The organism is Microbacterium sp. ZW T5_56, from assembly GCF_044987425.1.
Lineage (GTDB): Bacteria > Actinomycetota > Actinomycetes > Actinomycetales > Microbacteriaceae > Microbacterium.
On record NZ_JBJDRI010000038.1, the window covers coordinates 1 to 41,796 of the forward strand.

34 protein-coding genes are annotated in these 41,796 nt (G+C 67.9%); 22 read left to right on the top strand and 12 right to left on the bottom strand.

Annotation, left to right across the window (positions count from 1 at the left end; genetic code table 11):
- Positions 1 to 26 precede the first annotated feature (26 nt).
- The 5 genes from ACI3KU_RS15835 (at position 27) to ACI3KU_RS15855 (ending at position 5,542) form a co-directional block, all read left to right on the top strand.
- Entirely contained in the window at positions 27 to 1,196 is a 1,170-nt protein-coding gene (locus ACI3KU_RS15835) for a 5-(carboxyamino)imidazole ribonucleotide synthase (protein ID WP_404923315.1), read from the top strand.
- A gap of 133 nt (positions 1,197 to 1,329) precedes the next feature.
- Complete coding sequence (gene purE, locus ACI3KU_RS15840) at positions 1,330 to 1,797, top strand: 5-(carboxyamino)imidazole ribonucleotide mutase (RefSeq protein WP_404923316.1); 468 nt, start codon at positions 1,330 to 1,332, stop codon at positions 1,795 to 1,797.
- The gene (locus tag ACI3KU_RS15845; protein WP_404923282.1) at positions 1,794 to 3,257 is read left to right on the top strand and encodes an LCP family protein; all 1,464 of its coding nucleotides are present in this window, start codon (positions 1,794 to 1,796) and stop codon (positions 3,255 to 3,257) included. Before purE ends, ACI3KU_RS15845 begins: the two co-directional genes overlap by 4 nt.
- 77 nt (positions 3,258 to 3,334) lie before the next feature.
- Entirely contained in the window at positions 3,335 to 4,432 is a 1,098-nt protein-coding gene (locus tag ACI3KU_RS15850) for a glycosyltransferase (RefSeq protein WP_404923283.1), read from the top strand.
- A 60-nt stretch (positions 4,433 to 4,492) separates the two neighbouring features.
- The gene (locus ACI3KU_RS15855; protein ID WP_404923284.1) at positions 4,493 to 5,542 is read left to right on the top strand and encodes a substrate-binding domain-containing protein; all 1,050 of its coding nucleotides are present in this window, start codon (positions 4,493 to 4,495) and stop codon (positions 5,540 to 5,542) included.
- Between the two features lie 6 nt (positions 5,543 to 5,548).
- Here ACI3KU_RS15855 and ACI3KU_RS15860 read toward each other — a convergent pair whose 3' ends face one another.
- Together ACI3KU_RS15860 and ACI3KU_RS15865 are read right to left on the bottom strand one after the other, a co-directional pair.
- Positions 5,549 to 6,289: an ABC transporter ATP-binding protein gene (locus tag ACI3KU_RS15860; protein WP_404923285.1), complete on the bottom strand. Its 741-nt coding sequence runs from the start codon at positions 6,287 to 6,289 to the stop codon at positions 5,549 to 5,551.
- The gene (locus tag ACI3KU_RS15865; protein ID WP_404923286.1) at positions 6,273 to 7,166 is read right to left on the bottom strand and encodes an ABC transporter permease; all 894 of its coding nucleotides are present in this window, start codon (positions 7,164 to 7,166) and stop codon (positions 6,273 to 6,275) included. The genes ACI3KU_RS15860 and ACI3KU_RS15865 overlap by 17 nt, the downstream gene beginning before the upstream one ends.
- A gap of 168 nt (positions 7,167 to 7,334) precedes the next feature.
- Between ACI3KU_RS15865 and ACI3KU_RS15870 the strand changes: the two genes are divergently transcribed.
- Positions 7,335 to 9,266, top strand: a complete 1,932-nt coding sequence (locus ACI3KU_RS15870; RefSeq protein WP_404923287.1) for a DUF6541 family protein — start codon at positions 7,335 to 7,337, stop codon at positions 9,264 to 9,266.
- Positions 9,267 to 9,280: 14 nt separating this feature from the next.
- On the opposite strand, the gene ACI3KU_RS15875 is transcribed toward ACI3KU_RS15870, so the two are convergent.
- Both ACI3KU_RS15875 and ACI3KU_RS15880 read right to left on the bottom strand, forming a co-directional pair.
- Positions 9,281 to 10,519: a hypothetical protein gene (locus ACI3KU_RS15875; RefSeq protein ID WP_404923288.1), complete on the bottom strand. Its 1,239-nt coding sequence runs from the start codon at positions 10,517 to 10,519 to the stop codon at positions 9,281 to 9,283.
- A gap of 83 nt (positions 10,520 to 10,602) precedes the next feature.
- Positions 10,603 to 12,885, bottom strand: coding sequence for a hypothetical protein (locus ACI3KU_RS15880; RefSeq protein WP_404923289.1), 2,283 nt, complete (start codon positions 12,883 to 12,885; stop codon positions 10,603 to 10,605).
- Positions 12,886 to 13,038: 153 nt separating this feature from the next.
- On the opposite strand from ACI3KU_RS15880, the gene rfbA reads away from it, so the two are divergent.
- From rfbA to ACI3KU_RS15905, 5 genes are read left to right on the top strand one after another with little or no spacing between them, the layout of a single operon-like run.
- Positions 13,039 to 13,911 (top strand): glucose-1-phosphate thymidylyltransferase RfbA, encoded by an 873-nt coding sequence (gene rfbA / locus ACI3KU_RS15885; protein WP_404923290.1) that lies wholly within the window; start codon positions 13,039 to 13,041, stop codon positions 13,909 to 13,911.
- A complete protein-coding gene (gene rfbB / locus ACI3KU_RS15890; RefSeq protein WP_404923291.1) occupies positions 13,908 to 14,906 on the top strand; it encodes a dTDP-glucose 4,6-dehydratase in 999 nt (332 codons plus the stop codon). The genes rfbA and rfbB overlap by 4 nt, the downstream gene beginning before the upstream one ends.
- 1 nt (position 14,907) lies before the next feature.
- Positions 14,908 to 16,329, top strand: coding sequence for a dTDP-4-dehydrorhamnose reductase (rfbD, locus tag ACI3KU_RS15895; RefSeq protein WP_404923292.1), 1,422 nt, complete (start codon positions 14,908 to 14,910; stop codon positions 16,327 to 16,329).
- Entirely contained in the window at positions 16,326 to 17,060 is a 735-nt protein-coding gene (locus ACI3KU_RS15900; protein WP_404923293.1) for a glycosyltransferase family 2 protein, read from the top strand. The genes rfbD and ACI3KU_RS15900 overlap by 4 nt, the downstream gene beginning before the upstream one ends.
- A complete protein-coding gene (locus ACI3KU_RS15905; RefSeq protein WP_404923294.1) occupies positions 17,057 to 17,473 on the top strand; it encodes a DUF2304 domain-containing protein in 417 nt (138 codons plus the stop codon). The genes ACI3KU_RS15900 and ACI3KU_RS15905 overlap by 4 nt, the downstream gene beginning before the upstream one ends.
- Positions 17,474 to 17,536: 63 nt before the next feature.
- Here ACI3KU_RS15905 and ACI3KU_RS15910 read toward each other — a convergent pair whose 3' ends face one another.
- Entirely contained in the window at positions 17,537 to 18,400 is an 864-nt protein-coding gene (locus ACI3KU_RS15910) for a glycosyltransferase family 2 protein (protein WP_404923317.1), read from the bottom strand.
- 65 nt (positions 18,401 to 18,465) lie between these two features.
- On the opposite strand from ACI3KU_RS15910, the gene ACI3KU_RS15915 reads away from it, so the two are divergent.
- The gene (locus ACI3KU_RS15915) at positions 18,466 to 19,251 is read left to right on the top strand and encodes a glycosyltransferase (RefSeq protein ID WP_404923295.1); all 786 of its coding nucleotides are present in this window, start codon (positions 18,466 to 18,468) and stop codon (positions 19,249 to 19,251) included.
- Positions 19,252 to 19,257: 6 nt separating this feature from the next.
- On the opposite strand, the gene ACI3KU_RS15920 is transcribed toward ACI3KU_RS15915, so the two are convergent.
- On the bottom strand, positions 19,258 to 20,280 hold the full coding sequence (locus ACI3KU_RS15920) for a glycosyltransferase (RefSeq protein ID WP_404923296.1): 1,023 nt from the start codon (positions 20,278 to 20,280) through the stop codon (positions 19,258 to 19,260).
- Positions 20,281 to 20,465: 185 nt separating this feature from the next.
- Here ACI3KU_RS15920 and ACI3KU_RS15925 point away from each other — a divergent pair, with 185 nt between their 5' ends.
- The 6 genes from ACI3KU_RS15925 to ACI3KU_RS15950 all read left to right on the top strand — a co-directional run bounded on the left by ACI3KU_RS15925 (position 20,466) and on the right by ACI3KU_RS15950 (position 29,378).
- Positions 20,466 to 22,616, top strand: coding sequence for an acyltransferase family protein (locus ACI3KU_RS15925; RefSeq protein WP_404923298.1), 2,151 nt, complete (start codon positions 20,466 to 20,468; stop codon positions 22,614 to 22,616).
- A 64-nt stretch (positions 22,617 to 22,680) separates the two neighbouring features.
- Positions 22,681 to 23,817, top strand: a complete 1,137-nt coding sequence (gene glf / locus ACI3KU_RS15930; RefSeq protein ID WP_404923299.1) for a UDP-galactopyranose mutase — start codon at positions 22,681 to 22,683, stop codon at positions 23,815 to 23,817.
- Between the two features lie 12 nt (positions 23,818 to 23,829).
- Positions 23,830 to 25,770, top strand: a complete 1,941-nt coding sequence (locus ACI3KU_RS15935; protein WP_404923300.1) for a glycosyltransferase — start codon at positions 23,830 to 23,832, stop codon at positions 25,768 to 25,770.
- Positions 25,767 to 27,779 carry an acyltransferase family protein gene (locus tag ACI3KU_RS15940; RefSeq protein WP_404923301.1) on the top strand — a complete coding sequence of 671 codons (2,013 nt, stop codon included), beginning with the start codon at positions 25,767 to 25,769 and terminating at the stop codon, positions 27,777 to 27,779. Before ACI3KU_RS15935 ends, ACI3KU_RS15940 begins: the two co-directional genes overlap by 4 nt.
- A gap of 59 nt (positions 27,780 to 27,838) precedes the next feature.
- Positions 27,839 to 28,639 (top strand): ABC transporter permease, encoded by an 801-nt coding sequence (locus ACI3KU_RS15945; protein WP_404923302.1) that lies wholly within the window; start codon positions 27,839 to 27,841, stop codon positions 28,637 to 28,639.
- Between the two features lies 1 nt (position 28,640).
- Entirely contained in the window at positions 28,641 to 29,378 is a 738-nt protein-coding gene (locus ACI3KU_RS15950; protein ID WP_404923303.1) for an ABC transporter ATP-binding protein, read from the top strand.
- A 3-nt stretch (positions 29,379 to 29,381) separates the two neighbouring features.
- On the opposite strand, the gene ACI3KU_RS15955 is transcribed toward ACI3KU_RS15950, so the two are convergent.
- The 5 genes from ACI3KU_RS15955 to ACI3KU_RS15975 all read right to left on the bottom strand — a co-directional run bounded on the left by ACI3KU_RS15955 (position 29,382) and on the right by ACI3KU_RS15975 (position 35,286).
- A complete protein-coding gene (locus tag ACI3KU_RS15955; protein ID WP_404923304.1) occupies positions 29,382 to 30,074 on the bottom strand; it encodes a hypothetical protein in 693 nt (230 codons plus the stop codon).
- Entirely contained in the window at positions 30,071 to 31,039 is a 969-nt protein-coding gene (locus tag ACI3KU_RS15960) for a glycosyltransferase (protein WP_404923305.1), read from the bottom strand. Before ACI3KU_RS15960 ends, ACI3KU_RS15955 begins: the two co-directional genes overlap by 4 nt.
- Positions 31,040 to 31,102: 63 nt before the next feature.
- Positions 31,103 to 32,404 carry an O-antigen ligase family protein gene (locus tag ACI3KU_RS15965; protein ID WP_404923306.1) on the bottom strand — a complete coding sequence of 434 codons (1,302 nt, stop codon included), beginning with the start codon at positions 32,402 to 32,404 and terminating at the stop codon, positions 31,103 to 31,105.
- Positions 32,401 to 33,819 (bottom strand): O-antigen ligase family protein, encoded by a 1,419-nt coding sequence (locus ACI3KU_RS15970; protein WP_404923307.1) that lies wholly within the window; start codon positions 33,817 to 33,819, stop codon positions 32,401 to 32,403. Before ACI3KU_RS15970 ends, ACI3KU_RS15965 begins: the two co-directional genes overlap by 4 nt.
- 54 nt (positions 33,820 to 33,873) lie before the next feature.
- Positions 33,874 to 35,286 carry an O-antigen ligase family protein gene (locus ACI3KU_RS15975; RefSeq protein WP_404923308.1) on the bottom strand — a complete coding sequence of 471 codons (1,413 nt, stop codon included), beginning with the start codon at positions 35,284 to 35,286 and terminating at the stop codon, positions 33,874 to 33,876.
- 81 nt (positions 35,287 to 35,367) lie between these two features.
- On the opposite strand from ACI3KU_RS15975, the gene manA reads away from it, so the two are divergent.
- The 4 genes from manA (at position 35,368) to ACI3KU_RS15995 (ending at position 41,381) form a co-directional block, all read left to right on the top strand.
- Entirely contained in the window at positions 35,368 to 36,546 is a 1,179-nt protein-coding gene (gene manA, locus ACI3KU_RS15980; protein WP_404923309.1) for a mannose-6-phosphate isomerase, class I, read from the top strand.
- A gap of 145 nt (positions 36,547 to 36,691) precedes the next feature.
- Positions 36,692 to 37,018, top strand: coding sequence for a WhiB family transcriptional regulator (locus ACI3KU_RS15985; protein ID WP_404923310.1), 327 nt, complete (start codon positions 36,692 to 36,694; stop codon positions 37,016 to 37,018).
- A 155-nt stretch (positions 37,019 to 37,173) separates the two neighbouring features.
- Positions 37,174 to 40,020 carry a glycosyltransferase gene (locus tag ACI3KU_RS15990; protein ID WP_404923311.1) on the top strand — a complete coding sequence of 949 codons (2,847 nt, stop codon included), beginning with the start codon at positions 37,174 to 37,176 and terminating at the stop codon, positions 40,018 to 40,020.
- Positions 40,017 to 41,381, top strand: a complete 1,365-nt coding sequence (locus tag ACI3KU_RS15995; protein WP_404923312.1) for a DUF5719 family protein — start codon at positions 40,017 to 40,019, stop codon at positions 41,379 to 41,381. The genes ACI3KU_RS15990 and ACI3KU_RS15995 overlap by 4 nt, the downstream gene beginning before the upstream one ends.
- Positions 41,382 to 41,387: 6 nt before the next feature.
- Here the strand turns inward: ACI3KU_RS15995 and ACI3KU_RS16000 are convergent.
- Positions 41,388 to 41,796 (bottom strand): hypothetical protein (locus tag ACI3KU_RS16000; protein WP_404923314.1); only part of this gene is annotated, 409 nt, incomplete at its 5' end.

The following is a 41,796-nucleotide window of genomic DNA, read 5'->3' on the forward strand; positions in this document are numbered from 1 at the left end:
GTGAAGAGGGGGCGTGGGATGGGAGGATGGAAGCAGGCGCGGGAGAGCGCCTGCGGAGTGAGGGAGAGAGCATGCGCGTCGGAGTGATCGGTGGCGGACAGCTGGCACGGATGATGATCGCACCGGCGGAGGAGCTGGGCCTGGACATCCGCGTGCTCGCGGAGGAACCCGACATGTCCGCAGCTCTCGCGGCGACCGCGACCGGCGACTACCGCGATCTCGACACCGTTCTGGCGTTCGCACAGGATGTCGATGTCATCACCTTCGACCACGAGCACGTTCCGCAGGACGTGCTGGCCGGACTCATCGACGCAGGCGTCGCGGTGCACCCCGGACCCGCGGCGCTCGCCGTCGCTCAAGACAAGCTCGTGATGCGGGCCACCATGGCGCGCATCGGCGCACCGCAGCCCGACTGGGCCGCCGTGCACGACGCGGACGAACTGGCGGCGTTCCTCGACGCACACGACGGACGTGCCGTGGTCAAGACAGCACGTGGTGGCTACGACGGCAAGGGTGTGCGCGTCGTGAACGCGGCTCACGAGGCCGACGACTGGTTCACCGCGCTCGCGGAGGACGCCAACGGTGGAGCCCTGCTGGTCGAGGAGATGGTCGACTTCACGCGCGAGCTCGCGCAGCAGGTCGCTCGTCGCCCCTCCGGCGAGGCTGTGGCGTACCCGGTGGTGCAGACCGTCCAGCGCGACGGCGTGTGCGCCGAGGTCACCGCTCCCGCCCCCGGCATCGGTGCCCTCGCTGACGAAGCCGCCGCGCTCGGACTGCGCATCGCCGAGGAACTCGACGTCACCGGGATGCTCGCGGTGGAGCTGTTCGAGACCGCCGACGGACGCATCCTCGTCAACGAACTGGCGATGCGCCCCCACAACAGCGGGCACTGGACGCAGGATGGCGCGATCACCAGCCAGTTCGAGCAGCACCTGCGCGCCGTCCTGGATCTCCCGCTCGGCGACCCGTCCCCGCGCGCGGCTCACGCCGTGATGATCAACATCCTCGGCGGGCCGGAGGGAGCGACGATGTCGGACCGTTTCTCAGCAGCACTCGCGGCGGCACCGGATGCCAAGATCCACACCTACGGCAAGGCCCCGAGACCCGGCCGCAAGGTGGGACACGTCAACGCCGCCGGTGCCGACCTGGATGCGGTGCTGGCTTCCGCTCGCGCCGCCGCCGCTGCCTTCGACTGACTGACCCGCCCGCTCCCAGCGGATTCGGGGCGTTCGTCCGCGTGCCGTGCACCGGGCGTTCGGCCGGGGCCCCTAGCCTGTTCTGGTGACCTCTGCGCTGCATTCATCCGAGAACCCGCTCGTCGGCGTCGTCATGGGCTCCGATTCGGACTGGCGCGTGATGGCAGACGCCTCCGCCGCGCTGACCGAGTTCGGCATCCCGCACGAGGTCGAGGTCGTCTCGGCGCACCGGACCGTTGACAAGCTCGTCCGCTACGGACGCGAGGCGCGCGGACGCGGCCTGCGCGTGATCATCGCCGGTGCCGGTGGTGCGGCACACCTCCCCGGCATGCTGGCCTCGATCACGGCACTTCCCGTGATCGGTGTGCCCGTGCCGCTGGCCATGTTGGACGGGATGGATTCCCTGCTGTCGATCGTGCAGATGCCGGCAGGCATCCCGGTCGCCACCGTGTCGATCGGCGGCGCGAAGAACGCGGGACTTCTCGCAGCGCGTATCCTCGGCACCTCCGACCCGGCCGTCGCCGACGCCGTCGAGGCCTACGCTCGTGACCTGGAAGCCCAGGTGGAGCAGAAGAACATCCGGCTCAAGGGCTCGTTGTGACCGCGCTCGTCGCCGATCGAGCGGGGGTGGGGCCCGCGATTCGAACGCAGCCGATGCGCCATCCCGACGCATCTGACAGCGCGGTAATGACGCGCCGGGGCTGGTGGCTGGTCTTCCTCGGGTTCCTCATTCCGGGCTCTCCCCAGGTGCTTGCCGGCAATCGGAAGCTGGGGCGGTTCGGCCTGGGCGCCACGATCCTCATGTGGACGCTTCTCGTTGCCGCGATCCTCATCGCGATGGTGTTCCGTGACTTCTACTTCTGGCTGATCGGCGTCGGCTGGCTGTTCGCCGCGATCACGGTGCTGGCGCAGGGGCTGCTCATCGGGTACGCGGTGCTGTGGATCATCCTCGGACTCAACACGCTGATGCTGGTGAAGCTCGTGCGCATCCGCACGGCCTCGCGATTCGGCATCGCCGCGCTCGCGGCCGCACTGCTGGTGGTCTCCAGCGGGACGGCCACGTGGGCAGCCGGGATCGTCGGCACCACGCGCGACACCCTGGGCAGCGTGTTCGCAGCCAGCGCGCCGCCGGTCGCTCCCTCGGACGGCTACTACAACATCCTTCTCCTGGGTGCGGACTCCGGCGAAGGGCGCGACTCCATGCGCTTCGACAGCATCTCGGTGGTCTCCATCAACGCCGACACGGGTGCCGTCACGATCACGGGCATCCCGCGCGATATGCCGGACGTCCCCTTCGCTCCCGGCCCGATGCAGGATCTGTATCCGGAGGGGCACTATGGCGTCGCCGACGACGAGTGCGGCTGGACCAGCGCCATCAACCAGCTGAACACCGAGCTGGAGATCTGTCGCGCTGACGAGGGCCTGTATCCCGATGCGGTGGCCAACGGCTCGACGCCGGGCATCGAGGCGACGAAGGACGCCGCTGAGGGAGTACTCGGCATCACGATCCCGTACTACGTCTTCATCGACATGGATCACTTCGCCGCCCTGATCGATGCCCTGGGTGGTGTGCAGATCACCGTCTCCGAGCGCCTGCCCAAGGGCGGCGGTCCGGCCTACGAGGGTCAGCCCGCTGAGGACTGGGCGATCGGCTGGATCGAAGAGGGTGACCAGCACATGACGGGTGACACCGCCCAGTGGTACGCCCGCTCCCGCTACACCACCAGCGACTGGGACCGCATGCAGCGCCAGCGTCAGCTTCAGGAGGCGATGCTGAAGCAGTTCACGCCGGAGAACGTGCTCACGCGCTTCCAGGAGATCGCGAAGGCCGGAACGGCGGTCATGGAGACCGACGTGCCGCAGTCGATGATGCAGCCGTTCCTGAATCTCGCACTCAAGGCGCGGTCGCAGGAGGTGCAGAAGATCGAGCTGAACCCGGAGGGCACCCCGCTCCTGGATGGCAGCACGATCGACGACATGGACCCGGACTACACCGCGATCCAGGAACTCATCCACGAGAAGCTGCATCCGTCGGCCGCGGAGGACACTCCCGCTCCGTGACGCGACCAACCTGAGCGTCCCCCGACCGCCGGGGTGCCGAAGCGCTGGTGTCCACGGTGAGCATTAGGGTCAGAGGCATGACGGCGACCCTTCGTGTGGTGATCGAGCAGGCATCGGCACAGTCCTTCTCGGACCAGGCCACCGCCGGGCTCGAGGCGGCGCGGGCTCTGTTGCGGATGGCTCCGGACGGGTGTGAGGTGGCCGCCATCGTGCCGAACGGGGAGGCGGACCTCGCGCCGCTCGTTCCTGGCCTGTCCAGCGTCCGGGTGGCCCCGCTCGCGCGTCGTGAGCTGCTGGCTGCCTGGCAGCTGGGTGTGGCGCCCTCCACCGGCGGCGGGTTCATCCACTCCACCACGCTGGCGGCTCCGCTCGTGCGTCACGACCGCGTGAACGACGGCGATCAGACCGTCGTGACGCTCTGGGATCTGCGGCCCTGGGAGGCCGGCGCAGAGCTGGCGCGCACGGCCGTCACCTGGAATCGCGCCATGCTCAAGCGAGCGGTGAAACATGCCGATGCGATCGTGGTGCCCACTTTCGCGCATGCCGCGCGCCTGGACGAGGAGTGGTCCTTTGGTGACCGGGTGCGCGTCGTGGCCGGTGCCGCCCCCGAGTGGTTCCGGGAGCCCTCCGACGCCGATGCCCGAGCCCGCGACCTCGCCCTTCCGGAGCGTTACCTGGTCACCGATGCGACGAGCGCGCCATCCGACGGTCTCGCGAAGACCTTCGCAGCGGCCGCCCCGCAGCTGCACGACGACCTCACGGTGCTCGTCATCGGCGTGCCGACCGATCAGGAGGACGCCGTACGCGACCTCGCCTCCGCCGCGGGCATCCCCGAGCGGGCGCTGCAGCTGCGTCCTGCCTTGGATGCCGCCGATCGCGCCGTGGTGCTCGCGCGCTCGCACCTGCTGGTGTCGGCCGTGAGCCGCACGACCTGGCCCTGGCGGGTGGTGGAGGCCCTGACTCTCGGCGTTCCCGTCGTCGCCCTGGACACTCCGTCCCATCGCGAGGTCATCGCCGACGGAGGAGTGCTTGCGGATGCGGACGGGATGGCCGATGCGGTCGCCCAGGTCCTCGCGGATACGGATCGCTACCGCGTGCTGAGCGCGGATCGCGGTCGCGCCTACTCCTGGGACAGCTCCGCCGAGCGCATCTGGCAGCTGCACGCGGAGCTCTGACACTGCACGCGGAGCTCTGAACCTGCGCATCTGTGAGCGTTCATGGGCGAAGATGTTCATATGCTTGCCGATGAGCGTCGTGAACGAATCCTGTCCGAACTGGCGCTGCGCGGCACCCTGGAGGTGGCTGACTTCGCTGCACGGATCGGCGTGTCCGGGATGACGCTGCGCCGTGATCTCACCCAGCTGGAGGCTGACGGCCTGCTCGTTCGCGTGCACGGGGGCGCGGTGTCCCCGCGCGAGTCGGGGCTGCGGGCCTCGACCCCGATCGCGACGATCGGCGTCATCGTCCCGAGCGCGACCTACTACTACCAGGGCGTCGTCGAGGGCATTCGCCGAGCGGCGGCGCGGAGCCGGTGCCGGCTGGCGCTGGCGGTGTCCGACTACCGCAGCGACCGCGAGAGCGCGCAGGTGCGCCAGCTCGTGGCGCGCGGGGTGGAGGGCCTGATCATCACCCCCGCGAACGCCGAGTGGGAGGACACCGGGCTGCGGGATCTCCTGGGTGCCCAGACCATTCCCGTGACGATCGCCGAGCGCAGCATCGACCCGATGCGTCCGCTCGGACAGGTCGAATCCGTGCGCACAGACCATGAGGCCGGCGTTGCGCTCGCCGTTCAGCGCCTGCGTGACGCCGGGCATACCGGCATCGCCCTCGCGCTGCGCGCGGGCACCGCGACGTCGGTGTGGCTGCGGCGCGGCTTCGCAGCGGCCCTGCAGCCGCACGAGCGCTCCTTCGTGACGGATCTCCCACGGGATGCCAGCGGTCAGGCGACCGAGCGATCACATCTGGTCGATCTCATCCGCCGGTGCCAGGCCGAGAACATCCGCGGACTGATCGTGCTCACCGACGTGGACGCCATCGCGCTCGAGGAGGTGGCGCTCGAGGAGGGGGTGCGCATCCCGGAGGACCTGTCGGTGATCTCCTACGACGACGAGGTCGCCGGCCTTGCACCCGTGCCGCTCACCGCGATCTCGCCACCCAAGCAGGAGCTGGGGGAGCGGGCGTTGGAGATGTGCCTGGCGCGGATCCACGGATCGCGGTCTGCGGCGCTGACGCGCAGCCTGCTGTTGCCGACCCTCGTGGAGCGTGACTCGGTAGGACTCGCGTAGTCGCGCTCAGACGCGCATCATCTCGACGGCGCGCTTGCTGTCGCCGTCGAAGGCCACCTGTCCGTCGCGGAGCAGAATGCCGCGTTCGCACAGGTCGGAGACCATGTCCAGGTCGTGCGAGACCACCACGAGCGACTTGCCCGCGGCGTGCAGCTCGCGAATGCGCGCGAGGCACTTCTTCTGGAACGGCTCGTCGCCCACGGAGAGGATCTCATCGATCAGGAGGATGTCCACCTCCGTGTGGATGGCGACGGAGAAGGCGAGACGCAGGAACATGCCGGAGGAGTAGTGCTTGACCTCCGTGTCGATGAACTGCTCGATCTCGCTGAAGTCGACGATCGACTGGAAGCGCTCGTCGGTCTCCTTCTTCGACATGCCGAGGATGGCCGCGTTGAGGTAGATGTTCTCGCGTCCGGACAGATCGGGGTGGAAACCGGCGCCCACCTCGATGAGTCCCGCCACGCGACCGCGCGTGAGCACCTTGCCGGAATCGGGCCGCAGCACGCCGGAGATCATCTTCAGCATCGTCGACTTCCCCGAGCCGTTGTAGCCCAGCAGCGCGACAGCCTCGCCCTCGCCGATCTCGAAGGAGACACCGTCGAGTGCACGGAAGTCGGTGGTGAGCTTCTTGCGGCGAAGCGCCGCGACGAAGGTCTCCTTGAAGGAGTGGGTGTGACGCAGCAGGAACGCCTTGCGGACGTCTTCCACGAGGATCCGTGGGGTCGACGATTCAGAGGTCCTGGGCAAAGCGCCCCTCCAGCTTCCGGAACACGAGTTCTCCGACGATGACCACGACGACCGACACGATTAGCGCGATGAGGCTGTGCAGCCACAGATCGGGCAACAGCGCTGCCGGACCCGAAGCGGCATCACCCGGCGTCAGGTGCGGATCGAGCGGAGCCCACAGGCCGTAGTGGAACAGCTCGACGGCGATGGTGATCGGGTTCAGCATGTACAGCTGGAACAGCCAGTCGGGCACCTTGCTGGCGACCATCTCCCACTGGTACATCACCGGCGATGCCCACACGGAGATCATCACGATGATCTCGACGAAGCTCTGCGCATCGCGGAACGTGACGTTCACCGCGCCGAACAGCATGCCGAGTCCGGTGGCGAGCAGGGCGATGATGATCAGCCCGACGAAGATCGCGGCGACCTGCGCCATCGTGGGCGCCCAGCCGAAGAACAGGGCGATGACGACGACAACGACGATCTGGGGCAGCGTGTTCACGGCAGCCACCAGCGTGCTCGCCAGTGGGAACATCTGGCGCGGAAAGTAGATCTTCTTGATGAGCGCTGCGTTGTCGATCAGCGAGCGGGTGCCGTTGGCGAACGACTCGTTGAAGAACGTGGTGATCGTGATGCCGGAAAGCAGATAGATCGGGTAGAAGTCGATCCGATCGTTCATCCCCATGAACATGCCGAGCGCGAAGTAGAACACCAGGAACTGGATCAGCGGCTTCACATACGACCACAGCCAGCCGAGGACGGATCCGCGGTAGCGGATGCCGACCTCCTTCTTCACGATGAGGCTCAGCAGGTAGTGCCGTCGGAACGTCTCAACGAGGCCTGCACTGCCTCCGGGCGCGACAAGGCGATCTTCTGCCGCTGTGGATTGGGACACGGGCGAGAGCACCTCCGTTCGCGTTCCCGGGTGCGAACGCCTGAACCATCATAGGTGGTGGGTCCTGGGCGGGTTGGAAGTGCGCGCGGTGTGGCCCGCCGACCACTCAGACAGGCATCGGTAGGATCACGGAAGGCGCGCCCTGTGCGTCTCGGAGAGGGAGAACGAATGGAATGGGCGTCGCTGCTGCTCGCGCTGGTCGTCGTGGCATTGGTGGTCGTGATTCCCGGGTCCGCTCTGGCCGGGGCACTGGGGATGCGGGGGCTCCGGCTGATCGCCGTGAGCATTCCCGCGGGTGTGACCGTGATCGCGTTGGCTTCCCTGGTCGCGCCGATTCTGGGCCTCTCCTGGGGTCCGCTGCCGGTGGCGATCACGACGATCGCGCTGCTCATCGTGGTGATCGGACTGCGGATCGTGCTGCGCTCCACCGTGGAGCGCCGCGCCGCTGACCTGCCCCGCACTCCGCACACGCGTCTCCCGCTTGCCGGCGTGCTGGCGATCGTTGCTGCGATCGTCGTGACCCTCCTGCAGCTCGCGCTCGTCATCGGGCACCCGTCGAACTTCTCCCAGACCTTCGACAACATCTTCCACTTGAATGCCGTTCGCTTCGCTCTGGATCACGGCAATGCCTCGCCTCTGTTCATCGCCAAGATGACCAGTGGAATGGACGCGCCCGTCACCTTCTATCCGTCAGCGTGGCACGCGACCTCCGCACTCGTGATTCAACTCACGGGCGTTAGCATCCCGGTCTCGTCGAACGCCCTCATGATGTTCTTCGCCGCGGTGGCCTGGCCGGTCGGCATCATCACCCTCGTGCGGAGCCTGTGGGGCACGAGCGCCGTTCGCCTCGTCGCCGCTGCGGTCGTGACCGTGTCCATTCCGGCCTTCCCTCTGCTCATGGTGGAGTACGGGGTGCTGTTTCCGTACATGATGTCGCTCAGCCTCATCGCGATGCCGCTCGCGCTCCTGATCGATGTGCTGCGCGCCCGACCGCGCGAACGGTGGACGTTGCTCATCGCCCTGCTCGGAACCCTTCCCGGCATCATCGTGGCGCATCCGGGGGGCTTCGTCGCCGCGATCGTGTTCGCGACCGTGATCCTGCTGGTCGTCTGGATCGGAGCGCTGCGCCGTGCGTCGGCCGGTCGTCCGCGTGGCGGACTCGTCGCTGCCGCGATCGTCTACCTCGCAGTAGTGCTTCCCGCCTGGTACGTGCTGCGACCCGCGGCGGAGGCTCGTACGTGGGAGCCGACGGAGACGGTCGGACAAGCGGTCGGTGAGATCCTCACGGCATCACCGTGGGGCACGGCACTCAACTGGTCCGTGATGCTGCTGGCCACGGTGGGCCTCATGGTCGCGGCACAGCGTCGCACGATGTCGGACTGGTTCGCGATGCTGATGTTCGCTGCCGCGGCGGTGCTCTACATCGCCGTCTCCGGTCTGCCGTATTGGGATCTGCGGGACCTGCTCGTGGGTGCCTGGTACAACAACGCGCCCCGTCTGGCCGCTCTCCTGCCCTTCGCATGGGTGCCGCTGGCCGCCATAGGTGGAGAGCGGATCTGGGACTGGGTGCGAACGGTGCCCCGCCGCGGTCCGGTCCGGCTGGGCGCCGTCGCGGCAGTGCTGATCGTGACGGTCGTGGTGCCCCAGGTGACGGTCATGCGCCACGCCGTCGGAGCCGCGCGCGACATGTTCCAGCTCGCCGACGACTCCCCGGTCATCACCGAAGACGAGTTCGCCCTGCTGCAGCGCCTGCCGGACGAGACCGATGCGACGGGCACCATCGTGGGCAGCCCATGGACGGGAGTTGCCCTCGCCTATGCGCTGGAGGGCCACCCGGTAATGATGCCGCACACCCTGATGCTGACGGACGCCGCGATGGACGACATCCTCGCGGGGCTGAACGATGCGGAGCCCGGCTCCGCGACGTGTGCCGCCGTGGCGGAGGTCAATGCCGAGTACGTGCTGGACTTCGGCACGCAGGAAGTGAACAACGGCGAGCACGTGTTCCCGGGCCTGGAAGACCTGGACGATTCGAAGGCGGTCGAACTCATCGACAGCGTCGGCGATGTGAAGCTCTACCGCATCGTGGGCTGCGGCTGAGCGCTGCCGACGCGTCAGGCGGTGACGTCGGCGTTGCGCGGATCGCGGAGAACCCGACGCAGCGCGAGAACCTGATAGGTCGCGACGACCCCCTCGGACACCGCGAGGGCGGTTGCGACGAGTGAGAGCTCGCCAAACGACGCTGCGAGCAGGATGAGCGGTGCGCCGATTGCGGCACCCAGTACGGTGGAGACCGCCAGCTCTCGGGTATGCCCGAGAGCTGCGAGGCAGGCGAGCCCGACGACGGCAGATACACAGATTGCAGCGAACGCAACACCGAGCGGGACGGCCACGATGTAGGACACGGACGCCTGGCCGCCGCTGAGCAACAGCGTGAATGGTGGCATCAACAACGCGAGCCCGAAGCCGCCGATCACGCCGAGCATCAGGGCGAGCCTGCCCGCCGTGCGGGCGCGGGCACGCGTGTCCTCGCCGACTGCCGCAACCCAGCCCTGGAAGTACTGCAGAACGGGGGAGAAAGCGACGTTCGCGTACTTGAGGGTGCGATCGGCGAGGCCGTATACGTCTGCGAGGGGACGGATGAACAGCGAGACAGCGAGGTAGGGGAGCGCCACGTACAGACCGCTTGTCGCGGTCGTGAGGATGGCATGCCGCTGCCCGGACAGCGCTGCACGCCAATGCTGGGGTGGTGCCAGCGGGGTGTCGCCACCGTCTCGACGAATGACGATCGCGGAGATCACGACCGCCGCGGCATAGCCCGCGGCCTGACAGATGAGGTAGGTCCACATCTGCGCGGTGATCTGCACGGCGATCGCGCCCGCGAAGGTGCCGAGTAAGCCCGGCAGGGCGTCGAACAGCACGAGGCGCCGGGGCTTTCCCTCCCCGACGAAGTACCAGGACGCGGCGAGCCCGGGGACCAGGTACGTCAGGGTGGCGAGAACGCCTCCGGTGAGGTCACCGCGAGTGAGCAGGGTGGCCACCACAGCGGCGATCGGAGCGACGATCACGAACAGAACCGAGCGCACGCGCAGCGATTGCAGATACAGTGCTGGTCGCTGTGCAACGGGGGAGCCGGCGATCATCGCTGCACCGGTGGCACCCCAGCCGAACAAGACGAAGATGACCGCCAGTCCAGCGACCACCTGCCCCACGAGCATGTTCGCCCACTCTTCGCCGCCGACCCTGCGGAACAAGATGGCCGTCGCGATGAAGCCCACCAGAGTGCTCGCCACCACAACGACGGTGAAGCCGCTCACCTTGCGAAGCCCGGCGAATCGGGGCGCGTGCGTCACAGGGACTCCCATCGATGAAATGCGCCGATCAGTCTACGGGGCGCGTTCCGGTGGGGTCTGTGAGTCGGCGCGGCGGACGCGCGTCACTTCGGGATGTCGCTGCCGATGCGGTACCAGCGCAGATCCGCAGCCGAGAGAGACTCGACCGCGGGGATCGTCCCGCCATTGAGACGCAGCATGGCCGAAACCGACGGGATGGTGCGCAACCGCCCGCCCTGCACATAGAAGACGCGCGCGTCGCCGAAACTCAAGAACGTCCCATCCGCGTAGACCATCGGTCCGGTGCTGAGGAAGCGGACGGCGTCGACACCCCAGCCGATCTGGATGCCCGCGCTTGCGCCCGCATACTGCCGCAGCGCATCCGGGTTCTGGATGTGGCGCAGCACCCCGGACTCGAGGGCGTAGATCGCGTCTCCGCCGAGCTCCTTGATGAGAACCGGGGCGACGACGATGCCGGCCACCTTCGTGATGGTCGCGCAGATGCTCGCACTCGGCTTCATCGGGAGGGATCCGAAGTTGACCTTCGACGTTCGGGTCAGGCCGACTCCGGACGCGATGTAGGTGACGCCGGAGCAGGTGACGATGGGGCTCAGCGCCGAACCACTCTTGCTGTAGCCGGAGAGGGCGCCGTCCGCGTACACGGTCGTGGAGGTGGGCTCCATGCCCATCGCGATGACCGTGCCCCAGGCCGGGACAGGGATGAGGGTGGTGTCGGTGCCCGCAAGATACACCGCTGCCTGACTGCGCTCCTTCACAAGCGATCCCGCGGTGAGGATGGGAAGGCCGGTGCGAATGCGATTGACCGTCGTCTGCGGGAGGGAGACTGTCGCCTTCCCCTGCGCTGCCGGATCGGCTACCCACGCCGCGGCGGAGGTGTACCCGCGTTTGGTGTTGCTCTCCCACTTGTAGAGCGTGCCGTCAGTGTCGCCGCGGAAGAAGTCTCCGACCGCGGGGCCCACGGAGTACCTGTCGACCTGTGCCGGGTCGAGCGGGGTGTAGCCGTCCATCCGGAAGCCGTAGCGCGTGACGAGCTCCGCGCTGGAGAGCCAGCGGCTCGTCCCGTCTGGCTGCAGCAGCATCATCGACCCGGTGCGTGCATCCCGCACGAATCGGCTCGCGGCGGGGCCGGTCGGGAGGGCGGCGAGGGCAGAAGAGGAGACGATCTGCGTCCCACCCAGACGCGACGTGAAGACAGCGAGGTCATTGGTGTTCGCGATCGGGCGCTTCGCTCCCGCCGAGATCAGGTAGACGGTGGCGGAACCGTCGGCGCGCACGAGCGAGTCGAGGGGGCCGGTGGTGCCCCCGCCACCCTGCGTCGAGCCGAACCACTGGGTGAAGTACAGATAGAAGTTGCGGTTGCCGTAGCTGGAGCAGCCGTCGCCCTCGCCGTAGCCGGCGTTCAGCGCAGCGCGGTTCGGCTGGTAGGGCGTGTAGTAGTACAGCGCAGAGGTGGCCCGGTTGGAGATGTACACCGGCGCCGTGCCGCAGCTGGCGTTCGGGTGCCAGTAGATGTTGGAGGTGCGTCCGGCGGGGTAGTACGTGAAGTACCGCCCCTCCATGTAGATGTTCATCTGACGCGCTGCGCCGTAGATCTGGTAGAAGAATCCGGCGAAGGCGGGGTCGCAGGGCGCGGTGTCGGGGCATCCCTGGCCGAGCGCCATGTCGTAGCGCCACTGGCTGGGCCAGGTGTGGGTGACCAGACCCTGCTCCTTCTGGAGCATGACGATCAGCACCTGCGGGTTGATGTTGCAGGACTGGGAGACCTTGGCGATGATCGTGGCCGCGGATTCGTTGGCGGCCCCCGAGTATCCGCTGCAGTAGGAGTCCGCCGCGCGGTTGGGCGTGTTCTGGCGGTAGTCCTTCAGGCACGTGTACCCGGACTGGCAGGTGGAGACCATCTTGCGGAAGAACGTGTCGATCGCGGAGGCCGACATCGTGTTCTTGTTCGTGAACGTCGCGTCGTTGATGATGTTGCCGGCCTGGAAGCCGGCCACAGCCGCCGACGCCTCGGCGAGAGTCGCGGAGAAGGCCGCGGCGGCAGCGATGGCGGCCCCCGCTGTCGTGGAGGGCGAAGGCGTCGGGGTCGGCGCCGGGGACTCGGTGGCGCCGGGTGTGGGCGTCGCGGTCACCTCGGGGGTGGTGGGCTCCGGTGACGGAGAGGCGGTGTCCGTGGCGCTGGGCTCCGGAGTCGGATCCGGCGTCTCGATGATCGGCGACTCGCTCGGGGCGGGGGTCGATGCGCTGGCTGCGGGGTCCGGCGTCGACTGAGCGAGGGCCGGCTGTGCGGCCAACAGAGAAAGGCACAGCGCAGCCGACGCGAGCGCCGCAACGAGGGCACGGCGGAACGTGGGGGGCGTCGGAGTCACTGGCCCATTCTGACCGAAAGTGACTGATGATGCCACTGTTACTGCTGTGACTGGCGTTGTTCACGAGTGTGCCACGCGCTCAGATCGCAGGCGTGGAGCGCCAACGCGTGTCGGCGCGGGGTTCTCGCAGGGCCGGTGTGACACCATGGAACCGTGAAGGGCATCATTCTCGCCGGGGGATCCGGCACGCGTCTGCATCCGATCACGCTGGGCGTGTCGAAGCAGCTGGTTCCGGTCTACGACAAGCCGATGGTGTACTACCCACTGTCGACGCTCATGCTCGCGGGAATCCGCGAGATCCTGGTGATCACCACCCCCCACGATGCGGCGCACTTCGAGCGTCTGCTGGGGGACGGGTCGCAGTTCGGCATCTCCATCACCTTTGCCGTGCAGCCATCGCCCGACGGGCTGGCGCAGGCATTCACGATCGGCGCGGACTTCATCGGGGATGATTCCGTCGCCCTCGTGCTCGGCGACAACCTCCTCTACGGTCCCGGCCTCGGGACGCGCCTGCAGCGCTTCGCGGATATCGACGGCGGTGCCGTGTTCGCGTACTGGGTCGCGGAGCCGGAAGCGTATGGCGTCGTGGAGTTCGACGCCGACGGCAACGCCATCTCCCTCGAGGAGAAGCCTGCCGTGCCGAAGAGCAACTACGCGGTCCCCGGGCTGTACTTCTACGACAACGACGTGGTCGAGATCGCTCGCAACCTCCAGCCTTCCGCACGCGGTGAGTACGAGATCACGGATGTGAACCGCGAGTACCTGAATCGCGGCAAGCTGCAGGTGGAGGTGCTCCCGCGCGGTACGGCATGGCTGGACACCGGAACCTTCGATCAGATGACCGACGCCGCCGACTACGTCCGCACCATGGAGCGTCGCACGTCGATGAAGATCGGCGCCCCCGAGGAAGTGGCCTGGCGACAGGGCTTCCTCACCGACGACCAGCTGCGTGAGCGAGCGGAGAAGCTCGTCAAGAGCGGCTACGGCACCTATCTGCTGGAACTTCTGAAGAGAGCACACGCATGACCCGTCTCCTCGTGACCGGCGGCGCCGGATTCATCGGTTCGAACTTCGTCCACTACATGGTGGAGAACTCCGACGCCCACGTCACCGTGCTTGACGCTCTGACGTATGCCGGCAATCGGGCGTCGCTGGACGGCCTGCCGAACGACCGCGTGCGCTTCATCCACGGCGACATCACGGATGCCGAGCTCGTCGACGAGCTGTTCGCCGATGTGGACGCTGTGGTGCACTATGCCGCCGAGAGCCACAACGACAACTCCCTGCACAGCCCGCGTCCGTTCCTGGACACGAACATCGTGGGGACGTACACGCTGCTGGAAGCGGCGCGCAAGCACGATCGCCGCTTCCACCACATCTCCACCGACGAGGTCTACGGCGACCTGGAGCTGGATGACCCGCAGCGATTCACCGAGCAGACGCCGTACAACCCGTCGTCGCCGTATTCGTCAACGAAGGCCGGATCCGACCTCCTCGTGCGCGCGTGGGTCCGCTCGTTCGGCGTTCGCGCCACGATCTCGAACTGCTCGAACAACTACGGGCCCTACCAGCACGTGGAGAAGTTCATCCCGCGCCAGATCACCAATGTGATCCGTGGCATCCGTCCCAAGCTCTACGGAGCGGGGGAGAACGTGCGCGACTGGATCCATGCCGACGATCACTCCTCGGCGGTCGCCACGATCCTGGAGAAGGGCATCATCGGCGAGACCTACCTCATCGGCGCCGATGGCGAGCGCAACAACAAGGATGTCGTCGAGCTGATCCTGGAGACCATGGGACAGCCGCGTGACGCGTACGACCACGTCACCGACCGCGCCGGCCACGACCTGCGCTACGCGATCGATTCCACGAAGCTGCGCACGGAGCTCGGTTGGACGCCCAGCTTCTCCGACTTCGAGAGCGGGCTGGCGGCGACGATCGACTGGTACCGCGAGAACGAGAGCTGGTGGGCACCCGCCAAGGACGCTACCGAGGCGTTCTACGCCAGCAAGGGCCAGTGAGATGACGGCGTACGGTAAGGCACTCTCGCTGGTCGAGACGCCCATCCCGGGTCTGGTCGTGATGGAGCTGCCCGTCCACGGCGATGCGCGCGGCTGGTTCAAGGAGAACTGGCAGCGCGAGAAGATGACGGCGCAGGGGCTGGCCGACTTCGGTCCGGTACAGAACAACATCTCGTTCAACGACGCCGTCGGCACCACGCGCGGCATCCATGCCGAGCCCTGGGACAAGTGGGTGTCGGTGGCCACCGGACGCATCTTCGGTGCCTGGGTGGACCTGCGAGAGGGGCCGAGCTTCGGCACCGTGTTCACGACCGAGCTGGATCCGTCGCGGGCGATCTTCGTTCCGCGCGGAGTGGGCAACTCCTATCAGACGCTGGAGCCGGACACCGCGTACACCTACCTGGTGAATGACCACTGGTCTCCGAACGCGTCCTACTCGTTCCTCAACCTGGCCGACGAGACCGCTGCGATCGAGTGGCCCATTCCGCTGGCCGAGGTGGAGATCAGCGAGAAGGACAAGAACCACCCGCGCCTGGCCGACGTCACCCCGATCCCGCCGAAGCGCATTCTCGTGCTCGGCGCGGGCGGGCAGCTGGGCCTCGCCCTGCGCGAGGCGTACGCCGGGGCGGAGCATGTCGAGTTCGTCGGTCGTGCCGAGCTCGACGTCACGGCGCCGGGACTACGGGACGCCCGGCGCTGGCGGGATTACGGTGCCATCATCAATGCCGCCGCCTACACCGCGGTGGACGCCGCCGAAACCGCCGAAGGCCGCGCCGACGCATGGTCCGCGAATGCCACCGCGGTGGCGAACCTCGCGGCCGTCGCGACCGAGTACGGCATCACCCTGGTGCACGTGTCAAGCGACTACGTGTTCGACGGCACCAAGGCAGGTGCCTACACGGAGGACGACTCGTTCGCGCCGCTGGGCGTATACGGGCAGACGAAGGCCGCCGGCGATCTCGCTGCCGCCACGGCACCGCGCCACTACATCGTCCGCACATCCTGGGTGATCGGGGAGGGCAAGAACTTCGTGCGCACGATGGCGTCGCTCGCGGAGCGCGGCATCGACCCGAAGGTGGTCGACGACCAGATCGGCCGACTCACCTTCACGTCCGACATCGCGGCAGCGATCCGGCACCTGCTGGACTCTTCCGCACCGTTCGGCACCTACAACGTGACGGGCGACGGCGAAGCCGCGTCCTGGGCGGACATCGCGCGCGCCGTCTTCTCGACGGTCGGTGCCGATCCGGAGCGCATCACGGGCGTCAGCACCGAGGAGTACTTCGCGTCGGCAGCGGGTCCGATCTCGCCACGACCCGCCAACAGTGTTCTCGCCCTGGAGAAGCTCACCGCGGCAGGGTTCGCGCCGACTGACTGGCGTGACGCACTGCGTACCTCTCTCGCTGCGGGAACGGGCACATGACCCCCGACAGCGATCGCGTTCTGGTCATCGTTCCCGCCTGGAATGAGGCTCGTGGTGTTGCTGACACCGTCCGCGAGATCCAGGCCGTAGACGCCGCCTACGACGTGGTTGTCGTGGACGACGGATCGTCCGATCGGACAGCCGCCGTGTCGCGGGCCGCCGGCGCCGAGGTGCTGGTGCTTCCGTTCAACCTCGGCGTGGGCGGGGCGATGCGCGCGGGCTTCACCTACGCTCAGCGGCGCGGCTACCGACGCGCCGTTCAGGTGGACGCCGACGGACAGCACAATCCCGCCGACATCGCCTCCGTGCTGTCTGGCCTCGAACACGCGGACATCTCCATCGGCGCGCGTTTCGCCGATGTCGGCGACTACTCCGTGCGCGGGCCACGACGCTGGGCGATGGTGTTCCTCGCCGGCGTGGTCGGGCGGGTGGCCGGAACTCGGCTGACCGACGTCACGAGTGGATTCCGCGCAGCAGGTCCCCGAGCGATCGACCAGTACGTGCGGTACTACCCGGCGGAGTACCTCGGGGACACGCTCGACTCTCTGGTGGCCGCTGTGCGCGAAGGCCTGGTGGTGACGCAGGTTCCTGTCGCGATGCGCCCCCGTCAGCACGGAACGCCGAGCCAAGGGGCGTGGGGCTCCACCGTCTACCTGCTGCGTTCCGGATTCGCCCTGGTGCTGGCGCTGTTGCGCCCGAGGCGCCGTGATCGTCGGGGAGGGGACGCATGATCGTCCTGCTGGGTACGGCGCTGGCCGTCGCCATCATCGTCGGCGTCATGTGGATGCTGCTCACGCGCCGCATGCGGGAGAAGTACGCGGTGCTCTGGCTGCTGCTGGGTCTCGTGCTGCTTGTGCTTGGCCTCTTCCCGGGGCTCCTCGAGTCGGCCACACGCGTCCTGGGTGTGCAGCTTCCGGTCAACCTGCTGTTCGCGGCGGCGATCACCGTTCTGTTGGGCGTTTCGCTGCACGTCTCGTGGGAGCTCTCGCAGAGCGAGGACGAGGCACGGCGACTGGCCGAGGAAGTCGCGATCCTGGGTCTACGTGTGGACGCCTTGGAGAGAGCAGCAGACGCACAGAAGGCAGAGCACGGGCCCAGCGTCGATCCCGCGCCTGACGTGGAGTCCCCGAACGCGACCGACTGATCTCACACCTACAAAAATGGGCCCGTACCGCGGTCGCGGTCGAGCCCGTTTTCGTAGCGCGATTCAGCGGAACATGTGACGCAGCAGCGCCCGCGGGGAACCGGCGTCGGCTTTCGCCGCCTTGAACAGCAAGGACGCGGCGTTCAAACGAGAAGTGAGGTGGCGCCGGGCAACGCGCGCCGCGCGCCGCCACCCGAGCGCGTCGAAGCTGCGCGCCTCAGTGTTGAAGAAGTCACGCTCTTCATCGAAACGGCGCCCGTCGAGCGCGCGAACAGAGGAGTCTGACTGCGAGTGGCGCCGGTAGTCGAAGACGACGTCGGTCAGCAGGGCCATGCTGCCGCCCTGCTTGACGATGTCGAGGATCAGAGCGAGGTCCTGCACCACATCGAGTCCCTGACGGAACCCGATGCGACGCACGGTCTCACTTCGCCATGCCAGGGAGGGGAAGTACGCCCAGTCGCCGCGCATCAGGCTCGCCGCGAGTCGTTCGCCGCCGAGGACCTCGCCGGGGGGCGTGACGCGGGGGGTGATGGCGCGCTTGATCCGATCGACGAGGGGCAGCACGCGCACGCCGTTCTCATCGATCACCTCGACGCCAGGCTGGACGATGTCGACGTCGAAGCGCTCCGCGGCCGTCGCCACCGCGGCGAGGTAGCCGGGCCGCATGACGTCATCGGCGCCCATCATGACGAACCACTCCGCCTCGACGAGCTCCAGGGCCTTGCGGTAGTTACCGTTGGCGCCGAGGTTCTTCTCGTTGCGCAGGTAGGTCACGCGGTCGTCGGTCATCGCCTCGAACCAGCGGCGCGGCTCCGGATCGGGGTAGCCGTCGTCGATCACGACGAGACGGAAGTCCCGGTGCGTCTGATCCAGTACGCTCTGCGCGGCCTGCTTCATTTGGTCGACGTCCCCGTAGTAGGGGAGCATCACGTCGATCACAGTGGTCAAGAGTCCTCCTCGCGACGATGAACCACGCCGAAGTTATAGTCTAGATGGTCGGTGTGTGCCGACCAACGAACGGAGCAGAGACCCGCGTGGAATCGAACACCCCGAGGATCAGCGTCTGCATGGCGGCGTACAACGGTGCCAGCTACATTCGCGAACAGCTCGATTCGATCTGTCGTCAGCTCGACGCTCACGACGAGGTCGTCATTGTCGATGACCACTCGAGCGATGACACCATCGCCGTGATCGAGTCGATGCAGGATCCCCGCATCCGTGTGCTGCGCAGCGCCTCGAACCAGGGGTACGTCCGTGCCTTCGAACGCGCCATCGGGGAAGCGCGGGGGGAGATGATCTTCCTGTCCGATCAGGACGACCTGTGGGTGGACGGCCGCGTGCAGCTCATGACGAACGCGCTGACCGATGCGGAGCTGGTCGTCTCGAACTTCTCCACGTTCGGCGGCCCGATCACCGCGGTGCAGTCCGGGCGGCTCAGCGCAGCGACCAGCTCACATCATCTCCGCAACATCCTGCTGCTCTGGATCGGTGTGCGCCTGTACTTCGGATGCTGCATGGCGTTCCGCTCCGAGATGCGCGCGCGCCTGCTGCCGTTCCCGTCGTACCTCAACGAGACCCACGACCAGTGGATCGGCTACGTCGCCAACGCCGACGGATCCGTGCGTCACCTGCCCGAGGACACCGTGTCGCGTCGGATCCACGACAACAACGCCACCGTGAAGTCGGCGCGCTCCCTCCCGGTGATCTTGGCCGCGCGCGTGCGCACCGGACGCGCGATCGTCGAGGCATGGCGTCGACGATCGCGACGCCGCCGCTGAGTTCGCTCAGCCCCGGGATCGGAGGCGGAACACGCCCCCGAGCACCCACCCTGCGAAGTACTCCACCAGGCTGCGCGGTGAGACATCCCCGCGGCGGGCGGCTCGCACCGTCGCGCGCAGCGTTCGCCAGAACCGGCGATTCGGGCCGTAGAGCGCCAGCACTCGAGCCAGGTCAGGCGTATCGAGCGGAAGACGCGCACCGAGGGCGAGCATCATGGCCTCCCGCCATCCGACGCCGACGTTGTAGGTCACGCGCGCCACGGCGCGCGGGGAGAGTGACGCCTCGTAGCGACCGACGATGCGCTTGACGGTCTGCCACGATCGGAACGGATTGAAGCGCTCCGATCGCGCCTCGCCGATCACGTTGCCGTCGTGCTGCACATAGTCCTGCACGATGTCCGGGATCACGCGCGCACCGCCGCGGAAATGGGCCACGACAGCGAGCCAGTGATCATGCACCTCAGCGGGTGTGGGAAGCCGGGGGAAGGGCAGCGCGGTCTCCAGCACCTCGGCGCGGAAGAGCATCATGCCCCCGGTGTACTGGTTGTTGAGGATGTAGTCGTCGATCGGGACATCGCGTCGCCCCGTCGTCTCAGAGACCACGTCCCCGGACGGGTAGCGCACGACCCTGGCCTGGGCCGCGACGGCCGCGACCTCTGTCAGGTGCGGGATCATCGTGGCCAGCTTGGTGGGCAGCCAGTAATCGTCCTGATCGCTCAGCGCTACCCAGGCGGCATCTGACGGCACGGAACGCAGGCCACGTTCGAAGTTGCCATAGAACCCGAGCCGCTCCTCGTAGCCGGCGACCTCGAACCGGGAGTCGTCGCCCACAGCCTCGCGCAGGAGATCGACAACGCCTTCGGGACCTCCGTCCGCCGTGATGATGCAGCGCCAGTCGGTGATCGTCTGTTCGCGGATCGAACGAACCTGACGCGCGAACAGCTCCGGGTCCGGTTGATACGCGGCGAGCACGATGAAACCGGTACCCGCGTCGGGGCCACCGGGCGTCTCGGCGCGGGAAGATCTCATGGCGTCGGTCCTTCGTCTCGGGATGTCCAGCCTAATCGGGACGGACATCGTGCCTCGCCGTGGTGGCGACTCTCTGGGCGACGTGCCCGGCACGCCGACAACAGGGGTGCTGCAGGCCAGCCGGTGGACCAGGCAATACGCTGTGAGGTGCCTATGCCCGCTGGGACGGGGATCGAAGGAAGCCTGTGACAACGACGCACACGCCGGCGCAGAGCCGCGCCGAGGCTCGAGAGCGCGCGGCGCGAGCTTTCCGGCTCGACGTTCAGGCCCTGCGCGCTGTCGCAATCGCGGCGGTGGTGGCGAATCACTTCTGGCCGCAGCAGATCACCGGCGGCTACGTGGGCGTCGACATCTTCTTCGTCATCTCCGGATTCCTCATCACGTCTCACCTGGAGCGTGAGGTCGTCCGCGACGGGCGGGTGCGTCTGGGCAGGTTCTACGCGCGGCGCATTCGACGGCTGCTCCCGGCGGCCGGGCTCGTTCTGATCCTGAGCGCGGTCGGTGCGTTCCTCTTCCTTCCCTATCCACGGTGGATCGACAACGGGGTGCAGATCCTGGCCAGCGCGACCTACGTGGAGAACTGGGTGCTGGCGGCGCAGTCAATCAATTACTCCGCCCATAACGCGGCGGCCAGCGCGGTTCAGCACTACTGGTCCCTGTCGGTGGAGGAGCAGTTTTACCTGCTCTGGCCCGTGCTGTTCACGATGACGGCGGTTGCCGGCGCGCGGATCTGGCCGCGCACCTCCGTGCGCACGCGGCTCTGGATCGTCGTCCTCTCAGTCGCCGCGATCTCCTTGGCAGGCTCGATCATCTACACCGAGTGGTCTGCCCCGCAGGCGTACTTCGTGACGTTCACCCGTGCCTGGCAGTTCGCGATCGGAGCCGTGGTGGCGCTGTTGGCGCCCCGGATCCGTCTGGCCCGCGGCCCGGCCGGAGTTCTCTCGGGCACCGGCTTCGTCGGTCTGCTCTTCGCCATCGTGGTCTACTCGGAGCACACTCCCTACCCGGGCACCGCCGCGCTGCTACCCGTGATCGCGACCGCCCTGGTCATCGTCGCGGGGACCGGGCAGATGACACCGCTGCCGGTGATCGGGCCGGTGCTGGCGGCTCGTCCGGTGCAATGGCTCGGCGATGTCTCCTACTCCCTCTACCTCTGGCACTGGCCGCTGCTGGTCATCGTGCCGCTCGCGGTCGGAGTGCCGCTGGACGGCATCGTCACCGTGGGCATCATCGCGCTGGCGCTCGTGCTCGCCTGGGTCACGCGTCGGCTGATCGAGGTGCCCGTCCAACGATGGACCTGGTGGGCTGGATCCACCCGTCGCGCCGTGCGAGGGATGCTGGCCATCATCCTCCTGGTGGCGCTGGCTGTCACGCCGCTGCTGATCGGCGGTGCGGTGAGGACATCCGCTGCGGCGGACACTACCGCGGACGGGATCCCGGCTGCGGATGGATGCTCTGGACCCGCCGCACTCATGAACCCGGCGGCGGGATGCGATGCGCAGATCGCCGTGGCGGACCCCGTGGTGCCCCCGCAGGCGGCGTATTACGCACTCGCGCCGGAGTGCGGCGAACTGGACGATCGCTTCGCGATGGATGATCGGCAGACCACGCGCCAGTGTGACTTCGGCGCCGGCACACCGGGACCGCGCGTCTGGCTGGTGGGGGACTCACACGCCGAGCAATGGCAGAGTCCGCTGTTCGAACTCGCTCGCGCGGGCGGATGGGACCTGACGATCTCCTCGTTCGCCGGTTGTCCGGTCGCTGATGTCGAGTTCCGTGGCTTCCGCGAGGGATGGGGCGCGCCGGACAACGAGCGCTGCATGCGCTGGGCGGACGAGCTGACGTCCGGCATCGAGAACGAGCGGCCCGATGTCGTGTTCACGACCATGACGATGCGCCAGGAGCGCGCTGACGATGGCAGCGGCATGTCCGAGTTCGATCAGCAGGTTGCGGGTCTGGAGCGCACGTGGTCGCGCTGGGCGGATGCGGGAGTGCTGGTCATTCCCATCGTCGATGTCCCCTACAACGCGGACGTCCGCCCGCCCGAGTGTCTGCTGACGTCCGCGGCGACGCCGATCGAGTGTGCGCGTCCGCGCGCGGACGCGCTGCCGCACGATCCGATCATCGGGGCTGCCGCGCAACGCGGGCTTGCGACGATCAACCTGACCGACGCCTTCTGCGATGCGGATCAGTGCTTCGCCGCCGTCGGCGGGATGCCGGTGTACTTCGACAACGACCATATGTCCGCGACGTACGCCCGGGCGCTGGAGCCCTGGTTCCGCGGCGCGGTCCAGGGGATCCTCAGTGCCGGTGGGATAGACTCGGCAGGCTTATGACCTCGATCGGGTGCTCCCTGCGCCCGCTTGCGTCCTGAAATCATCTGAAGAGAATCGGTAGTTCATGGATCTTCTCGTCGTTGGCTCCGGCTTGTTCGGACTCACCATTGCAGAGCGGGCTGCCGCAGCCGGCCGCAAGGTGACCATCATCGATCGGCGTCACCACCTCGGTGGTAACGCCTACAGCGAGGCTGAGCCCATCACGGGTATCGAGGTCCACCGCTACGGTGCGCACCTCTTCCACACGTCCAACGAGACGGTGTGGGAGTACGTCAACCGCTTCACGAAGTTCACCAACTACGTGCACCGCGTGTACTCCACGCACAAGGGCATCGTCTACCCGCTGCCCATCAACCTCGGCACCATCAACCAGTTCTTCAACGCGGCGTACACGCCGGACGAGGCCCGTGCGCTCATCGCCGAGCAGGCGGGCGAGTTCGAGGCGCACACCGCCAAGAACCTGGAGGAGCGCGGCATCGGCCTCATCGGTCGTCCGCTGTTCGAGGCCTTCATCAAGGACTACACCGCCAAGCAGTGGCAGACCGACGCCCGCGAGCTGCCGGCATCGATCATCAGCCGTCTTCCGGTGCGCTACACGTACGACAACCGCTACTTCAACGACACCCACGAAGGTCTGCCCGTCGACGGCTACACCGCGTGGATGGAGCGGATGGCCGACCACAAGAACATCGAGGTCAAGCTGAACGTCGACTTCTTCGACGAGTCGCAGGAGCTCAACAAGAAGGCCACGGTCGGACAGGTTCCGATCGTCTACACCGGCCCGGTGGACCGCTACTTCGACTACGCCGAGGGTGCGCTCAGCTGGCGCACGATCGACCTCAAGGAGGAGGTCCTCGATATCGGCGACTTCCAGGGAACGTCGGTCATGAACTACCCCGACGCCGATGTCCCGTATACGCGCATCCACGAGTTCAAGCACTTCCACCCGGAGCGTGCCGAGCTCTATCCGAACGACAAGACGGTCATTCACCGCGAGTACTCCCGCTTCGCCACGCGCGAGGACGAGCCGTACTACCCGGTGAACACCGCGGCAGACCGCGACGGCGTGCTGGCCTATCGAGAGCTGGGCAAGGACGAGAAGGACGTTCACTTCGGTGGTCGCCTCGGCACCTACCAGTACCTCGACATGCACATGGCCATCGGCTCTGCGCTGTCGATGTGGAACAACCAGCTCGCCTAGGAGGCGTAATCCGTGACCAACGGCACGACCAGCAATTATGTGACCGTCAACCACGTGGTGTTCCCCGTGGAGGACGTGGCCGAGGTCTCGGCACTGTACCTGGACACCGGCACGGGTGACGGGTCGCAGCCGGGTGAGGCGTACGACGTCGTGGACCGGCGTTCGATCCGCATCTTCGCGCACCGACGCGTCTCGACCGCCAGTTTCTTCAATGCGTTCCCCGCCAGCTACTGGCAGCACTGGACGAGCGTGCGATCGGTGCGCCTCAGCGTGACCTTCGCAGGGCGAGGCCTGGTGTCGGTGTTCAAGTCGAGCGCGCGCGGTCGGTCATCTGCGGTGGCGTCGAAGCAGTTCTCCGATGAGACGGTCACCTTCGACCTGCCCGTCTCGTCCTTCATCGACGGCGGCTACTACTGGTTCGACATCGCCGCGGGCGAGGACGCCGTGACGCTCACCAGGGCGGAGTGGGCGGTGCCGGCCGCAGAGGGCTGGACGCCCGGCAAGGCGACCGTCGGTATCACCACCTTCAACCGCACGTCCTACTGCCTGCGCCAGATCCGCACGGTCGGCGAGAACCCCGACATCGCGGATGTGCTGGACCGGCTCGTCGTCGTCGACCAGGGAACGCAGCTGGTGCAGGATGAGGCCGGATTCCCCGAAGCCGCTGCGGCGCTGGGGGACCGGCTCGCCGTGATCCGCCAGCCCAACCTCGGCGGATCCGGTGGCTTCTCCCGCGCCATGATGGAGTCCCTCGACAGCGAGGACAGCCGGTACGTGCTGCTCCTCGACGATGACGCCATCTCCGAACCCGAGGCCATCTTCCGTGCGGTCCGGTTCGCGGACTTCGGCGACCGCCCCACCATCGTGGGCGGCGGAATGCTGCACCTGGATGATCGCTCGGTGCTCTACACGCGTGGCGAGGTCTGGTCGCCGAACAAGAGCTGGATGGCACCGTCCGGTGCCAGCGAGTACGACCATGACTTCGCCGAGGAGCCGCTGCGCGAAGAAGCGGACCTGCACCGCTATCTCGGCGCAGACTTCAACGGCTGGTGGATGTGCCTGATCCCCACCGCGGTGGTTCGGGAGATCGGACTCTCGCTGCCGGTGTTCCTCAAGTTCGATGACATCGAATTCTCACTCCGGGCGCGGGAACACGGCTACCCGACGGTGTGCCTCCCGGGCGTGGCCGTGTGGCACATGGCGTGGCATGACAAGGACCCGACGCGGACGTGGGAAGAGTACTTCATCCACCGCAACCGCGTGATCACCGGCCTGTTGCACTCGCACGTGAAGCGCGGAGGCATCCTGCCGCTGCATGCGTTCCTCGGGGACATCAAGCTGCTGTTCATGCTGCAGTACTCCGCGGTGCGTCTTCGTCACGAGGCACTGCGCGACGTGTTCCGCGGTCCCCATCAGCTGCCGTCGCAGCTCGCGACCCGTCAGGCCGAGATCCGGGCATTGCGCGAAGACTACGTGGATGCCCATGTCGACAGCGATCTGGCTGCTCTTCCGCCGGTGCGTCGTTCGTCGCGCGTCTTCCTGGGAGCTGTGCGGCGCCCGACGAACCCGATCGCGACGCTCGCCCTCGCGCTGCGCGTGGGTGTTCGCCAGCTCCTGGTGAAGGAATCCGCCGGAAGCAAGCGCAACCCCGAGCGGGTCATCCCGGCACCGGATATCACCTGGTGGCGTTTCGCTGACATCGACTCCGCACTCGTGACGGCTCCGGATGGAAACGGCGTGGCCTGGTACCAGCGCGACCGCGCGACCATGCGTCGTTCGCTGCTGCGCAGCGTCCGGCTGAATCTCAAGCTCTGGCGCAACTGGGACAAGCTGGCCGCCACCTACGGATCAGCCCTCGGAGACATCACCTCCGAGCGGAGCTGGCGTGAGGTCTTCGGCGTTTCACATCAAGCGGGGTCTGGTGCAGAGGACACCGCTGATATGAAGGCATGACGGACGATACTCGACTGAGTTCTCCTTCGGCGCGCGCGTCCTACCGCTTCGATCTGGATGGCCTGCGGGCATTCGCGATCATTCTCGTCGTCATCTACCACGTGTGGGTGGGGCGTGTTTCGGGCGGCGTGGATGTGTTCCTGCTGCTGTCGGCCTACTTCATGACCTCGTCGCTGGTCCGCCGCGCGGACGCAGGGCGCGGCATCGGCCTCGGCTCGTTCTACGCCAAGCGGTTCTGGCGCCTGGTGCCGGCCGCGGCCGCGACGATCGCCGCCACGCTCATCACGGTGTTCTTCGTGTTCCCGCCGTCGATGTGGACCGCGGCCTGGGAGCAGGGGCGCGCGTCCCTGTTCTACTTCCAGAACTGGGAACTCGCGCTCAACAGCGTCGACTACTACGCGCGCGATGCCAACTCCGTCACCCCGTTCCTGCACTTCTGGTCGCTGTCCATCCAGATGCAGGTGTTCCTCCTGTGGCCGCTGCTGATTCTGCTGTGCTGGGGGATCGCGCGACTGATCCGGCGTCGCGTCGCCGCGGTGGCTGCTGTCGTCTTCCTGCTGGTGCTCGGCGCATCGCTGGCCTACTCGATCATCACCACGCAGCAGAATCAGGCGTTCGCCTACTTCGACACGGGTGCTCGGCTGTGGGAGTTCGCGATCGGCTCGCTCGTCGCGCTGTTGCCTGCGGCGTTCTCGCTTCCGCGCTGGGCAGCGGAGATTCTCGGATGGCTGGGGCTGCTCGCGATCCTCACGTGCGGCATCGTTCTTGACGTGTCGGGTGGCTTCCCCGGATACCTGGCGCTCTGGCCGACCCTCGCCGCGGCAGCCATCATCGTCGCGGGTCGCGGTCGAACCTCGTTCACGCTCGTGCTGGGCTCGCTCCCACTGCGCTGGCTGGGGCGGATCGCGTACGCGCTCTACCTGGTGCACTGGCCGCTGCTCACGACGTGGATCGTCGTCACCGGAGAGAACCCCGACCTGGCGCAGGGGGCGGCAATCATTGGCGTCTCGTTCGTTCTGGCCATCGTTCTGCACTACGCCATCGAGCGACCGCTCGGTCAATGGAAGTGGCCCTCGGGGCTGCCGTGGCGTTCCTCCTTTGCGACGGCGGTGATCGTCGGACTCGTAGCCGTACCGAACTACGCGTGGCAGCTGGACACGGAATACCGCGCCGCCGCAGTGCAGGCCGCAGCCGAAGCCGCGTTCGAGGACGATTTCGAGTCGACTCAACCCATCGACACCCTGATCCCGGCAGGTGCCTCTCTGGACGCGGAGTGGGTTCATCTCGATGAGTCGTCCTGCTCGGAAGCTCTGGAACCCGCCGGTGCGATGGCGCGAGAGCATTGCAGTGAGAACGGCGGAAATGACGGTGATCCGCGAGTGATCTTCGTCGGAGACTCGCACGCTGAGCAGTGGATGGGCGCCCTGCTTCCCGTGGTGGAAGCACAACCCATCAAGGTGACGGCCAATCTGCTCGGGGGCTGCGTCTTCGCTCCGGACGATCCGGATAACCCTCGGGAGGTGTGCCGAGACTGGAATGCCGAGGTCTACGACGACATCCTGCAGTCGCCACCTGCTGTGGTCGTCATGATGGCCACTCGTGCTGTTCCGGATTCACCGGAGGAGTCGCTGGTTCCCGGCCTGGAGACGACGGTTCAGACCCTCACTGCCGCGGGCAGCCAGGTCATCCTCATTCGCGATAATCCGCGCTTCGAGGAGAACATGTACCAGTGCGCCGAGCAGAACCTCTCCGACCCGAACGTGTGCAGCCGGTTGAAGTCCGACGTGCTCGCCGCCGAGAACCCCGCGGCGTTCTTGGCCGATGAGGAAGGCGTGCACGTGGTCGACATGAGCTCGTACCTCTGCCCCGACGACATCTGCCCCGCGACGTTCGGCGACCTGGCGATCTACCTCGACGACAACCACCTCACGCGGACGTTCGCGGAGCGCCTTTCCACCACGTTCACGCGTGAGCTCGAGCTCACCGGATTCGCGTGGCCTTCGGCCTAGACTCGGAGCATGGTGAACCCGCGTCCCCGAACAAGCGGCGCTCGCGCAGGATCCGCGCGGTGACGCGCGTGCGCGCCGTCCGACGCGAATCGGACTCTCCGCGGCGGTACCTGCACTCGCTGTGGCTGCTCTCGGCACGCGACCTGCGCGTGCGCTACGCCACCAGCGCGCTCGGTTATGTGTGGTCGATTCTGGACCCGCTGGTGATGTCGCTGATCTACTGGTTCGTGTTCACGCAGGTGTTCCACCGCAAGGAAGTGGGAGGAGACCCGTACATCGTCTTCCTCATCCTCGGCTTGCTGCCCTGGGTGTGGTTCAACGCTGCCGTCACCGACTTCACCCGTGCGTTCCGCAAGGACGCGAAGCTGGTGCGCTCCACGGCGATTCCGCGCTCGATCTGGGTGAACCGGATCATCGTGAGCAAGGGTGTCGAGTTCTTGTTCTCGATCCCGGTCCTGGTGATCTTCGCGATCATCAACGGCGCCCCCGTCACGATCAACTTGCTCTGGTTCCCGGTCGCGGTCATCCTGCAGCTGCTGCTGCTGATCGGACTGGGGCTGCTGATCAGCCCGGTGTGCGTGCTCTTCTCCGACCTCGAACGCACCACGCGCCTCATCCTGCGGGCGCTGTTCTACGCGTCGCCCGTGATCTACGGCATCGGAGACCTGCCGGCACCGTTCGACGTGATCGGGGCCTTCAATCCGCTCGCGGGGATCTTCTCGCTGTACCGCATCGGCTTCTTCCCGTCCCAGGAGGACTGGACCGTGGTGCTCATCGCCGTGATCGAGGTCGTGGGGCTGCTCATCCTCGGGGCTGCGGTGTTCCGCCGTCTGGAGCCGACCGTGCTGAAGGGACTGTGAGATGGCCGCCATCGAGGTGACCGGGCTCGGGATCCGCTTCCGTCGGGCACGGCGCGGACGCCCGAGCCTCAAGGATCTGTTCTCCTCGCGCGCACGGCGCAAGCCGGGAGGCGGCGAGTTCTGGGGGCTCAAAGACGTCTCGTTCCAGGTGAACGCGGGCGAGGCGATCGGCGTCGTCGGGCGGAACGGGCAGGGGAAGTCGACCCTGCTCAAGCTCGTCGCCGGGGTTCTGCTGCCGGACGTCGGCACTGTGGCGGTTCACGAAGATGTCGCGCCGCTGATCGAGCTGACCGGCGGGTTCGTGGGGGATCTCACCGTGGCGGAGAACGTCCGCCTCATCGCGGGCCTGCACGGCATGAGCCGGGCCGAGGTGGCCGATCGCTTCGAGGAGATCATCGACTTCGCTGAACTGCACGGCCGGCTGCAGACTCCCTACAAGCACCTCTCCAATGGCATGAAGGTGCGCCTCGCGTTTGCCGTGGTGTCGCAGCTCGGCGCGCCGATCCTGCTGGTCGACGAAGTCCTGGCCGTGGGCGACAAGGCGTTCCGCGAGAAGTGCTACGGACGCATCGAGGAGCTGCTGGCCGAGGGCCGCACTCTGTTCTTCGTCAGTCACAACGAGCGCGACCTCCGCCGCTTCTGCACCCGCGGGCTGTATCTGCGGGCCGGGGAACTGGTGCTGGACGGACCCATACGCGACGTCCTGGACCGTTACAACGCCGACAACGCGACGGCGTAACGCTCAGAGCCCGGCGAGGTCCTTGACCGCCTGCAGAGCGGATCGGACATCGGAGAGGGGAGCGGCGGTGTCCGTGCCGTCACCGATCGCCGTGCGGAGCGTGCCGAGCGCGCTGAGATAGGTCTGCACCGTGGGACGCCAGGACGAGGCGATCGACTCCGGCGGGTTCTCGTCGGCGAGGATCATCGCGTCCTGCTCGAGCGTGCGCACGATGTCGAAGGCGGCGTCGGGGGTCTGCGAGGCGAGCATGCCCAGACCGGTGTCCGCGTCCGAGACACGCGGCGAGATCGCCGTCGCGAACGCGCCGGTGTCGGGAACGACGACCGGCGGAGCGGTGACCGCATCGGTCGGCACCGGATCCGGCTCCTGTGGCTCGACCGGAGGAAGCTCCTCGGTCGGGGTGGGATCCGGCGTGGCTGTCGGTGTGGGGGTGGGTGTCGGTCGCGCGGAGGCGCTCGGAGTCGGCGTGCGCGTTGGAGACGCGCTCACGGACGCCGTGGGAGTCGCCGTGGTCGAGGTGGCCGCGCCGCTCGGAGTGCCACCGCGAGGCATCAACAGGATCACCGTGGTGAGGGCGATCGCCACGACCAGAGCGATCAGCACCACGATCACCACGACGCGTCCGGGGTGCCGTTTGGGCTTCGGCGCGAACACCCACTGGGGGCGAGGTTCGGACGACGAGGAGTCTGAACTCACGCCGCGCTCTCCACCGGCTGGAGCGGCTGCATGGGCTGCCAGCTCTTGTCCCTGGCGATCGCGCGACCGTCGCGGATGCCGCGGAAGAGGTTGCTCGTACCCCGCACCTTCCGCTCCACGAGGAGCAGACGGATCAGCTCCTTCGCGAAGGTGAGCGCTGTCCCGATGCGGAAGCGGATCGGTCGGTACGCGCCGTGCTGCTGGAAGTAGTGCGCCATGTGCGCGCGGTTGCGCATGATGTAGTACCGGTACGCGTCACTGGAGGCGTTCAGGTGACGGATGCCCATGTCCCACTGCTTGATCTCGCGGGTGCGACGCAGCACGAACTCGTTCACGATCGCCGAGCGCGTCTGCAGCGACGCCAGCCACCCGTAGACCGAATCGTCCCAGTAGATGAAGAAGCGCGGATCCGGCAGGCCGATGCGCTGGACGATGTCGCGGTGGATGAACATGCCCTCGAAGCAGCCGGAGTTCATCTCGCGATAGCCGCTGTCGTCGAAACCGGCCGGGGCGAAGGGAATCGGGATGCCGAGGGGGATGGACAGTCGGTACTGCCAGTAGAACTCGCTGCCGTCGAAGTCGTACCGACGACCCTGCACGCTCTGGAACCGCTGACCCCAGTGCCCCATGCGGGCGAGGCCGTCCGCGATCACCTCGACGTCGTCGTCCATGATCCAGAGCCACGTGGAGCCCAGTTCGTAGGCGAGTCGAACGCCCTCGCTGAACCCGCCGGATCCGCCCGTGTTCTCGGCGAGTCGCTGGTACACGATCTCGGTGCCGATGCGCTCGCGGAAGGAGTCGACCACCGCAGTGGTGTCGTCCACGGACGCGTTGTCGACGATCACCAGGTGTCCGGGCTTCGGATCCATCGCCTCGATCGAGGTGAGCAGGCGCGTGAGGAGGGCGGACCGGTTGTAGGTCACGACCACGATCGTCGCGGATGCGGGATCGAACACTTCGGGCATGCGAGCGTGCTCCTGACAGCTGGTTCTTGCAGAAACGGGGGCGGCGGATGGGCCCTTTCGAGCCTACCGTGCGCTTCCGGGAGTTTCCGGAGCGCGCGCGGCCGCGGCCTCACGCCAGGACCGCGACTGACCGGCGCGCATGGCGCACAGCGCGAGCATCAGCCATCCCACCCCGAACAGGGTGAAGCTCTCGAAGACGGAATCGACCAGAAGGGTCACCAGCACCAGCGGGGTCCAGGCGTATAGCACCGAACGGCGCTCGCTCGCGACGAGCCAGGCGCGCACCAGTGCGGTGCCCGCGAGGAACGCGAACAGCACGAGGCCCAGCCAACCGAGCTGCAGCAGCACATCGAAGTAGGCGCTCAGCGCGGAGGCGTGGTGACGACCGAACAGATTGATGGCGGTGTAGGGGAAGGCGAGCGGATCGTCCGGGTTCCAGGGGCCGACCCATCCCCACGCCTGATACGCATGGGAGCGCACCTGCACGAGGATCGAGTTCCACAGTTCGGCGCGCGTGGAGAAGTCGGTGCCGGCGTCCAGCAGGGCGATGACCTGGTGGCGCAGCACATACGCGGTGCCGATGCCGACCACCACGAGCGCCCCGAGGACCCACTGGATGCGGGTGCGGCGCTCCGGTGGCGTGTGACGCACGATCGCCAGTGCCGCAGAGGCGATGGCGACGGCCAGCGAGAGCACGATCACCGTGGGGGAGGAGCTCAGTGCGGCCAACGCCCCGGCCAGCACCAGGGAGAAGATGCCGAGCCCGCGGGTGATGGAGTGGGTGCGCAACTCGATCACGAAGGTGATGAGAGCGATCACGGCCACGAAGCCCAGCATGTTGCGCGTGCCGAACAGACCCTGGATCGGCCCGCCCGCGGCGATCGCGCCCTGCACGCCCAGGAACGGGATGGGCATGTCCAGCAGCACGCCCGACAGGATCTCGACGAGCAGGGATCCGGTGAGGAGCGTGCGCAGCACGTCGCCCAACGCTCGCACGGTCTGCAGGGTGTCGCGAATGTGCGCGATCACGACCGCGATGATCGCGACACCGACCAGCGCCAGCCAGTGGGAGAACGACCGGGTCGGGCCCGACATGGGCAGGATGAGAGTGATGCCGGCCCAGGTGATGAACAGCAGCACCGACACGGGCACGAGCCGGAGCAGGCTGATCTCCGCGCGACGGACGGTGAGGATCGCGATGCCCACCACCACGAGACCGGCCGCGATGGTGACGAGCGTCACCGAGCCCGCCATGGCCTCGATCGCGTGTCCGGCGAAGAACGTCCCGAACGCGGCCAGGGCGTAGGCGCGCGCCAGGGCGGCGGAATCCAGTGCGGAGCGCACCGCCTCCCAGCGCTCGGTCATCGCGGCGTGGGAGCTGTGGCCCCGGGGCGGGGGCGTCGGCGCCGGGGAGCGATCGGCTCATCGGCGAGCACGGGGTCGGCTGCCGTCTTGGTGGCCAGCAGCACGATCAGCAGCCATCCCCACTCCATCAGCGGACGCGACTCGGTGATCCCCTGAACGAGCAGAGCGGCCACCACCAGAATCGGCAGCAGACTGAGCGGGGAGAACGCGCGTCGGGAGGCGATGTCCCACCGCGGGCGATCCACCGCGAGGAACCACGCGCGCCACACGAGGGCGAACAGTGCAGCGGCCATCACCACGACACCCGCCGCGCCGAGCTGCAGGTAGACGTCCACCCACATGTCGTGCGCGTGGAACACGCTGAGTCCGTGGTCGATGATCCAGCCGTCGAAGTGCGGATCCCACGGCAGCCAGGGTGTCGCGAACCCCCAGCCGAACGCCGGACGTTCGTTCGCACGCTCCAGGACCCGAGTCCAGATCTCTCCGCGGCCGGTGAGATCGCCGCCGCGGCCCAGCAGCTCGAAGAGGCGCTCGCGCACGACCAGGGCCGCCGCGAGTCCGGCCACGGCGACGGCGCCGAACAGCAGATACCAGTTGCGTCGTGTGCGCAGCGTGTGGCTGCGCCGCACCGCGATCGCCGCGGCGGCGACCAGCAGCACCGCGAAGGCGATCACCGCTGCCGTCGCAGATCCCACCCGCACGAGCAAGAACAGCGCGACGATCAGCCAGGCGATCGTGACCCCGCGACGGGAGAGACCCGCGACAGCCGCGATCACGAAGACGATCAGGGCCAGCACGCAGAGCATGCCGAGCAGGTTCGAGTTGCCGACGATTCCCTGGATCCGCCCGGAGGTGAAGAGGTTGCCGCGCGACCAGTACAGCTGTGTGCTCGGGTCGTCGACCGCTCCGAGGAACGGCGGAAGCACCGGATGGCGGAGGATGGCGGAGACGAGCAGCTCGAAACCGAGGCTCAGCCCGAGCACCCAGCGGCAGGCCGACACCAGGGCGCGCACCACCTCGCGCCAGGTCAGGGCGACGGCGAGGAAGATCCCGTGGCCGGTGGTGACGACGAGAGCGAACCAGGTGGCAGCAGACACTCCGGGCCAGGCGGACCAGAGAATGGACAGCCCGGCGAGAGCCGTGTAGCCGAGGAACGCCCACGGCGCTCGCGGCCAGGACTGCGCCGTCGCTCGCCGGATGACGGGGGACAGCGTCCAGATCAGCGCGGTGATGATGGTGCACACGCCCAGCAGGATCGCCACGCCCTCGGGGCCGACGAGATTGTTCAGAGCGCCCATGCACATCGCCAGCACGAGCACCAGCACGGCATAAGCGCGCAACCAGAGTCGTGCGGTGCGCTCCCGTGCGGGCGGGGTGGGCGCAGCGGCGATCGGGTGGGAGGAGTGCTGAGCCATCGTCCCCCCAGGGTATCGCGCGGACTGCACGCGAAACCGGTCTTTTCCCGCGCGTCAGCGCGGGTCGCCCTGCTCTCCGACCAGCGGCGCGGATTTGATCTTGAACGCGAAGGTGATCACGCACAGCCAGCCCCACAGCATGATCGGATTCGACTCGGTGAGCCCCTGCACGAGCAGGACCGCCACGATCAGCGCGGGCAGCACGCTGAGCGCGCGGTAGGGGCGGTCCGCGCGGACGTCCCAGCGCGGGCGATCGATGGCGAAGAACCAGGCGCGCCAGGTGAACGCCGCATACGTGATGCCGATGAGGAAGACGCCGATCGCACCCAGCTGGAAGAACACGTCCACCCACATGTTGTGCGCCTGCATCACGGGGATGGTGCGCTCCAGGATCCACGAGCGAAAGCCGGGGTCCCATGGCACCCAGGGGCTGGCGAAACCCCAGCCATCGAGCGGATGCTGCGATGCTCGGGCCAGGACCTCGCGCCAGATGTCGCGGCGACCCGTGAGATCTGAGGAGCGCCCGAGCGCCTCGAACAACTCGTCGCGAAACAGCAGGCAGACCACGACGAGGGCGCCGCCGATCGACAGGAAAAGCGCGTACAGGCTCCCGCGTCCCGCCGGCACATGAACCCGACGCATGGCGAGGACGGCGACGAGCACCAGGAGCGCGCCGAAGGCGCAGACCCAGGCCGTGGCGGAGTCGCACCGGATGAAGAGGTAGGCCGCGATGACGAACCATCCCGCCATCCACACGCGTCCGCGCGCATCATCGGCGAATCGCACCGCGAACACGATCATCGCGACCAAGCAGATCATGGCCAGGAGGTTCGCGTTTCCCACAATGCCCTGGATCCGTCCCCCGGCGAGCAGCAGGTTCTGCGACCAGTACAGCTTGGGATCCTCGGGATCGACCAGCACCGGCCCCCAGGAGGCGGAGGGAAGCGGCGCGCGAACGACGAGACTGACGAAGAGCTCGAAGAAGAGGGAGAGCCCGACAGCCGCCTGCAGGCCCCGGCTGAAGGCCTGCACCAGCTCACGCCAGGACAGCGTCGACGCCAGGAACAGGCCGTGCATCGTGATCACGATCATGCCGCCGAAGGTGAGGAGCGTGGACGGCAGCCACGTCGTCCACAGCGCGGACATCGCGCCCCAGGCGAGGTATGCCAGAGCGATCCACGGGAGGCGGCGCCACGGGAACACCGGGGCGGCGCCCGGCCGCCGCAGCCGCGGAATCCAGAGCAGGGCCGTGATGAGGGCGAGCGCGATGAACACCAGCGCGGCCCCCGTGGTGCCGGCCGCACGGTCGAAGGCCGGGGCGCAGAAGATCGCGAAGACCACCACGGCGGCGTGAGCGCGAAGGAGCACCGAGGAGCGTTCTGACTCCACGACGACCGCCGCGGGGGACACGACGCCTGTCCTGTCCGCGCGGATGCGCGGAAGCGGAACGGGGGCGGTGGTGGTCATAGCGGACCGAGAGTAGCCGACCCGACTCGGGGACTCCTGTGGGCGCCGGTCAATCTGCGGCGACGGGGATAGGCTGGCGCCGTGCTGGAGCTCATGACGAACACGCCGCGTGATTACGCCTGGGGATCGACCACTCTGCTGGCCGAGTTGGAGGGACGCGAGCCCACGGGCGCTCCCGAAGCAGAGGTGTGGTTCGGGGATCATCCGGGTTCGCCTGCGGTGCTGGTCGATGGCACTTCATTGCCCGAGCGTCTCTCGGCGCACGGTCAGCCGCCGCTGCCGTACCTGCTGAAGCTGCTGGCGGCCGGCTCTCCGCTGTCCATCCAGGTGCACCCCTCCCGCACCCAGGCGCAGGCCGGATGGGCGCGCGAGGCCGACCTCGCGATGGATGCTCCCGAGCGCAACTACCGCGACGACAACCACAAGCCGGAGCTGATCGTGTCGCTGAGTGAGCGGTTCGAGGCTCTCTGCGGCCTGCGTCCGCTGGAGGCGTCACGCCGATACCTGGCAGAGCTGGGTGACGCTGAGGGTGTGCGGCGGCTGCGCTCGCTCATCGAGCCCGCGGCCGGTGCCAGCGATGCCGACATCCTGCGCGCGGCGATCGAGGAGCTGCTGGCCGGCGACTCCGCCCGCATCGTCTCCGATGTCACCACAGCGCTGGCGACGACCACCTCCGCGGAGTTCGTCGACGAACTCGCCGCCGCCCGCCGGATCGCCGAGGTCTACCCCGCAGATCCGGGCATCGTCGTCGCGATGCTCATGAACCTCGTCATCCTGCGGCGCGGTGAGGCGGTCTACCTGCGGGCAGGACTGCTGCACGCGTATTTGAGCGGCATCGGTGTCGAGATCATGGCCGCGAGCGACAACGTGCTGCGCGGCGGACTCACCCCCAAGCGGGTCGACGTGCCCGAACTGCTGACGCTGCTGGACGCGGCGCCCGGCGTCGTTCCCGTGATCCGCCCGCGTGCCCTCGCTGGTGCGACCGCGGTGGACACCTACGGCCCCGGAGTGGCCGACTTCGCGCTCGCGGTCGCGCGGCCGGATGCCGTGGGCGGCGTCGTCGCGGAGATTCGCGTGGACGGACCCGCGATCGTGCTCGCGACGGCGGGAGAGAGCACGGTGGAACTGGACGGCGAGCGCGTCTCGCTGGCACCCGGGCAGGCCGCGATCGCCCTCGGTGCCACCGGACCCCTGCACATCGACGGCACCGGTGAGGTGTTCATCGCGACCCCCGGCGAGGGCATCGATTCCGCTTCGTGACACTCCCGGGGTGTGTCATGAAGCTTGAACGTCGGGTTGAGGAAATATGCTCTGCGACTTGACCCGAGCGAATCACACCGCTGTAATTATGTGAGCGCGCCGCGACTGACGCGGTCCGTGAGGGGGAAAGACAGTGGGAGAGCAGATGACGGGATCACAGTACCGTTCGAGCGTCCCCGACAACTGGTTCGTCGATCCGGTGAACCTGGGAGTGCCCGGGGTCCGGCGACCGGTTGCCGATGACGAGGACAACGCGCTGGCATGGCAGGGCGAGGCGCTCTGCGCACAGACCGACCCGGAGGCGTTCTTCCCCGAGAAGGGCGGCTCCACGCGAGACGCCAAGCGCATCTGCACATCCTGCGATGTGCGCGGCGAGTGCCTCGAGTACGCGCTGTCCAACGACGAGCGCTTCGGTATCTGGGGCGGTCTGTCCGAGCGCGAGCGACGCAAGCTCAAGCGCAGCGCAGGCTGAGACAGAATCTGACGCATCGTCCACCCGAGTGCTGGGCGATGCGTCGATCTGTGTCCATCGGGTTCGACGTTCACCCGATGATCACCGCACGGTCTGATCCCTTCCCGGCGCGGCACCCTCGGAATGCGCGTGAAGCCTGCCTACGCTGAAGCGCCATGCCTGCTCCTGTACACGCCGTCATCGTCGCGCATCCGGATGCGCGCGCCGCTGGGCTTCCCCATCTGAAGGAGACCCTCGCCGCGGTTGCCGCCCAGCGCCATCCCGTTGATGCGCTCACGATCGTGCTGTGCGGCAAGGATCGTCGCTTCGCCGAACTGGTGGACGCATCCGGCGCGGAGGGAATCATCCAGGCGGACGCCGCGACCGGCTTCGCGGAGGCGATCGAGCTGGCATCGCGCCGGGTCGATCCCGATCACGCGCTATGGCTGCTCGCGCAGGACACGGTTCCCGCACCCGACGCGCTGGAGCGGCTGGCGGCGGTGCTGGAACTGCAGCCCTCGGTCGCGGTGGTGGCTCCCAAGCTGGTGCGCCGCAGCGACAGCGAGATCATCGCATCGTTGGGCGTCAGCATGTCGCGCGGCGGCGAGAGCGTCGAACTGGCCGCAGGACAGTTCGACCAGGGCCAGCACGACGGTCGTGAGGACGTGCTGGGCGCAGACATCCGCGGCGTCCTCCTGCGCGCCGAGCGCCGCGCGGACCTTCTTCCCGATCGTGCCCTCGGTGGCGCGGATGAGGGACTCGACATCGGCGTGCGCGCTCGCCTCGGTGGCGATCGCGTCGCGCTTGCTCCCGCTGCCCGCGTCGCGGTTCGTGCCGACGGAGTGGCCGGCCTCCCGGATCCGGTTCGTGCCGCCGACCGCCGCCGGATCGTCTACGTCACCCGGCTTGCCCAGCTGCACCGCCGGTTGGTGTACGCACCCGCAGCGGTAGTGCCGCTGCACATCCTCTCCTTCCTTCCGATCGCCCTCTGGCGTGCGATCAGCCATCTGCTCGCCAAGGCGCCCGGCGCCGTGCTGCCGGAGTGGGCCGCCGCGTTCGTCGCCGCATTCCGCTGGCCCTCCCTCGCGCGCTCCCGCTCTCGACTGCGTGGCCGACGTGGTGACTGGTGGCGAGTGGATCCGCTGCGCATCGGGCGTGTGGAGCGCCGCGAGATCCTGTTGGGTGACGGCGAATCCGCGCGCACCACGAGACCCGAGCTGCGGTTCTTCTCCGGCGGCGGTGCCTGGGTGGTGCTCGCATCCCTGGCGGTGTCGATCGTCGCCTTCTTCCCCCTGCTCTCCTGGCCGGTGCTCGGCGGGGGTGGCACGCTGCCGCTTCGGACCCAGCTGACGAGTCTCTGGGGCGATGCCGTGTTCGGCGCTCGCGGCTATGGACTGAGCGCAGCGCTGCCGGCCGACCCGTTCTCCGCTGTGCTCGCCGTCCTCGGCTCCCTGATGCCTGCCGCCCCCTCGTCCGCTCTGGTCGTTCTGTGGATCGCCGCGCTGCCCCTGGCCACCCTGGGCGGCTGGTTCGCCGCCACCCGGGTGACGGAGCGCTCCGGTCTGCGGATCGCCGGCGCCGTGCTGTGGACCATCGCTCCGACGTTCCTCGGCGCGCTCGTGGACCCGCGGCCTGCGGCGGTCATCCTGCATCTCGCTCTGCCGTGGCTGGTCTACACCGGTCTCGCGGCCCATCGGTCGTGGGGCTCGGCGGGAGCCGCTTCCCTCCTGATGCTCGTGGTGGCGGCGTGCGCGCCGAGCGCGGGGGGAGTGCTGGCGGTGATCGTGATCGTCGCCGCGGTGGCGGCGATCTGCATCGTCCGGTTCTCCGGCGCGGTCCGCCTACTGTGGACGCTGGTGCCCACCCTGGTGTTCTTCCTGCCGCTCATCTGGTTCCGCCTCGGGCGCAAGCAGCCACTGAATCTCCTTGCCGACCCCGGCCTGCCGTACCAGGGCGCGCGCACCTCGGACGATCTGTGGGGTCGGCTCTCGCTGTTGGCCGGATTCCCCGCGGGCGATGCGGCGAGATGGCCGGACTTCCTCGCCTCATTCGGTGCTGGTGACGCAATCGTGCGGTGGGCCTGGTTCGTTCCTGCACTCGTGATCCCGGTGATCCTTCTCGCGGTTGTCGGTGCCTTCACCGCTCGCTGGCGGGTCGGTGCGCCGCTCCTCCTCGTCGCCGGAGGAGCCGCCGTTGCCGGTCTTTTCGCGTCGGGCATCTCGGTGAGCGTCGTGAGCGGTTCCGCCGTGGCGCTCTGGCCCGGCGCGCTCGGCAGTGTGTCCTGGCTGGCGCTCATCCTCGCCGCGCTTCTCGCACTGCATTCGCTGCGGATGCCGCGGAGCCTGCGCGGTGCGCTCGGCACGATCGCCGTGGTGCTGGTGCTGGCCACCGCCATTCCCCAGCTCACTGCCGTGCTGCGCGGAGACGCCGCCGCACAGAACGGGCCGCGCAGCACGCTGCCCGCATATGTCGCGGCAGAGCTCGACGAGGGGGCCCGCGGCGCCACGCTCGTCCTCGACATCCAGGAGGACGGCACTGTCGTGCAGCGCGTCGTGTGGGGGTCCTCCGATTCGCTCGGTGCCCAGTCCACCGTGCTCAGCACCCAGAGCGAGTTCACGGCGGCGGAGGAGGATCTGGCGAGCCGTATCGCGGACGCCATGACTCCGCAGGCGCAGAACGTCACATTCGCCGATCTCGGCATCCGCTTCGTGCTGATCGAGCCGGTGACGGCGACGTCGGGTCCCGCTGCGGCGCTTCGGGCACAGGCTGTGGCCGCATTCGATCGGAACTCCACGTTCACCGCCGTCGGCGAGACGGGCAAGGGGGCGCTCTGGGGGGTCGCCGGTGAGGTCTCGCCGCATCCGGCGCTGACGTCCGACGAGCGCTCGGTTGCCGCGATCGCGCTGACCGCGGCGGTGGTGTCGCTGGTGATCGCCGCACTGCTGGCCATCCCCACCCGCGCCTCGGTGCGCGCGGCCCGCGTACGACCGCGCATGATCGGCGCGTCGAAGGAGCAGGAATGACCAAGGAACGAGCGCGAGGACGCCTCGCGCGGGCCGGAGCGGGAATCCTCGCGGTGGCAGTCACCGCGGTGGGCATCACGGCTGCCGTTGTGGCACCCCTGCCGGAGGTCTCCGCCGCGGCTCCGGTCGCCACGCGGGAGCCCGCGCCCGGAGACGCCACGCTGGTGTGCACGGCGTCCGCTCTGGCGCTGGGCCGTGTCACCGATTCCGCCCAGACGGTGTCGGAAGCCGCCCGCCTGACGCCGGCCCTGTCCGATGCCGGTGCCACCTCCGCCGATCTGACCGTGCTGAGTGTGGACGGTGCCGTGTTCCGCGCCGTGAGCGCCCCGCCCGTGGACGGAAAGCGCGCGGCGTTGGCCGGTGCCACCTCGTTCACCTCGGCAGCAGACGACCTCGCAGGATATGCGGCGTCCTCGTGCCGTCCGCCGCTCACGGAGTCCTGGCTCGTCGGTATCGACGGGCGCACCGGTTCGTCCGGGGTGATCACGATCGCCAATCCGTTCGGCGTGACGGCCACCGTCTCCTTCACCGTCTACGGACTCGCCGGCCCCACCACACCCGCCGGCGGGTCCCTTTCCGTAGCCCCCGGCACCGTGGCCACGGTGCCTGTCGCGTCGTTGGCCGGCGATGACAGCTCGCCGGTGATCAACGTGCATGCCGACGGTGCACCCGTCCAGGCGTCGCTGCAGTCGTCGCTCGTGCGCGGGCTCGTACCGGCGGGAATCGACTTCCAAGACGCCGTGCGCCAGGCCTCTGCGCGCCAGATCATCCCCGGCGTCACGGTCACCACCGCGGGGCCAGCGCTGACTTCCGTGCGAGTGCTCACACCGGACACCTCGGGATCGGTGACGGTGACGGCGCAGTCCGTGGAAGGTGGCGCACCGGCACTCACGCTGAGTATGGATGCGGTGGCCGGTATTCCGCTCGACATCCCGCTCGACGGCCTGGCCGCCGGCTCCTACGACATCGCGGTCGAGGGCGCCTCACCGCTGGTTGCTGCCGCCTGGCAGGCGACGGGTGTGGGTGATGGCGACGACTATGCCTGGTACCCGGCAGCTCCCGAGATCACCGCACCCACGACCTTCGCGGTCGCCGGCGGAGCGGCCGGAGTCCTCGCCCTGTGGAACGACAGCGATGGCGACGTCGCGGCGACGGTGACCGTGGGAGGTCGCGAAACCGCAGTGAGTGTGCCGGCACACGCGGGCGCGCAGCTCCCGATCACCAGCACTGCCGACGCGGTCCTTGACCCGGGCACCGGCGTGCTGCACGCGACGGTGTCCTACGCCGACGGGCAGCATCTCGCCGCGGCGACGGTGTGGCCGGCGGACGCGGACAGCGCGCCGATCACGATCACGCGCTGAGGCGCGTCAGCTGCGCCAGCGCTGCGTGCCGAGATCCCAGGGATCGCGATCGAGGTACTCTGCCGCGGCACGGAAAACCGCACCCTCCATCGACATCTTGGCGCCCAGATCGTCCATCCGGTTCGCTCGGTCGAGGCGTTCGATCGGCAGGCGGAAGATCACGATGCGTCGTGCCTCGCGGTCCACATACCAGCGCGGCATGCCCTCGGCATCCGCCCGTGTCGGCATGATCCCGACTTCGAAGGACACCTCGCGCAGGTCCTCCCACGTGTCGCGCAGGAACTGCGCGGTGTCGTGCACCACGAGCTCAAAGCGATCCTGTCGCGACTCGAGCGGTGGCAGCGGCGGCGGAACCACGGGACTGCGCCCGGTGCGCCCATGGCGGCCGTGACGGGCGGGGCGCGGCCTGGCCGTC

Coding starts and splice junctions, on each gene's coding strand:
- ACI3KU_RS15835 (WP_404923315.1), top strand. CDS start 27: ATGGAAGCAGGCGCGGGAGAGCGCCTGCGGAGTGAGGGAGAGAGCATG.
- purE (WP_404923316.1), top strand. CDS start 1,330: ATGGGCTCCGATTCGGACTGGCGCGTGATGGCAGACGCCTCCGCCGCG.
- ACI3KU_RS15850 (WP_404923283.1), top strand. CDS start 3,335: ATGACGGCGACCCTTCGTGTGGTGATCGAGCAGGCATCGGCACAGTCC.
- ACI3KU_RS15855 (WP_404923284.1), top strand. CDS start 4,493: ATGCTTGCCGATGAGCGTCGTGAACGAATCCTGTCCGAACTGGCGCTG.
- ACI3KU_RS15870 (WP_404923287.1), top strand. CDS start 7,335: ATGGAATGGGCGTCGCTGCTGCTCGCGCTGGTCGTCGTGGCATTGGTG.
- rfbB (WP_404923291.1), top strand. CDS start 13,908: ATGACCCGTCTCCTCGTGACCGGCGGCGCCGGATTCATCGGTTCGAAC.
- rfbD (WP_404923292.1), top strand. CDS start 14,908: ATGACGGCGTACGGTAAGGCACTCTCGCTGGTCGAGACGCCCATCCCG.
- ACI3KU_RS15900 (WP_404923293.1), top strand. CDS start 16,326: ATGACCCCCGACAGCGATCGCGTTCTGGTCATCGTTCCCGCCTGGAAT.
- ACI3KU_RS15905 (WP_404923294.1), top strand. CDS start 17,057: ATGATCGTCCTGCTGGGTACGGCGCTGGCCGTCGCCATCATCGTCGGC.
- ACI3KU_RS15910 (WP_404923317.1), bottom strand. CDS start 18,400: ATGCTCCCCTACTACGGGGACGTCGACCAAATGAAGCAGGCCGCGCAG.
- ACI3KU_RS15915 (WP_404923295.1), top strand. CDS start 18,466: ATGGTCGGTGTGTGCCGACCAACGAACGGAGCAGAGACCCGCGTGGAA.
- ACI3KU_RS15920 (WP_404923296.1), bottom strand. CDS start 20,280: ATGAGATCTTCCCGCGCCGAGACGCCCGGTGGCCCCGACGCGGGTACC.
- glf (WP_404923299.1), top strand. CDS start 22,681: ATGGATCTTCTCGTCGTTGGCTCCGGCTTGTTCGGACTCACCATTGCA.
- ACI3KU_RS15940 (WP_404923301.1), top strand. CDS start 25,767: ATGACGGACGATACTCGACTGAGTTCTCCTTCGGCGCGCGCGTCCTAC.
- ACI3KU_RS15950 (WP_404923303.1), top strand. CDS start 28,641: ATGGCCGCCATCGAGGTGACCGGGCTCGGGATCCGCTTCCGTCGGGCA.
- ACI3KU_RS15960 (WP_404923305.1), bottom strand. CDS start 31,039: ATGCCCGAAGTGTTCGATCCCGCATCCGCGACGATCGTGGTCGTGACC.
- ACI3KU_RS15965 (WP_404923306.1), bottom strand. CDS start 32,404: ATGACCGAGCGCTGGGAGGCGGTGCGCTCCGCACTGGATTCCGCCGCC.
- ACI3KU_RS15970 (WP_404923307.1), bottom strand. CDS start 33,819: ATGGCTCAGCACTCCTCCCACCCGATCGCCGCTGCGCCCACCCCGCCC.
- ACI3KU_RS15975 (WP_404923308.1), bottom strand. CDS start 35,286: ATGACCACCACCGCCCCCGTTCCGCTTCCGCGCATCCGCGCGGACAGG.
- ACI3KU_RS15985 (WP_404923310.1), top strand. CDS start 36,692: ATGACGGGATCACAGTACCGTTCGAGCGTCCCCGACAACTGGTTCGTC.
- ACI3KU_RS15990 (WP_404923311.1), top strand. CDS start 37,174: ATGCCTGCTCCTGTACACGCCGTCATCGTCGCGCATCCGGATGCGCGC.
- ACI3KU_RS15995 (WP_404923312.1), top strand. CDS start 40,017: ATGACCAAGGAACGAGCGCGAGGACGCCTCGCGCGGGCCGGAGCGGGA.